Raw genomic sequence first — 56,486 nt, forward strand, 5'->3', positions numbered from 1 at the left:
GTCGAAGACGAGAACGGAACCGTGAGGGTCGTTACACTGTCCGCCATCGATCTGGCCCCTGCGCTCGCCCCCGCCTGGTTCGAGTTCGTTCCCCCGCCCGGCACGACGGTCATAACGCGATGAGCGTCGCCGACCGGACTCTCACCGCGCCCGCAAGCTCGCGCGAGCTTCCCGTCTTCCCCCTCACAGGGGCGACCGGACACTCGACCACCCCGCTCGCCGTGGCGCGGGCCGGAAGGTCCCTGGGACCGGTGGCGGGCCCGCGGGTCTCGGTGGTCACTCTGGGGTGCGACAAGAACACCGTCGACTCGGAGCGGATCGCCGGAGCCCTCGTGGCGGCCGGGGCCCGACTGCTCCCGGATCCGGACGGCGCCGAGGTGGTGGTCGTGAACACCTGCGGCTTCATCGACGCTGCGAAGGAAGAGTCGATCGAGGCCATTCTACAGGCTGCCGAGATGAAGGCCCGGGGCGATCTGAAGGCGCTGGCGGTGGTCGGTTGTCTCGTGGAACGCTACCGCGCCGAACTCGAACGCGAGCTTCCGGAGGTCGATCTCCTGCTCGGACTCAGCCAAGCGGGAAGCCTGATCCCCTCGCTCCGCGATCTGGGACTGCTGGAGGAGCCGACGGTGCCGCTCATGGAGCGACCCTTGCGCGTGGTGATGAGCGACACGCTTCACACCTCCTTTCTGAAGGTGAGCGAAGGCTGCGACCACACCTGCGCCTTCTGCGCCATTCCCCTCATGCGCGGCCTGCACCGGTCGCATCCCCTGGACGAGCTTGTTCACGAAGCGCGCCAACTGGGCGAGGCCGGCGTCCGCGAACTCAACGTCGTCTCTCAGGACACCACATGGTACGGACGGGATCTCCGGCGCAGGGACCGCGGCGCCCCGCTGCTTCCCGAACTTCTTGCGGCTCTCCTGGCCGAGACCGACGTGGAGTGGTACCGACTCTTCTACATGTATCCGTCGGGCATCACGCGCTCACTCGCCGAGCTCATGGCCGACGAGTCCCGCATCGTCGACTACCTCGACATGCCCATCCAGCACGGCAGCGACCGCATCCTCCGGCTCATGCGCCGTCCGGAGCGTCGCCGGACCATCAGGGAGCGGGTGAGCTGGCTAAGGGACGCGGTTCCGGGCATCACGCTGCGCTCGACCGTTATCGTGGGCTTCCCGGGTGAGACCGACCGCGACTTCCGCGAGCTCTGCGACCTGCTCGAGGAGCTGAAGCTCGACCGGACGGGCATCTTCCCCTACTCCCCCGAGCAGGGCACACGTGCGCGAGCGATGCCGGATCGTCCGGGAACCGGGATCGTACGGCGGCGCATGGAGGAGCTGAACGAACTCGTGAGCGGGATCGAGGCCGAAGCTGCGGAAGAGCGGGTGGGCACCGTCGCTCTCGCCCTGGTCGACGGTGTTGAAAGCGATTCGATCACGGCGCGTACCGAATCGCAAGCGGTGGATGTGGACGGGGTGACGCACGTGCGCCCTGAAGGAAGTCGGCCCCCGGTCGGCCCCGTGAAGGGCGATTCGTCGAAGGGAGCCGCGGTCGGCGTCCGCCCGGGCGATTTCGTGGAGGTTCTGATCGAAGATGCGTTCGACGGCGACATGACTGCGCAGCTCGTGGCCGCACCGGTGTCGGGACGCCGCGTCTCGGGCCGAAGAGCGCCGGGCGAGGAGCTGCGATGACCCCGAAAATGCGGACTGCAGAAGGGGCGACTGCGGACTCGTCCCGCGTGCGTGTCGGCGTGATCGGCACCGGTGCGATCACCCAGGTCGCCCACCTGCCCATTCTCGCCGAGCGCCCCGACGTGGAGCTCATGGCCCTCGCGGACGTGGACCAGCGCAAGGCGGAGATGCTTTCGCGACGTTTCGAGGTCCCGCTCGTCATGGATTCAGACGAGATCGTCGACTTCGATCTCGACGCCGTCGTCGTGGCGACCCCGAACGCGACGCACGAACCCATCGCGATGGCGGCCCTGGAGCGAGGCAAGCACGTCTTCGTCGAGCGTCCCATCGCCATCAGCTCGGAAGGAGCCATGCGCATGCTGCGGACGGCGGAGAAGGCCGGTCGCTCGCTTACCGTGGGAATGCCCCACCGCTACCGGGCGGAGGCGGTCGCGATCCGGGAACTCGTCGCGGCGGGAGAACTGGGCGAGCTACGCTCCGTGCGAGGTTCGCGCCTCATGCGGAGCAGCCCGCAGGCGCCCACCTGGCGGCAGAGCCGTGATCTGGCGGGCGGCGGCGCGCTGGTCGACCTGGGGGTGACCGTGATCGACCTGATCCTATGGCTCTCAGGCTACCCCGAGGTGGCTCGCGTGTCGTGCGTGCTGTCTCGGGAGGGGGGCGACGTGGAGGAAACCGCTTCGCTGATGTTTGTCGCGAGGGACGGTCCCGCCTTCACCGTGGAGGTCGGGAACAACTTCCGAGGCACGTACGACAGTTGGTTCACCGGTGCCATCGGCACCAAGGGTTCGGTGAACTATCCGCCACTCACCGTCTCCAAGGAGGTGGGCGGCCGACCGACCGACGTCACGCCCCGGCTTCCCCGACCCAGCGGCGGCGAGGACGCTTATACCAACGCCTACCGCCGCCAGATCGACGAGTTCGTCTGGACGGTGAAGAGCTGGGGCGGCGAGGACGCGCCCGAGTACCGCCTCCCGATGTGCCAGGTGGAGCTCATGAAGCTGGTCGAGGCCGCCTATCGTTCGGCGGCGGAGGGAAGGGAAGTGGTTCTGGCAGGGTCGTAGGTCGCGGCCCCGATCCGTGAAGGCGCTGCTCTGGCCCCGGCGAGGGGAGAGAATGCTTCCCGCCCTCTCGGCGGTCGTCCTGGCGCTCTCCTATCCACCGCTGCATATGTACGTCCCGCCCTTCGTGGGTCTCATACCCCTGGCGGTGTGGATCTGCTCGCTTCCGGGAGACGCCGACGGCAGACGAAGAGCGGTGCGCGGATCCATCCTTTTCGGGGCCATCTACTTCGGACTCGTCTTCTACTGGATCATGGTCGCCCTGATCTGGTTCACCTGGCTGGCGGTGCCGGCCTTTCTAGGCAGCCTGGCGATGCTGACCGGGCTCGCCGCGCTCGTGGGATGGGGGTTCCACCGAGCGGTTCACCGGGTCGGTGCGCCGATCTGGATCGCCCTGCCCGTGCTCTGGACCGGAGGCGAGTGGTTCAGAGCCCACTGGCCCGACACGCTCGCCTTTCCCTGGCTCGGACTCGGCACTTCGCTTACCGGAACGCCCGAGCTGGTGGGGATCGCCGAATTGGTGGGCGCGCGCGGCGTGACCCTCTGGCTCGCCGCCGTGAACGGACTGGGAGCGGCGGCGATCCTGGCTCACCGAAAAGGAGATCGCTGGGTCGGTCAGGCCGGGGCCGCTCTCGCACTCTGCGTCCTCCCGATGGCCTGGGGCGTGTGGCGGGCCGATAGCCTGGAGACGAGGCCCGCCGCCCGGGTGGCCGTGATCCAGCCCAACATACCCGAGGACATCAAGCTCGACGCCTCGGTCGCCCTCGATTCGACCTTCGCCTCGCTCGACCGACTCATGGCGCAGCTCGCGAGCGAGGTGGGCGGGGGCGATGCACCTGGAGACGGGGCTCCGGGCAGTACGAGCCCAGGCGGCCTCGATCTGGTGGTTCTCCCCGAGGTCGTTCTGCCCGGGGTATTTCCCGCGCACGAGACCGCCGAGCTGGCCGTGGAGAGACTTCGCGGTTACGCCGCGGCCGCAGGAGCGCCGATAGTCTTCGGCGGGCTGGGTTTCGAGTACGACGAGGACGGAGGTTTCACCCCTTTCAATTCGGCCTTTCTGGTGGCGCAGGACGGACTCCGGGACTACCGCTACGACAAGCGCCACCTCGTTCCCGTGGTCGAGAGGGTACCGTTCCTCCCCGCCGACGCTCTCGGCTCGCTTGAGTACTTCGGCGCCTACGGCGTCGGGAGAGGATGGCCCATGGTGGAGGTCGGGGACGCGGCCTACGCTCCCCTCATTTGCTACGAATCCTCTTATCCGGAGGCGGCGCGCGCGTTCAGACAGCGGGGCGCCGACATCCTCCTGAACCTCACCAACGACGCCTGGTACGGCAGGGAGGAGCTCTGGGCCCGGACCACGGCTCTCTGGCAGCACCCCGCCCACATGGTGATGCGCGCCATCGAGAACCGGATGGGCGTGGCGAGGGCGGCGAACACCGGCATATCGCTCTTCGTCGATCCGGTGGGACGGGTGAGCGACCCGATCGAGCTCTTCACCGACGGATACAGGGTGCATGCGGTCGAGACCACCGACGTGCTCACCGTCTATGCCCGTTTCGGGGATGTGGCCGGGGGCGCGGCGGCAGCCGTCTCGCTCCTGCTTATGGTGGCTTCCTTCGCCGGGGACCGGTATAGGTACGACACGTCCGACACGACGGCCCTTGCCGCCCCGAAGGAAACATCGAATGTTTGAACCAAGAGGTTGTCGACCTCACGAGCAGCAACCGTTCGCATGGAGAGCGTTCACATGGGTTACCTGAAGCGGAAGTTCAGCGGTGTACCGCCTTACCGTATGGCGAGGTGGGTGGCCGTGTTTCTCGCGATAACTCTCCTTTACAGGGGTGCGTCCGTCGCAGTGTCCCCGCACGGCGACAGCCGTTCGCTTGAGCTTCTGGAGTGGCTGACTCAGGACGCGGCCAGAATTCTCGTGGCAATAGCGCTGCTGGTTCTGTGGCGCTGGCCGAGGCAGTGGCCGAGTCATGCATCCAACGCCAGGGTATCGGATCTTTCAGGGTCCGAGCCGGAGGGCTGAACAGATGACTGGTCCGATCAACCCAAGCGTCGAATGTTGGAACCAAGAGGTTGTAGCCTATCGTTTCCGACCTCACGAGCAGCAACCGTTCGCATGGAGAGCGTTCACATGGGTTACCGTGCACTGGCGAAGTGGATGATCGCGTTGACTGCGATAGCTGTCGTCATTGGGGGTGCGGGTATCGTGGTTTACCCGAACGGGGAGAGCCGTGCGCTCCAGCTCTTGGAGTGGTTGGCCAAGGACGTGACCAAGGGTGTCGTGGTGATAATGTTGCTGGTTTTGATGCCCCGGGTGCGGCTGGCGTCAAAAGCCGAGGTATCGGATCTTTCAGGGTCCGAGCCGGGAGAGCCGAACAGATGATTAGTGGGAGCACCCCAGACGTGGTCCGCTGGCAGGTATTCGTGGTCTAGACGGACGGCAGTCTCGTGGCCGACTTCGGAGGATCGGGAAGAGGTCCCGGCGAATTCGGGTCAGCTCGAGAGGGCCGTCCAGGCCTCATGGGGAGAGACGGGCGAAACCGGTGTGACCGTCGAACATCGGCGGTTCGCCCAGAGCGGTGCCGGCTCTCTTCTTTCCGTGGTCGGACGGGTCGCGTGTACGACGTAATCACGTCCGACGGCAGGTACGTGGGCACCTTTCCGGCCGGCGCTACCGCGATGCCGGCGGCGTTCGGCCCCGACGGTCTAGCGGCCTTCGTGGAGATCGACGACCTCGACACGCCTACCGTGATCGTGAAGCGCGTGGCGCCGGAGGTCAGGTGAAGCGGTTCGGTCCGATGCTGGCGCCTACGGTCTCCGCACGTCCAACTCGTCGGACGGATCCGGCCGCCGGCCACCGGCTGCTGGAGGTGGGCTCGGTGAAGAACTCGGCGGTTCGCATCACCGGACTAACCCACCTCCGCCGACGGACACTCGTCGGCGAGCGTGCACTCGGAGCAGCGCGGACGTCTCGCCACACAGACCCGCCGGCCGTGCCAGATGAGGAGATGCGCCAGCATGGTCCAGGCCCCCCGGGGGAAGAGGGCCATGAGATCGCGCTCGATCTTGACCGGATCGGTCTCCTCGGTGAACCCCAGCAGCCGGGAGAGCCGTTTGACGTGCGTGTCCACAACCACGCCTTCATCGATCCCGAAGGCGTTCCCGAGGACCACGTTGGCGGTCTTGCGTCCCACCCCGGGCAACCGGACCAGTTCGGCCATGGCCCGGGGCACCGAGCCGGAGTGCTTCTCGACGAGACCGCGAGCGAAACCGACGATGTGCTTCGCCTTGTTCCGATAAAATCCGGTAGTGCGCACCAGGTCCTCCACCTCGGCGGGATCGGCCTCGGCTAGAGCCTCCGCAGTCGGGAAACGGCTGAAGAGCGCGGGGGTGGCCTCGTTGACGCGCACGTCCGTGGTCCGAGCGGATAGGATAGTCGCCACCGCCAACTGAAAGGGGTTCTCGAAGTCGAGCTCGCAATGAGCGTCGGGGTACTCGCGTTCCAGAAGCGAGTAGACGCGCTCGGCGCGCTCCGCGCTCACTCGGACCCGCCCTCCTGCTGCGCCACCCGATTGGCCATCCACCGGTTCGCAAGCAACAGAACCGCGGCCACGACGGCGAATTGGATGAGCACCGTTCCGATGTTGAAGCTCGAGAAGAGCGTCAAGGTATTGCTCCAGACGATCTCACCGGTCTCGGGATCGCGGGAAAGGGCGCTCCACAGCCACCAGCAGGTCAGCACCACGGCTTCGACCGCCACCAGACGCATCGCCCAGTCCCACCAGCGTCCGATGCGCAGATCGGAATGCTCGTGGTTGATGAAGCGCTCGCGCCACTTGGTCACCCCGTAGCGGAGGACGACGAAGGCGAAGAAGAACCCGCTGATCATCAAGGCCACGCCCCAGACCCAGTCCTGGTTCTGGAAGAAGGGCAGCCCGGTGGTGATGTCGAGCCCCAGCGGGCGGAAGACCGGGCCGAGATCGACCGCGCTCGGTACGCCGAAGAGAATGCCCGCCCCCGCCACCAGGGTCAGTGCCCGCTTTCGGGACAGGCCGAGGTCCTGGAGGATGCGGACCGAGAGCTCCACCATCGCCACCAGGCTCGTCCACGCGGCGAAAAGGAGCGCGAGGAAGAAGAGCGCCTGGAAGAAGCGACCCGCCGGCATCTGCGCGAAGAGCTGCGGAACCCAGATGAAGGTGAGCCCTTCGTTGCCCGCGCCGGTGATCTCCGCCGCCGCGCCGGGCATGATCGAAAAGATCGTGCATAGCACCATGATCCCGGCGAGGAGGGACATCGAGTTGTTGCCGAAACCGATGACGAACGCGTTGAGCGAGGTGTCCTCGCGCGAGCGCATGTAAATGGCGTAGGTGAGCACAAGCCCCCAGCCGGCCCCGGTATCCCAGGCGTTCTGCGTTAGCGCCTCGAGCCAGATGCGGTAGTCGCCGAGCTCCGACCAGTCGGGAGTGAACAGGAACGCCAATCCCTCGCTGGCGCCGGGAAGAGTGACCGCGCGTATCGCAAGCACGACGACGAGAAGGACGAGCGACGGGATCAGGAACTTGGCAGCCGTCTCGATCCCCTTCACCCCCTTCGCCACGACGAAGACGGCCATCGATATGGCGGCCAGATGGGTGAGCAGCGCTTCCGGTGTCGAGTGGAAGCCCTCCCAGAACGCCTCGGGCGTCTCGCCCGGGACCTGACCCGCGACCGTGCCGATGAAGAAGCGCAGCGTCCATCCCATCACCACCGAATAGTAGAAGAGAATGGCGGTGGCGACGAAGGCCACCCAGGCTCCCATCCACGCGAACTTGGGGCCGATGGTGGCCACGATCGCGCCGATCGCGCCCTTGCGGGTGCTCTTGCCCATCCCGAATTCGAGGATCAGCAGCGGAATCGACCACGCGAGCAGGAAGACCACCCAGGCCACCAGGAAGCTGCCTCCGCCGTTGCTCGCGGCGATTCGTGGGAAGCGCCATATGTTGCCGGTACCCACGGCCATGCCCAGCATGGCGAGCAGCATGCCCCAGCGGGAGGTGAAGACTGCCGATCGAGTTGCGCTCATTGGTTTTCCTGTCGTTTCGGTCAAACGGTCGCCGGATCGCCGGCGAGTCGGTCTCGTATCCGCTCGACGAGCCGGTCGGCGCCGATCCGCACCTGCTCGAGCGAATCGCGGTCGCGAACCGTCACCGTACCGTCCTCCATGCTCCGACCGTCTACGGTGACGCACCATGGCGTGCCGATCTCGTCCTGACGACGGTAGCGCCTTCCTATGGCCCCGGCCTGATCGTAGAACGCCGGAATCGCCGCGTCGCGAAGCGAGTCGGTGATGGCGTGCGCCATCTCGGGCATGCCCTGTTTCTTGACGAGCGGGAAGACCGCGACCTTCACCGGGGCCAGCTTGGGATCGAAGCCGAGCACGACCCGTCTGTCTCCGTCGATCTCCTCATCGCGATAGGCGTCGGCGAGGACGACGAGCGCGGTCCGGTCGACGCCCATGGAGGTCTCGATCACGTAGGGGATGAAACGCTGGTTGGTACCCGGCTCGATATAGGTGAGTCTCTTGCCGGAGTACTCCTCGTGGCGGGCGAGGTCGAAGTCGGTCCGGTTGTGGATGCCTTCGAACTCCTTCCAGCCGAACGGGAATTCGTACTCGATGTCGAAGGCCTTCTTGGCGTAGTGCGCGAGCTCCTCCGGGCCGTGCTCGTGAAATCGCAACCGCTCGGGAGAGACGCCGAGCGACCGGTGCCACGCCATGCGCTCGTGCATCCAGCGCTCGAAAAACTCCTCGTCGTCCCCCGGCTTCACGAAAAACTGCATCTCGGCCTGCTCGAACTCGCGGGTACGGAAGATGAAGTTGCCGGGTGTGATCTCGTTGCGGAAGGCCTTGCCGATCTGCGCCACGCCGAAGGGGACGCGCTGGCGAGCGGTGCCCTGCACGTTGATGAAGTTGACGAAGATGCCCTGCGCGGTCTCGGGACGCAGGAAGGCCCGTGTGCTCGAATCCTCCGCAGGCCCCATGAAGGTCTTGAACATGAGATTGAACATCCGCGGCTCGGTGAAGGCGTCGCGGGTGCCGCACACCGGGCACCGACCCGACTCGATATCCGGCAGGTCGGCCCGAAAGCGCCTGTGGCAGGAGCCGCACTCCGTGAGCGGGTCGGTGAAGCCCTCCACATGCCCCGACGCCTCCCAGACCCGGGGATTCATTATGATGGCGGAGTCGAGCCCCTCCACGTCGCTCCGGGTGTGGACCATCTCCCTCCACCACAGGTCCTTGATGTTCTTCTTCAGCTCGACTCCCAGGGGACCGTAGTCCCACACCGAACCGGCGCCGCCGTAGATCTCGGACGACTGGAAGACGAACCCCTTCCTCTTGGCGAGAGAGACCAGGCGGTCCATAAGGTCGGCGGGGGAGGGCATTGGCTAGGGAGCGGTCGAAGGGGGGAGGCGGGATTCGGCCGACGGAGTCGACGGTGGGCAGGTCGGCCGGCCGCGGTCCGGCGACGCGGCGCGAGGCCCCGGTCCTGCGGGACCGGCCCCGCAGGAGGGCGGTCTGTCGGGCGCAAAGTTACTTGCGGGCGGGCTTGGAATCAACGTGACCGCTCGTTGCCCGTGCGCGGTTCGACCTGGCCGGTCGCGCGATCGCACAGATCCTCCCCTGCAGACGATCCCCTCCGAGCTCAAGACGATCAGCATGTTCCGACCTGCGACGCCCCGTCCGTCCGGTCACCCCGACAGCCCTCCCGCACGCGCCTTCTAACCCTTATAATTCCACCTGTGCGCCTCGCTCTGCCCGTCCGTTCCGCTCACATGTCCAACAGGCTTCCCCCGCGCCCATGATTGAATTCACGCCCCGAGCCCGCGACGCCGTGCTCTCCTACCTCGGAGACGATGGAGCGGAAACCGACGCGCTCCGCGTCCGCGTCCGTCAAGGCGCCGTCGGAACTCCCCTCGGCTTCGAACTGGCCCTGGTGCCTCTCGCGGAGAGAGGCGCGGACGAGCGCGAATTCGGGGCGGACGGCTTCTCGGTCCTGGTCAGGGAGGACGACATGGCGCATGTGGAAGGGGCCCAGGTGGATTTCGTCGAACGGGTGAACGAGAGCGCCTTCGAAGTCATCCCGGCTTCGCGACGCGGCGTCCGTCCCGGCCAGAACGGCGACGCCGCCCGGGAGCGCAACGGCCCGCCCACCGGCAGGATCGCCGACCGGGTGCGGGAGGTGCTCGACAGCAACGTCAACCCCGCTATCGCGGCGCACGGCGGCATGATCTCGCTGGTGGACGTCGACGGAGCCGAGATTTACGTGGAGATGAGCGGAGGCTGCCAAGGCTGCGCCCTGTCGCGCATGACCCTGCGGCAGGGGGTAGAACGCATGCTCCGCGAGGCCGTCCCCGAACTCGACGCGGTCCACGACATCACCGATCACGCGTCGGGGGAGAACCCCTATCTCTAGCCAGGGCTCGCTCGATCGGGCCCAGGCACTCGCTCTGCTCGAGGAGTGGGTAAGCAACGAAGGCCTGCGCAAGCACATGTACGCGGTCGAGGCCGCGATGCGCCGCTACGCGAAACTCAAGGGGGAGGACGAGGAGCTCTGGGGAATCGCTGGTCTGCTTCACGACCTGGACTGGGAGAGGCATCCCGACGAGCACCCGCACCGGGGAGTCGAGCACATGCGGGCTGTCGGCTATCCTGAAGAGCTGCTCCGAGCCGTCCTCGCCCACACCTGGCCGGACCGAACCGACGTCGAACCGACATCCGCGCTCGACCGCCACCTGGTCGCCTGCGACGAACTAAGCGGCCTGATCTTCGCCTGCTGCCTCGTCCGCCCCAACGGGATCGACGACCTCAAGCCCAAGTCGGTCGTAAAGAAGCTGAAGGACAAGGCTTTCGCCGCAGGAGTCGACCGCCGAGAAGTGGCGCGCGGCATCTCGCTGATCGGACTGGAGCGGAAGGAGCACATCCAGAACGTCATCGACGGAATGCGCGAGGCCGGGGAACTTCTGGGCGTCCGGGGCGTTGACCGCCGCAGTTAGCTGGCCTACCGGAAAAGACGGAGATTGCCCGTGAGCATTGTCACCTGGATCATGATGGCGCTGATAACGGCGTTCGTGTGGGGCGGCTTCGCCCTGATTCTCTCACGAGCCGTCCGCGCGGAGTCGAACAAGCGGGTCGGATGAGACCTCGCAGCCCGTGGCGGCCCGAGGACGAGCTCATCCCGGGTCGAGCGGCCCGCCCGGCCTCGTACGGGGAACGCTAGGTGCCGAGACGCGACGACCTGGAATCGATTCTGCTGATCGGCTCGGGTCCCATAATCATCGGTCAGGCGTGCGAGTTCGACTACTCCGGTACGCAGGCGGTCAGGGCCCTCAAGGAGGAGGGCTACCGGGTCGTGCTGGTCAACTCGAATCCGGCCACGATCATGACCGACCCGGATCTGGCCGACCGCACCTATATCGAGCCCATCACCGCGGAGTGGGTCGAGCGCGTGATCGAGCGCGAGCGTCCCGACGCCATCCTCCCCACCATGGGCGGCCAGACCGCCCTCAACGTCGCCATGGAGCTCGACCGCGCGGGCACGCTCGACGACCATGGCGTCGAGCTCATCGGCGCCGACGCCCGTTCGATCGAGATGGCCGAGGACCGCGAACACTTCTCGGCGGCCATGCGTCGCATAGGGCTCGAGCTCCCTCACGGCGGCTTCGCCCGGCACCTCGACGAAGCCCTCGCCATCGTCGAGGACGCCGGCTATCCCGCCATCATCCGGCCCTCCTTCACCCTCGGCGGCACCGGTGGCGGCATCGCCTACAATCTGGAGGAGTTCCGGCAACTGGCGCAGCGCGGCCTCGACGCCTCGCCCATCACCGAGATCCTCGTGGACCGCTCGGTGATCGGCTGGAAGGAGTACGAGTTCGAGGTGGTCCGCGACGGAGCCGACAACGTCGTGATCGTCTGCTCTATCGAGAACTTCGATCCCATGGGAGTCCACACCGGTGATTCCATAACGGTGGCCCCGGCGCAGACTCTGAGCGATCGCGAGTTCCAGCGCATGCGGGACGCCTCGATCGCCTGCATCCGCGAAATCGGCGTGGCCGCGGGCGGCTGCAACATCCAATTCGCCGTGAACCCTGAAGACGGCGAGATGCTGGTGGTCGAAATGAACCCGAGGGTCTCGCGCTCCTCCGCGCTGGCTTCGAAGGCCACGGGGTTCCCGATCGCGCGCGTGGGAGCCAAGCTCGCCGTCGGCTACCATCTCCACGAGCTCCCCAACGACATCACCCGTACCACTCCGGCCTCGTTCGAGCCGGTCCTCGACTACTGCGTGGTGAAGATCCCGCGCTTCGCCTTCGAGAAGTTCCCCGAGGTGAACGACACCCTGGGCGTGCAAATGCAGTCTGTGGGCGAGACCATGGCGATCGGCAGGAACTTCCGCGCGGCCTGGCAGAAGGGTTTTCGCGGACTCGAAACCGGACGCGCAGGATGGACGACGGGCGCAAGCGCGGACGACGACGGCCTGATCGCCACCGACTCGGAGAGCCTCCTCCGCGAGATGGCCAGGCCTTCGCCCGAACGCCCCTTCATCATCCGCCGGGCCCTGGAGGCGGGCATATCGCTCGAGCGGATCCGCAGGGCGACGCGCATCGATCCGTGGTTCCTCGATCAGCTCTCCATCATCCTGGAGCTCGAGCGCGAGTATCGGGACACCGAGGAAGCGGACGACAATCTCCTCCGCCGGATGAAGCGAGAGGGCTTTTCGGACAGCCAGCTCGCCCGTTTGCGGGGCGAAACCGAGGCCGACGTGCGCGAACGGCGGTGGTCGGCGGGGATCACCGCCCGCTTCAACGTGGTCGACACCTGCGCGGGCGAGTTTCCCGCCGCTACTCCCTACTACTACTCGTCCTACGAGACTGAGAACGAGAGCGTCAGGAGCGGAAAGGAGAGCGTCGTCATTCTTGGAAGCGGTCCGAACCGCATCGGCCAGGGGATCGAGTTCGACTACTGCTGCGTGCAGGCGGTGCTAGCCCTGCGCGAAGCCGGTTACGAGACCATCATGATCAACTCGAACCCGGAGACGGTCTCCACCGACTTCGACGTCAGCGACAAGCTCTACTTCGAGCCGCTGACCCTGGAGGACGTGCTCGAGGTGGTGAGGCTGGAGCGCCCCAAGGGCGTGATCGTGCAGCTCGGCGGTCAGACGCCCCTCAAGCTGGCGCGCGCTCTCGATGAACTCGGGGCTCCCGTGCTGGGCACCTCGGTCGACGCGATCGACAGGGCCGAGGATCGCGATCGCTTCGCCGACGCCTGCCGGAAGATCGGCGCGCGCATGCCTCCGAACGGCATTGCCAGGAGCGAGGAGGAGGCGCTGGCCGCGGCCCGCGAGATCGGCTTTCCCGTACTGGTCAGACCCAGCTACGTGCTGGGGGGCAGGGCCATGCGCATCGTCTACGACGAGGAGGCCCTTGCCCGCTATTTCGCGGAGGCGGCTCGGGCTTCGGAATCCCATCCCGTGCTCGTGGACTCGTTCCTGGAGGACGCCTTCGAGGCCGACGTGGACGCGCTCTGCGACGGCGAGGAAGCGTTGATCGGCGGGATCATGCAGCATATCGAGGACGCCGGCGTGCACTCCGGAGACTCTGCCTGCGTGCTTCCCCCGTACCTGCTGCCCCGCTCGATTCTCGACGAGATTTCGGAGCTCACGAAACGTTTCGCCCTCGAGCTCGGCGTGGTCGGGCTCATCAACGTCCAGTACGCGATCAAGGACGGGCTCATCTACGTTCTCGAGGTCAACCCGAGGGCGTCTCGCACGGTTCCGTTCGTCGGCAAGGCCACGGGAGCTCCACTGGCCAGGATCGCGGCTCGGCTCATGGCGGGCGAACGGCTCGCCGACATGGAACTCGATCCCGACCCCCCGCTGACCGGAATCGCGGTCAAGGAGGCCGTCATGCCCTTCGACCGCTTCGACGTGGACATAGTGCTCGGTCCCGAGATGCGTTCGACGGGGGAGGTGATGGGTTTCGACGACACCTTCGGCATGGCCTTCGCCAAGGCCCAGCTCGCTGCGGGCAACGTCCTTCCTGAGAGCGGCAGGGTCATCTTCACCGTGAACGACGGCGACAAGGAGACCATCACGCCCATCGTCAGACGGTTGCAGGACCTGGGCTTCGAGATCGCGGCCACCAAGGGAACCCGCGATCACCTGCGCAGGCTGGGTATCCCGGCTGCGAGGGCGAACAAGGTGGGCGAGGCGCGGCCCGATATTGTGGACGAGATCGTCTCGGGCGAGGTCGCGCTGCTCGTCAACACGCCGCTGGGCGAGAAATCCCAATTCGACGACTACAAGATGAGACGGTCGGCCATAATGCACCGCGTACCCTACCTCACCACGATGTCCGCACTGTCTGCGGCCTGCGACGCGCTCATCGCCCTCAGAGGCCGCCGCCGCAAGGTCAGGACCGTGCAGGAACGGCTGGCGCGAGTCCCGGCGGGGGTGTGAAGACCGGCCTGCGCGAGGGCCGACGCGTGAGGACCGGCCGGGGATGACGCCGGACAGCGAAACGGCGCCGACCGGATTCTTCCTCCACCCCGAATCGTCCCGCCACGACACGGGCTGGGGGCACCCGGAGCACCAGGGCCGGCTGCCCGCGATCGCGAGCGCTCTCGGTGCGGACCTCCTCCTCCTCCACGACAAGGTGGAACAGCTCGAAGCGGAGGCCGCCGGTCGCGAGGAGCTGGAGCGCGCGCACTCCGCCGAGCACCTTGCGGTGGTCGAAGGCGCCTGCGCTCGGGCCGCAAGGGACGGAAAGCTGGTAGCGCTCGATCCCAGCACCGTGGTGTCGGGAGGGAGCTGGCCGGCGGCGACAGGCTCCGCAGGCGCCGCGCTCGCAGCGGCCCGCGAGGTGGCCGCCGGCAAGCTGGCCAACGCTTTCGTGGCTGCCAGACCGCCCGGTCACCACGCCACCCGCGACCACTCCATGGGATTCTGTCTGGTGAACAACGTGGCCGTGGCCGCGCACGGACTCCAGGCCGAGGGGCTTGCGGAGCGGGTCCTGATAGTCGACTGGGACGTACACCACGGCAACGGAACCCAGGAGATCTTCGAGGCGGACCCCTCGGTTTTCTTTCTCTCGCTCCACCAGTCGCCGCACTACCCGTACACGGGAGACACCGGCCAGACCGGAGTCGGTGCAGGGAAGGGGTTCACGATGAACGTCCCCCTCCCGGCCGGAACGCCCGCGCCGACCTACCGTTCCCGTTTCGAGGAGGCTCTCGACCGTTCTCTCTCTCGTTTCACTCCCGATTTCGTCCTCGTCTCGGCGGGTTTCGACGTCATGGCCGGAGATCCGCTGGGATCGATGACGCTCGAGCCCGCGGACCTCGCCTGGATGACCCGCAAGGTCATGGAAGCTGCGGACCGGGCCTGCGCCGGGCGCGCGGTGGTGACGCTCGAAGGAGGATACGCTCCCAAGCGCACCGCCGAAGGCGTGGTGGCGGTGGTGAGGGCTCTGGCCGGGGCTTAGGCGGCGTCGGACGGTGCGCGGTCGTAATTCGGGCCGGGGCCGTGTAGATTTGCAGACGTTCCAGACCCGCACTCCTGAACCGGACCGACGCCCATGAACAACGATGTCGCAACCCCCCTTCTGTGCACCGAAGCGGGTGTCCGCCGAGTCCAGAAGGAGCTCCGTGGCTCAGGCGTCGACGGCTGGCTCCTGTACGAGTTTCACGGGGTCAACCCGATCGCGGTGACCATGCTGGGGCTGGGGAAGACGACGCGACGGGCGTTCGTGCTCATCCCGGCGGAAGGCGATCCGGTTGCTCTCATCCACGCCATCGAAGCCTCTTCGTGGCGGCACTGGCCCTTCCCCACCGTGAGCTATTCCGGCTGGCGCGAGCTCGACGAGCGACTCGCCGATCTGCTCGAAGGTAGGAAGCGCCTCGCCGCGGAGGTTTCGCCGGGGGGCGCGGTGCCCACGCTCGACTACCTTCCCGCCGGCATCGGGGGGGTGATTCTCTCACACGGCGTCGAGCTGGTCTCGTCGGGCGACCTGGTGTCCCGCTTCCACTCCGTCCTCAGCGAGAGCCAGGTGGCCCAGCACCGCGAGGCCGCCAAGATCGTCGCCTCGGTCGCCGAACACGCCTTTGCGCGCGCCGCCTCCGCCATCCGAGCGGGATCGCCCACCTGCGAAGGGGCGCTCACCGAGTGGATCGTTTCCGAACTGACCCGGACGGGGCTCGTGGTCGGACCGTCGTGCATCGTCGCCATCGGACCCCGCGCGGCGGATCCCCACTACGCGCCCATCGGTGACGGCGAGACGATCTCCGCCGGCGACCTTCTCCTCATAGATCTCTGGGGATCGCATGAAGGCGGCGCCTACGCCGACCAGACCTGGATGGGATTCATGGGCAGAGAACCCGACGGGCGCACCGTGGCGATCTGGGAGGCCGTGCGCGAAGCCCGCGACGGCGCGGTACGCTTCCTCCGCGAACGCTGGGCCGAGGGCGCCGAGACGAGAGGCAGCGAGGTGGACGACGTGGCCAGGGCAGTGATCGACGAGGCAGGCTACGGAGAGTTCTTCGTTCACCGGCTCGGCCACTCGATGGACATCGATCTCCACGGCAGCGGTCCCAATCTCGACAACCTCGAGACCCGCGACGACCGGGTTCTCCTTCCCGGGGTCGCTTTCTCGGTCGAACCAGGCATCTACGTGCCCGACGACATCGGCGTCCGCAGCGAGATCAACGTCCATATGGGTCCGGACGGCCCCGAGGTGACCCCCCCCGACCCGCAGGAGTCGATCTTCCTCTTCTCGGTCGCGGATTGAGCGTGCCGATTTGAGCCGAACTCTCGTCGAGGTGGCGCTGCCACTCCCCATACACAAATCTTTCACATACAGGGTCGCGGGTCCGCTTCCCCAGCTCGGCACCCGGGTCATGGTGCCCTTTCGCCGGGAAACGCTCATCGGCTGGGTCACGGGGGGCGCATCTCCCGATGCGAACGAGCTCAAGCCCGGCTCCATCCGACCGGTTCTGGCGGTTCTCGACGACGGCCTGCCCGCCGTCTCCCCCGAAATATTCGATATCTGCCGGTGGATGGCCGAGTACTATGCCGCCTCCGAGGGCTTCTGCTTCCGCGCGGCCCTGCCGACGGTTCTATCCGATTCCTCCCGTGAACTCCTGGTCGTTACCGGCGAAAGGGCCGTCGACGCCAAACCGCGAGAGGCCCGCGTTCTGGCAGCGGTCTTCGCGCGATCCCGCCCCGTATCGGCGAAGGTGATCGCCCGCGAACTCGGGATGGGCTCCATCTGGCCCGAAATCCGCTCCCTGACCGAACGAGGCGCGCTCAGGATGGAGACCTTCCCGCCGCGAGATCCGCTCCCGCGAACCGTCCGCGCGGTCGCTCTCGTCCGCACCATCTCGACCCTCGAGGAACGCGACGCCACTTTCGGCAGGGCACTTCGTCAGCGCGAGTTCTACGAGAGACTCGAATCCGGGGGCGGAGAGGCGAGACTCGCAGCAGTTACCGGAGCCTGGGGGTTTTCAAGAGGAGTCGTGACCGGTCTCGAGAAGAAAGGGCTCGTCCAGGTCCGGGATCTCGAGGAGGTGCGCGATCCGTTCGCGGACTTACCCAAGCCCCCTCCGAAGCTGACTCCGACCCGCGACCAGGCCGCAGCCACGGAGGCGCTGGTCGGCGCACTCCGGAGGAGCCGGCCCCGACCCTTCCTCCTCCACGGCGTGACCGGCTCGGGCAAGACCCTCGTCTACATCGACCTTCTGCGCGAGACCCTGGCGCGCGGCGAAGGCGCCCTCGTCCTGGTACCGCAGATCGCCCTCACGCCGCAGACGGTTCGGCGCTTCCGAGCGCACTTCCCGGACGACGTGGCCGTTCTCCACTCCGGCCTCTCCGACGGCGAACGCTTCGACGCCTGGCGACAGCTCAGACGGGGGAAACGCCGCATCGCGATCGGAGCCCGTTCCGCCATCTTCGCCCCGGTCCGAAACCTGGGGGCGATCATCGTCGACGAGGAGCACGACTCCAGTTACAAGCAGAACGAGACGCCCGCCTATCTGGCCCGGGATCTGGCGGTGGTGCGCGCGCACCGCTCGGGCGCGGTCTGCGTGCTCGGCAGCGCCACCCCTTCTCTCGAGAGCTGGCAGAACGCCCGAGCCGGCAAGTACGTGAAGCTCGATCTTCCCCGGCGCGTCGGCGGAGGCAGGCTTCCCAAGGTGAAGGTCGTCGATCTCCGCGAGACCCGGTCCGTGCTCTCTCCGCGACTGACGGCGGCCGTGAACAACCGTCTCGACCGCGAGGAGCAGAGCATCCTGCTGCTGAATCGGCGCGGGTACTCGTCGTTCGTGCAGTGCCGCGAGTGCGGCGAAGTGGATGTCTGTCCCAACTGTTCGATCTCTCTCACCTTTCACCGCAGGAACCGCGTCGTGACCTGCCATCACTGCGGGCACTCCGTCGCGGCCCCCGACCGGTGTGGTCTGTGCGGGGGCGACGCGCTCTCGTACAGGGGACTGGGCACGGAGCAGGTCGAGCGCATCGTCGCGGAGCAGTTTCCCGGGGCCCGGATCGCGCGCATGGACCTCGACACGACCTCCGGGAAGTGGGCTCACCGCGACATCCTCGACCGGGTGGAGGCCGGAGCGGTTGACATCCTGCTCGGCACGCAGATGATAGCCAAGGGGCTCGACTTCCCCCGGGTCACGCTCGTGGGTGTGATCAACGCCGACATCGGCATGCACCTTCCCGATTTCCGAGCCACCGAACGCACCTACCAGCTCATCAGTCAGGTCGCCGGACGGGCCGGACGAGGACCGCTGGGCGGGGCCGTCATCGTCCAGACCCGCCTTCCCGACCACTTCGCCATCACCGCTGCTGTAGACCACGACTACGCCGCCTTCGCCGAACGGGAGCTCGGTCATCGCGCGCTTCCCGCCTATCCGCCCTTCGTCCGCCTGATGAAGGCCGTGCTCTCCTCTCCCGATCGCGAACGCGCCTGCGAGTGCGCCGAATCCGCGATGGGCTGGGTCCGCGACTGGGTGTGCGAGCAGGGTCTCTCCGACACCGTCGAGGTACTGGGGCCGGCCCCCGCTCCCATCGAAAGGCTCCACGGTCGCTGGCGCTGGCACCTCCTCGCTCGTTCTTCCTCGCCGAGGGCGCTCGGGGTCCTGTGCACGGCTCTCGCCCGCGACTACTCGCTCCCTGCGGGCGACCTCAGGCTTGGAATCGACAGGGATCCGGTCGCGCTGATGTAGGCGGGGGGCCAGACCCTCCGGTTTCGCCGCTGCCGCGTTCGTGGTGACGACCTACGCCGACGACACGGACTCGCTCACCGCTTACTACGGAAGCGGCCGAATGGGGATGCTGCCGATCCCGGCCGAGCTTGCGGAGGCCGCCAAAGCGACAGTCGGCCCGAAGATCGGGACGGACGGACAGGGCGACATCGTGCTATCGGCCATCGCCGACATCAGGCTCGGTGGGCACGGAGGCTACTTGGTTGCTGGTGCGGTGATCGACCCCGCAACGGGGTGCTACGCAACGATCCGCAATCCCGAGAAGAACATGTTCGCCTACGAGTTCCGCGGCGTCTACGCCGACAGTGCGGTGGTTGCCGTCGCGGCCTACGAGGAAGGGCAGGAGCTGGGGCGCAGGGTGATTGACTACTACGATTACGCCGACAAAGTGGCGCTCTACCCGCTGCGCCGGGTCAACGGCGAGCCGTGCGCGGGGATGCTGGCTGACGACAATAAACTGACACTATCCGGTGGAGGCCGCGCTTAAGGGGTACCAGGCTACCCCAAGGTTGTCACGCGCCTGGTGATCTACCGGCTGGAACCGGGCTTCCCCGGGGATTCCGTGCACCCCAAGTCGTCCTATCCGGCAAGCTCCTCCGGCTCGGGCGGTTCACCTCCCATCCCTCGCTGTCGCGACGCTCCGAATGGCGCCGCGTCCCGCTGAGCCGCTGCCCTCGGCTTGACCCGCACACCTCCTCTGCGCAGATTGCGGCACCCTCGAAGCGCCGGGAGGGTAGCAGGCCGGGTTGGAGACGATCCATCCGCCCGAGGGCTGGCCGAACGAGCACATCGAGGAGATTCGAACCGTGGGATGCCTGGCACTGAACGCGTCGTATGAGCCGCTGACCATCGTGCCGTCCCGCCGCGCCGTGCGCCTGGTGCTCGACGGCAAGGCCGAGATCCTCGAAAGGGAGGGCGACCGGAGATTTCGGTCCGAGAGGCGCGTGGTGCCCTGGCCTGCGGTAATCAGACTCGTCTCCTTCGTGTATGTGCCCAGAAAGTTCAGGCGCCAAGTCACCAACACCTTCCTCTTCGCGCGCGACCGCTACACCTGCATGTATTGCGGCAGGCACCGCCGAGAACTTGGAGGTCGCGAGTTCCTGACGCGGGACCACGTGCTGCCCATCTCGCGCGGCGGGACCAATGCCTGGGAAAACGTGGTCACGAGCTGCTCGCGCTGCAATTGCCGCAAGGGAAATCGCCTGCCTGCCGAGACGGGGATGACGCTGCTCGCTCAGCCGCGCGAGCCCGACTACGTGAGTCTGGTCTGGGTCGTGCGTCGAGTGACCGAGACGCAGGCGCGCTACGTGAAGATGTTCTACGGGGAGGAAGCTCTCGCGGCGTTGACCGGGAGCGGACTGGGCCTGGGGAAATGACGCGGACCGCCGGACGGTCGGACCGTGCCCCGCGCGCTCCACCGCCCGGAGCCGCCACCATCCGGGACCCGAGCAGGACGTCCGAGGCGCGGCTCATCAGGCGCTGGCGTTTTCGCGCCAGCCACGCTTACCGTCGCTTGGACTGGTCCGAAGAGCGCAATCTCCGGCGGTTCGGATCTCTCGCCCGCCCGCATGCGCACACCTGGACCGTGGAGGCTCGCGTAGTCGGTCGCGTGGATGCCGAGACGGGTTTCCTGGTCGACCTGGCTCTGCTCGACTCGGCCTGGGAAGGGTTGACCGCCGACTGGGACGGGGCCGACCTCGACTCCCTTCTCCCCGAAGGAACCGTGCCCTCCGCGGAAGAGATCGCGCGCTGGGCGTATCTCGCGCTCGTCCCGGCGGTGCCTGCCCCGGCCCGTCTGGAAATGATCGCCGTCTGGGAGGACGAGGATCTGGGCGCCGAATATCCCGCGGCGTCCTTTCAACATCCCCCGAACACGGGGTGTCAATGAAAACGGACCCTCGGGGAGACGGCGAGCTGGTTCGTCTGGCGCGCGACGGAGTCACGGAAGCATTTTCCGCTCTCGTCGAGCGATACCAGCGGACGGCCTACGTCGTAGCCCTTTCGGTGACCGGCACGCACGAGGAGGCGGAGGACGCGGCCCAGGAGTCATTCATGGTCGCCCTCCAGAAGCTCGACGAATGCCGGAAGCCGGATCGGTTCGCAGGCTGGTTTCTGACGATCGTCCGCAACCGATCCCGGAATCTGGTCAGAAGAGAGGCGCTCCGGGCCACGGACGAATTGCCGCCCGGAGCCCGCTCGCGCGACCCGACGCCGGATCGTTTCGCTGAGACGGTCGAGCTGCGGGACGGCCTCCGGGCCGCGTTGGACATATTGACGGAGGTGCAGAAAGAGGTGGTCGTTCTCCACGACATCGAGGGGTGGAAGCACCGCGAGATCGCCGTGAAGCTCGGGCTTCCCGCAGGAACGGTCAGATCGCACCTGCACTTCGCGAGAAAACATATGAGAGTGGAACTTACCAAGCGGGGCCTCGCCCCGGGATCATGAGGACAGAGACATGAGATACGGTGGCCCCGAAAGGGAGGCGAACCGGCTCGGCGAGGCGTTCGAGCGTCTCGACCCCGCCCGTACCGACCCGGCTTACTGGGTGCGTTTCCGAGAGACGGTTCTCTCGCGATCCCTCCCCGAACTGGCGCGCCGTCGGCGCACAGCGCCGCTCTCGCTCGGCGAGGTGATGTCGGCCTGGGCGCGGGCCCTCCTGCCTGCGGCCGCGGTCACTGCCGCCGTCGGCGCCTTGCTCATCAGCCGCCCGCCGACCGGGGACGCCGGAATGCAGGCCGGTAACGGACCCGGCGGCGCGATGGTGGGCGTGGAAGAGCTCCTCGTTTCCGGGATAGAGGGCGCGACGATTCCCGCCACCCTTGACGCGGCCGGCCGTAGCGGTGCCGGCGTGGTCATGTTCGCCTCGGACGGTTTCTGAAAATGACCCGAACCGGAGTGCGCCTGGTTACAGGCACGGTGATCGCCATGGTGCTGGTGGCGGGTCTCCTCGTCGGATTCGCTTTGGGGCGCGGGTCCGGAGCGGGAGTCGCCGCCGACGTCGAGCCTCGGCCCACCGAGGACCGGACCGAAGACGAGGACGAGCGCGGTCGCAGAGGCCGGACGCCGATGTACGAGCAGGTGAATCCCACCGAAAACCAGCTCGCCCGCATCGACTCCATCCTGGCTCACCAGCGCAGTCGCATGAGGGAGCTGCACGACGAATTCGAGCGGGAGTACGACCCTCGTTATCGGGAGCTGATCATCGAGACCCGAGAAGAGATCAAGGCGGTTTTCACCGAGGAACAGGCCGACCGTTACCAGACGCTGCTGGACGAATACGACCGCAGGCGGGCGGAGCGGGAGGAGGCCCGGCGTCGGAATACCGGAGGCGAGGACGGCGATGGTCGCCCGAACGGCTAACGAATCAACCGCGGCCCGGGTCCGTAGATTGGCTGTCGAACTTCAGGAGACTTAACTTGTCGCAATCGAATCACCGGACGACGGATCGAAGGACGAAAGGCGTGCGGGCTGCGTTCGGTACCGCCTGCTCGATCGGCGTTATCGCCTTCCAGGGTGCCGTCGCTCCCGTGTTAGGTCAACCCGTCCAGCCCGGCGAGAGCGTCACCCTGGACCGGGCGGTTTCCATCGCTCTTGACCGCTCTCCCCAGATGCTGCAGCAGGAGCAGGCCGTCGAGAACGCTTCGCTGGCCAAGCGCTCGGCGTGGGCTTCCTTCCTGCCCAGCGTCAACGCCAACAGCAGCGGGTCGCTGCGCTCTTCGCGCGTTCTCGATCCCAACACCGGGCAGATCGTAGCGGGAAGCTCGGACTCCTACAGCGCCGGCCTCTCGGCCAGCGTTCCCATTTTCCAAGGCGGGAGCCGCTTCATCCAGCTCGGCTCCGCGGACGCCGATCAGCGGGCGGCTCTGGCGCGCAGGGAGAACCAGCGTCACAACGTCATCCTCCAGACCAAGAACCTCTTCTTCGGCGCTCTTCGGCAGGAGGAGCTCGTCGAGGTCCGTCGCACGCAGCTCGAGCGCACCAGGCAGAACCTCGAGCTCGTGGTCACCCGTCTCCGGGTGGGACGGGCCACGATTTCCGATTCTCTGCGGGCGCGACTCGACGTGGTGAACGCGCGTCAGGCGCTTCTCGAGACCGAGACGGCGTTGCGGGCGGCGCGCATCTCCCTCGGTCGTCAGGTCGGGATCTCCGCCCCAGTGGTGCCCGAGCTCCCGTCCGATCTGGCACCGACACCGCTGCCGCTTACGGACGACGAGATCATGGCGCTCGCCGAGGAATCGTCGCCTACGGTGGTCGCGGCGGTCGAGGCGGCGGATGCATCGGCGGCGGCCGTGTCCGTCAACCGGACCGCCTACCTGCCCAACATCAACCTCAACAGCGGGTATAGCTGGAACAACCAGGAGAGGTCCTTCACCGGCGGTTCCACGAGCTGGAACATGGGGCTTTCGGTTTCATACCCGATCTTCAACCGCTTCCAGCGCGAGTCCAACCTCGATAGGGCGCAGATGACTCTGAGGGTCGCGAGGCTCCAGAAGGAAGATGCGCGGCTGGCGGCCCGCCAGGAGGCCGATGCCGCCCTCAACACTTTGCGCACGGCGGAGCTCGGCATCGAGATCGCCGAGGAGGCGGTCGTCGTCGCCGAAGAGGATTTCAGGGTCGTGAGACAGCGCTACGAGGCCGGCGTAGCGACGATCCTCGACATCCTCGTTTCACAAGCCGCGGCGGATCAGGCAGGGGCCGATCTCGTCGGGGCGCGTTACGACTACACGCTGGCCCGGGCTTCGCTCGAGGCCGTTCTCGGGAGGGAGTTGCGATGAACGACGTGATTATCAAGACCCAAAAGCTGACCAAGCACTACTTTCTCGGCGCGGAAACCGTGAAGGCGGTGCGCGATGTCGATCTGGAGATCAGGCGGGGTGAGTTCGTCGCCATCATGGGTCCCTCGGGTAGCGGGAAGTCCACCTTCATGAACATGATCGGATGCCTGGACACGCCGACCTCCGGCGACTACTGGCTCAACGGCGAACAGGTCAGCAAGCTCTCCGACAATCGCCTCGCCAACGTCCGCAACCGCCAGATCGGCTTCGTCTTCCAGACCTTCAACCTGCTGCCTCGGGCGACCGCGCTGCACAACGTCGAACTTCCGCTCATCTACGCGGGAGTGGGATCGCGCGAACGAACCCGCCGAGCGAAGGAGAAGCTCGAACTGGTGGGGCTCGGGGATCGCATGGCTCACCGCCCGCCCGAGATGTCGGGCGGACAGCGCCAGCGGGTCGCCATCGCGAGGGCCCTGGTCAACGACCCGGCGATCCTGCTGGCGGACGAGCCCACCGGCAATCTCGACTCGCAGACGAGCGCCGGCATCCTCAAGCAGTTGCAAGCCCTCAACGACAACGGTCAGACGATTGTCGTCGTAACGCACGAACACGACGTAGCCGCCCTCGCCAAGCGGCAGGTCCATCTCCTCGACGGGAAGATCTGGAGCGACTTCCTCAACGAGTTGCAAGGAGCGCCGGCATGAAGACCCACGCCCGTTTCCCTCTCCTCCCGACTCTCTCGAGCGGCCTCCTTCTGGCGGCGGCTCTCGGGGCCTGTACTTCGTCCGAACCGATCGAGGAAGGTCCCGCCTACGAAACCGCGTCGGTCGAAAGGGGCACCCTGACCATCACGACCGAGGCGACCGGAGAGGTCGAGCCCATCCGCAGGGTCGAGGTCAAGTCCAAGGCTGCTGGCGAAGTGCTGCGCCTGTTCGTGGACGTAGGCGACGACGTCGAGCCGGGCGCTTTGCTCGCCGAGATCGATCCGCGCGACGTCCAGAACGGGTTCAACCAGGCCGAGGCGGACCTGGGTGTGGCGAAGGCGCGCATGGGTAACTCCGAAGCGGAGCGCAATCGCTCGAACGAGCTGCTCGCGGCGGGAGTCATAACGCCGTCGGAGAACGAAGCCGCCCAGCTCGACTACGCCAACGCTCAGGCGAATCTGGTGAAGGCGACCACCAACCTGGAACTCGCACAGCTTCGGCTGAACGACGTCCGCATCCGGGCACCAATGGCGGGCACCATTCTGCAGAAGAACGTCGAAGAGGGCTCGGTCATCCAGTCCGCCTCCGGCAACGTCTCCGGCGGCACGACCCTCTTCGTCATGGCCAATCTCAACGAGATGCAGGTGCGCACCCGGGTGGACGAGACCGACATGGGTCAACTGACCGCCGGCATGACCACTTCAGTGCAGGTCGAGGCCTACCGGGACACCAACTTCCCAGGACGGCTCGACAAGGTCGAACCACAGGCCGAGGTGATCCAGAACGTGACCATGTTTCCCGTCATCATCTCCCTGCCCAACAGCACGGGCCTGCTCAGGCCCGGGATGAACGCCGAGGTGGAGATCTTCATCGACGAGGCGCGAGATGTGCTTCTGGTGCCGAACACCGCGATCGTTCAGACGGCGGACGTGGGCCCGGCGGCGATGGCGCTCGGACTGGATCCCGACGCCCTCGATCTCGGCAGCATCATGCGGGCGGGCTTCGCCGGCCGCGAAGGGGGCGCGATGGCTGGCGGCTTCGGAGGCGGCGCGGCCGACGGCGTAGGTGCCGGAGCGCTCCGGACCGGCAACGCTCCGTCATCTGCGGGTGCGAGCGCGGCTGCTTCGACCGGCGAGTCCGGCGGATCGACGCCTGAAACCGGAAACCGCAACGGGGGCGGCCGCCCGATGACGGCCGAGGCCTTGGCGGCCGGAGGGGTGAACGGGTCCGGTGGCAACGGCGCCAACGAGAGCGGTGGTGAGTCGGGGGCTCAGGATGCCGGCTCCGACCAGGCTCTGCCGACGGGCACGGCGGCGGTCCAGCGGCTCAGGGCCCAGGCGGCCGCCGGCGAGATCACCCAGGACTCGATGCGCGCCCTGCTGGGCGCGATGCGCTCGATGGGCGGCGGTATGGGCGGAGCGATGCCGGGTGGCGGAGTGTTGGGAACGGGCATGCCGAATCAGGCGCGCGAATCACGCCCGGCCGTGGTCTTCGTCCTAGGCGACGACGGCCTGCCCGTGCCTCGTCTCGTCCAGATCGGTCTCAACGACTGGGACCGAACGGAGGTGGTCGACGGGATCGAGATGGGCGAGACCCTGGTGGTGGTGGGGGCCGCGCAGCTTCGCGCCCAACAGGAGGCGTGGTTGAACCAGATGCGCGCACGCTTCGGGGGCGGCTCGTCGCCCCTGCCGGGCGGCAGAGGCGGACGTCGCTGATCGTCCGGCAAAGAACTCGGGAGACATCGGATGCTGATCATTGAGATCGTTCTCGTAGCCATGGCCGCGATCAAGGCCAATGTCCTGCGTTCCGTGCTGACCACCTTGGGCATCGTGATCGGAGTCGGAGCGGTGATCGCCATGGTCGCCCTCGGCGAAGGCGCCCGCCGCCAAGTGGAGGATGACATCAACAGGATCGGCACCACCGTCCTGACCATTCGTCCGGGGCAGCAGTTCTGGGGTGGAGTGGGGCGCGGCGACGCCGACCTCTCGGTGGAGGACGCCGAGGCTCTCAGAGCCGAGACTCAGGGTCTGCTCAAGATCTCGCCCGAGATCTCCTCCCGCCACACCACGGCCTATCTGCGTTGGAACACCTACCGGCAGGTCACCGGAGTCTGGCCGGAGTACTTCGATATCTACAACCACGGCATAGAGCACGGCCGCCTCTTTCACCAGGGCGAGGTGAACGGCAGGCAGAGGGTCGCGGTGCTCGGTTCGAACATCCCGAACGAACTCGGAGAGACCCCACCGGAAGATCTGATAGGCGAGCGCATCCAGATCAGGGGGATCGGCTTCGAGGTGGTCGGCGTACTGGAAGAGAAGGGAGACGTAGGCTGGTACCGACCCGACGACCAGATCTTCATTCCGCAGTCCACGGCCCAGTACAGGGTCATGGGCGGCCGCGACCGACTGAGCTCGATCTACGCCTCGACCGAGACGGTGGCCGAGCTCGATTTCGCCTACACCGAGATCGATCGGGTCATGCGCCGCGAACACCGCATCCGCCCGGGCGACGATCCGGACTTCAACGTACGCAACTCGGCCGAACTCATCGAGACCTTCAACGAGGCGAACGAGACCTTCGGCTATCTGCTCGCCGGCATCGCCGGGGTGAGCCTTCTCGTCGGCGGAATCGGCATCATGAACATCATGCTGGTCTCGGTTACCGAACGCACCCGGGAGATCGGCATCCGCAAGGCGCTCGGCGCCACCCGGCAGGCGATACTCTCCCAGTTCCTGGTGGAGGCCTTCACCCTATGCCTGCTGGGCGGCCTGCTCGGCGTCGCCTTGGGCTACGGCGCTTCCGAGTTCGCCAAAGACCGGTTCGGATGGGAGCTCGTCGTCTCCCCCGAGACAGTGGCCCTCGCTCTCGGCGTGAGCGCCGGGATCGGCATCTTCTTCGGCATCTGGCCGGCCCGACGGGCATCGATACTCGATCCCATCGACGCGCTTCGCTACGAGTAGGAGCTGTTAACGGATGGTCAGCTCCATCCTTTCGCCTGCGCGCATGATCGTCAGCACGGTGCCCTCGCGTCCGGGCGAGTTGAAGGTGCGCCGCAGCTCGAGGAGCAATCCTCCTAACGCCTCTCCCCTGGCCTCGACGATCACGTCGCCCGGAACGAACCCGACCTGATCGGCCGGCGAACCTTCCTCGACATCCACCACCAGCAGGCCTCCCTCCACGCCGAAGTAGCTGCCCAGTTCGGGTGACACCTCGGTCAGCATCGCGCCTGCGACGCGGTTCCGTCCCAACAGGAAGGGGTAGAGCGGGCTGAAGTCGGGGCGCAGACGCACCGAACGAATCGAGTCTGCCAAAGTCGCCTGGGTCGCCCGTACCGCCGGGTCCAACTCCGGACGCATGAAACTGAGTCTAGTGAAGAGGGGATACCGGACCGCCGTCAGGCCAAGCGAATCCAACGCCACCGTGAGTCTCATCGGTCCGGGCCGCAGCTGAAGCACCATCGAGTCCAGCATGGTGGCGGCGTCCTGCGCGAAAGAGTAGGAGGTGACCATGGAATCCATAGCCAACGAATAGTCAGCGATCATCTCTTCCGTCATCATCCGCGGCCATACCATCTCCAGAGAATGCATCGTCCGCGGCGATACCATCTCCAGGGAATCCATCATCCGCGGCCATACCATCTCCAGGGAATCCATCGTCAGCGGCCATACCATCTCCAGGGAATCCATCGTCCGCGGCCATACCACGCGAAACGAGTCCAGCATGTCGCCGGCGTCCCCGACCGACACGCTCAGCGGCGCCGCCACCGGCACCACGGTGAGCTCGCGGGTCTCACCCTCGTTCTCGAGGAGCAACCGAACCGATTCGCCGACCTGGAAACGGGGACGCAGACTTCGATTTCCGCTCAGCAAATCGGAACCGGGCCGGTCGTTGACTTCGAGTATTCGGTCACCGACCCGGACTCCGGCGAGCGCGGCCGGTCCGTCCGGGACCACCCAGGAGACATATACCTCCCTCACGTTGCCGCCCGGTCGGACGAAGCTCGTGAGCGATATCGCCAGCCAGCCCCTCTCGACCTCGGCGACCGGTGCGCGCTCCTGCACCGGAAGGGCGTGGGAGTCGCTCGGTCCGAGTGCGCTCAGGGCGCAGGCGACAGCAGCGGTGGAGAAAAAGGTGGAAGCGGCGCGTCTGCGAGTCAGGTTCATCAGTATGCTCCTGTGGTTGACGATATCGAACGGATGGTGGCTTCCCGCTCGCCCATTACCGAAACAAGCAGTCCGTTCAGGTAGGGGTCCCCCGGCAACTGCCTAAGAGCGGCCTGGCTCACGGCGGCGACGTGTTCGAGCGCGACGAAACGTCTGTGAGGGTCGAAGACGGGAGCTCCTCCGGCACCACCGACGGTGAGATCTTCAAGGTGGGCCCGAAGGGAGATGTAGCGGGCCTCGGTCAAGAGCAGGGCCTCGACCGTCTCCTCCGGCGTGGTCAGTGAGTTGACGGAAGCCAAGGCGTCTACCGCCCCGCCTGCGGAGGCGGTCTCTTCCGAGCTCGAGCCGAACTGCGCCCCGGTGAAGGCTCCGCCGAAAAAGACGATGAGCGCTGCGGCTGCGGTCATCCAGCTTCCGCGCAACCGGGTCGCCCAGGTTCCAGGCCATCCGCCGGGACGGCTCGCGCCGCCGTGAATCCCCGCGATGCCGTCCGTGCGACCGTCACTTATGAGGCCTTCCGCCCGGAGGCGCGCCTCGAGGACTGGCCAATCGCCGGGAGGAGGCGCCAGGTCGGGCAGGTTTCCCAGGGCTTCGGTCTGATCCCTGAGTCCTGCGAGTTCGGACCTGCATACGGTGCAGTCTCCGATGTGATTGGTCTCTTCCGGGCTGCCGTCTTCACCGACCAGCCGGGCCAAGGTTTCTCGATTTAGGTGCCCCATGCTCCAACTCCGTATTCCGGTTCGCTCACCGTTTGGGTGAGCATGTTTCTCATCTTTGCGCGTGCCTTGAAGAGCTGTGACTTCGACGTGCCCGACGTGACCCCGAGCTTACGACCGATCTCCTCGTGCGTGAATCCCTCCACGTCGTGAAGGATGATCACCCGTCGCATCCCGAGGGGCAAACGGTCGAGGGCCCGCTCCAGCCGGTGCCTGAGGAGCGGGTCGCCGGTCCGTGCCTCGATCCTCCGGTCCAAGGCGACGAACTCCTCTCGTTTCCTGCGAGCGTCGGCGGAGCGGACCTCCTGCAGGGCCGCGTTCACGGCGATCCGATGCACCCAAGTCGAGAAACGAGCCTCTCCTCTGAAGCGATCCAGCGCCCCGAACACCCTCATCCACACCTCCTGCGTACAGTCCTCGGCCGAATTGTCATCGCCCACTATTCGACGCACGACGGCATACACCCGAGGCGAGTAGCGATCATACAGAACCTTCACCGCCTCGGGGTCTCCCCTGGCGGCGCGTCTGATCACCTGGCTTTCGCTCGGCCCGCGAGCTGGTTTTCGGCCCATGTGCAAATATGACTTCGACGTGCGTTAAACGGTTGCCCCGGGCGCCGGACCGCAGTTTACCGGCATCGGCGGGGTGAGCATGTCGCCGATCCCGCACCCGCTGGACGGTCAGGAGCCGCGACCGTAATTTGACGCACCCTCGCCGACGCCCGCTCCGACCGACAAGCCGACGGTACCGGACGTCCTTTCCTCGGCAAGCCACACTCACATGACCTCCTCCTCGACCAGGGCCGAGGCTCTTCCCGCTACCGACCTCGGATTCGAGGGAACCGTCGATCCGCAGGCGACCCCGACCTTTCCAGGAGCGAGCCATCTCGAGTGCAGCGCGACCGGCGAGCGCTTCGAGAGCGAGCAGCTCATCCGCCTCTCTCCTGCGGGCAAGCCGCTTCTCGTCCGCTACCACCTCGCCCCTCTCCGAGGCGTCTTCACCCCCGAGAGTCTCCGAGGGCGAAGGTCCGATCTTTGGCGCTACGCGGAGGTTCTGCCGGTGCGTCGGCCCGAGTGCAGGGTCGCCCTGGGCGAGGGCTGGACTCCGCTCATCGAGTCCGAAAGGCTGGCCGCGGCCATGGGTGTAGGCAGGCTGTGGCTGAAGGACGAAGGTCAGAATCCCACTGGCAGCTTCAAGGCGAGAGGGCTGGGGATGGCCGTATCGCGTGCGCTGGAGCTGGGCGCGAAGGCCGTAGCCCTGCCTTCCGCCGGAAATGCAGGGAGTGCGGCGGCGGCCTACGGCGCGGCGGCGGGCCTTCCCGTACACGTGGTGGTGCCCGACGACACCCCGCCGCCCATCCTGGAGGAGATGCGGGCCTTGGGCGCCGAGGTCAGGCTTATCGACGGCCTCATCAGCGACTGCGGCCGGATCGTAGCCGAGGGCGCTGCCCGCCATGGCTGGTTCGACCTCTCCACCCTCAAGGAGCCCTATCGGATAGAAGGCAAGAAGACGATGGGCTACGAACTCTTCGAGCAGCTCGGCGGGCGGCTCCCCGACGCGATCGTCTATCCCACGGGAGGCGGCACCGGGCTCGTGGGCATGTGGAAGGCGTTCGACGAGATGGAGAGCCTGGGCTGGATCGGGTCCGAACGCCCGAAGATGTTCAGCGTGCAGGCCAGAGGCTGCGCCCCGATCGTCCGCGCCTGGGAGCGAGGCGTGGAGGAAGCCGGCATGTGGGAGGACGCGCGCACTTACGCTTCCGGGCTCCGGGTCCCGGGTGCGGTCGGCGATTTCCTCATCCTCAGGGCGTTGAGGGACTCCGGGGGAGCGGCCGTCGCGGTCTCCGACTCCGATATGGCGGCATGGGTCGGGCGCATCGGACGCCACACCGGCATCTTCGCCGCGCCCGAGGGCGGTGCCACCGCCGCAGCGACCGTCGCTCTTCGCGCTACCGGGGCCGTGGTTCCGGACGACGAGGTGGCCCTCTTCATAACCGGGAGCGGACTCAAGTACGTAGGAACGGAGCCGGATGACTAGCGGTCCGGGGCCCGATCACCTGGGTCGGTTCTCGGGCCTGGTCCGCGGACTCCGCCCGGCGACCCTCGCGCTGCTGCCTGCACTGGGGTTCGTTTCGTACCCCGAGTCGCTCTCCGCTCAGGAGGTGAACGGCGTGGTAACGACCAACGAGAACGGGGAGCGAGTGGAAGGCAGCATGATCGTGCTCATCGACGCGGGGGGCGAGGTGGTCGACCGTTCCCTGACCGACGCTCGCGGAGCCTTCTCCCTGGAGGCCGACGCTCCGGGCTCGCACACGCTGCGGGTGGAACGGATCGGTTTCGCTCGCTTTGTCGACGGACCGTTCCAAGTGCCTAGGGCAGGGGTTCTCAGGCATGTCCGAGTCACTGTCCAGGCGATTCGACTGAGCGGCATCGACGTGTACGGCGCCAAGCGCTGCGACGTCCGCCCCGACGAAGGTCGAAACATGGCGCAGGTCTGGGAGGAGATACGCAAGGCGCTCGAAGCCGCGGAGTGGACAAGCGAGAACGCGGTCTACCGCTACACCCTGCTCAACTACCGCCACGTGACCGACCGTCGCAGACGGGAGGTGCTCGACGAACAGCGGAGCTTCCAGCCGTCCCGCGATGTGGCGCCCTTCTACTCCATACCGGTGGACGATCTGGTGGACGGGGGTTTCGTACAGTCTGACCACGAAGGCGGCACCATGTACTATGCGCCCGACGCCGCAGCCTTCCTCTCCCACGAATTCCTGAACTCGCACTGCTTCGGGCTGCGCTCCCGAGACGGCGAGCTCGGCCTGACCTTCGGGCCGCTCCCGGACCGGTTTCTGCCGGATATCGAGGGAACGATGTGGCTGGACATCGAGAGCGCGACCCTGGAAAAACTGGAATTCACCTACGTCAACGTCCCGAATCCGCGAGATCTGGAACCCGCCAAGGGCTTCGTGGGCTTCACGGCGATGCCGAACGGAACCTGGATAGTGAAAGACTGGGAGATCGACATGCCCATGTGGGCGCAACCTCCCGGTGAGATCTTCGGACGGGCGTTCCGACGCATCCGCGGGGGCGCCACATGGCGCGTCAGCGACCGGACCGGGACGATCGTGCTCGAAGCCGCCACCGCCACGGTCGGCGGGAGGGTCGCATACGTAACGGGTCCGGCGGCCGGTGTTCCGCCTCCGCCGCCGCCGACCTCCGTCCCGGAGCCGCCGACGTCGCCGCCCTCGCCGGCGACACCACGCTCGCTTCGCATTACGTGAGAATCGCCGGAACGGGGGAGAACGCCGAGGTGAACGCCGACGGATCCTTCGTCCTGCCCGGCCTGGCCGAGGGTCGGCAGAGCATCGAGGTGCGCCATCCGCTCCTTGACACCATGGGCTTCCGTTCCCGACTGACCGCCTTCGAGGCGACGCTCGGGTCGGTGGTCGCGCTCGATCTCGACGCTCCCCGAACGCCGGAGTCGCTCGCCTACGCCTGCTTCCCGGAGGGCGGCGACCCAGTTCGTCCGCCGCTTCTGGCCCGATTCATGGGGCGAAATGCTCCCCTTGCCGGCGCCGAGGTCGCGGTCGGATGGAGCGGAGACGTGGAGTGGCCGCGCGGTGAGAAGGGCGATCCGCCGCTCGCCATGCCGCCCCCGAACCTGCCCGAGATCGAAGGCGAAGAGCTCCGCTGGAGCCCGCAGGAAGGCCCGGAGGGGGTCGAGCTGCGCACGCTGACCGACGCCCGGGGTATGCTGGTGCTCTGTGAGCCGCCTTACGACGGGGAGGCGTCGATCACCGTGCGGCACGGCGGTGAGAGCTGGGTGCGGGACCTGCCCGAAGCCGCGAACGTGCCGGCAGTCATCCTCGTCTACAACCTCCACTGATCCTCCTGCTTCCTACGGCGATGCCCCGCTTTTTCCCGTTCTCGGCCCTCCTGGTTCTTACTGCGGTCGGCGCTCCTTCGGTCTCCCTTGCCTCGCAGGAGCCGGACACAGTCGTGGCGGAGGAGCCCGTCATCGAGCTCGACCCCATACTCGTGCAAGTGCTCGGCTCCCCCATAGGCCTGGGGTCGCCCTTTGCGGTGGCAGTCGCGGCGGGCGACGAGCTCACCGGGGCCAACGCGGGCGCACATCTGGAAGAGGCGATCCGCGCGGTGCCCGGCGTTCAGATCCAAAACCGCTTCAACATGGCCGTGGGCGAGCGGTTGTCGGTCAGGGGCCACGGTCCGCGGGCGCAGTTCGGCGTCAGGGGTGTGCGCGTGCTCGTGGACGGCATACCGGCGACGCTCCCGGACGGCCAATCGACGCTCGACCATCTCGATCTCGGCGGACTGGTGCGGGTGGAGGCGCTGCGGGGCCCGGCCGCCTCGGTGTACGGCAACGCCGCCGGCGGAGTGCTTCATCTGAGCACCCTGGACGACGGGAGCGACACGGGTCCGCTTACCCGCGTGCGAGCGGCGGCAGGATCGCACGGTCTCCTCTCGCTGCGGGGCGAGGCGGGCGACGCCTCGGGCGGCACTATCTACCGGATGGCGTACTCGCATCTGGAATACGACGGTTACCGTACCAATCCGGTGGCGAACGACGGCGGCGTCTACGGCGGCGGCAGGCGTTCCGTCGTGAACGCCGTCTGGAGCGCTCCCTTCCGAGGAGGTGTGGTCAAGGCGACCGCGAACGGTGTCGATCTGTCCGCGCTCAATCCCGGCTCACTCTCTCAGACGCTTCTCGACGAAGGAGACCGGCAGGCGTACCGCTTCAACGTGGTGAGCAAGACCGGCAAGGATGTGCGCCAGGGTCAGGGTGGAGTCTCGTGGAACGGCCCTCTGGCATCCACCGACGCCGAATTCGCCGCCTGGGGGATCTGGCGGGACGTCGACAATCCCATTCCCGGACGGGTTATCGACCTGACCCGAGCCGCCGGAGGCTTGAGGGGTCTCACAACTTCGCGTCACGAGACCGGGGGCGGGACCGTTACCCTGGGTGGAGGCGTCGAGTACCACCTCATGGCCGACGACCGCAAGAACTACGGTAACGATGGCGGGACACGCACCGAACTGAGACTCGATCAGGCCGAGAACGTGCAGGCGGCCTCGGTTTTCGGACAGCTTCGCTTCGACGGCCCCGGAGGAGTCTTCTCGGCGCTGGCGGGATTGCGCTACGACCGCATCAGCTTCAGCGCCGAGGATCGCTTCACAGCCGACGGCTTCGACGACTCAGGCTCCCGGGCCATGGACGCGCTCTCGCCGTCGGTCGGCCTGGTCGCCCGGGCCGGCGGCCTCGAGCTCTTCGCGTCGGCGGCACGCTCCTTCGAGACGCCCACGACCTCGGAGCTCGCCAACCGGGTGGACGGCGCCGGGGGCATCAATCCCGATCTGGGACCTCAGCGCGGATTTACCGTCGAAGGCGGATTTCGCGGCGACGCCAGGGGCGGAGCGATCTTCGAGGCGGTCGTCTTCCGCTCGAATCTGACCGACGAACTCGTGCCCTTCGAGGTGCCGAGCGCACCGGGACGTACCTTCTACCGCAATGCGGGAAGCTCGTCGCACTCCGGGGTCGAGCTCTCGCTCAGGGCCCTGCTCGGCGATGTCGGCAGCGTCCGGGTGGCCTACACCATGGTCAGCGCCCGTTTCGACGAGTACGCGCCCGAGGGAAACGACTACTCGGGCAACCACGTGCCGGGGCTCGCGCCGGATCGGCTCGATGCGGTGGTGTCGACGGGATCGGGCCCGGTGTTCGGGGAGCTGCGGGCGCTCTACCAGGGCAAGGTGCCCGTGGACGACGCCGGTGAACACAGCTCTCCCGCCTTTCTGACAGCCGATCTCCGTCTGGGCCTGGACGATTTCGAGACAGGCAGGATCGGCTTTTCTCCCTTCCTCGCCGTCACCAACATCCTCGACCGATCCTACAACAGCTCCGTGGTCGTGAACGCCTTCGGCAGCCGCTACTTCGAACCCGGCCCGGGGCGGACGTTTTCGGTAGGTCTCGAGATGGATCTCGGGAGGTAAGGGGAGCCCCGGCTGACGGACGGCCCGAGCCGCGCGGACGGTCCCTGACGATGGACGACGCCTACGGTCGCAGAAGGCGCGCGGCGTTCGGCGCCCTTGGGGATGGGGTCATGGTGCTGCCGGCGGCGCCCCCGCTGATTCGCTCGCGAGACGTGGAGCTGCGCTACCGCCCTGACAGCGAGCTCCACTATCTGACCGGCTTCGCCGAACCGGGAGCGGTCGCCGTTCTCGTCGGGGGCGAACGACCGCGTTTCGTTCTATTCGTCACTCCACCGAACGACCGCTCGGAGCTTTGGGAGGGCCACAGGCTTACGCCGGAGGAGGCCGGGGCTCTCCACGGGGCCGACGAGTGCCATCCCGTCGCCGAGGTCGGAGAGCGCTTGCCGGCCCTCCTGGACGAAGCCGATCCCATCTTCTTCAGAGTCGGACCGTCCGCCGAGGGCGTAACGTCTCCCGCGAGTCGTCCCACCGTCTGGATGCAGGTGGCCGCGGCCCTGGGGCGAGCGCGAACCGCCGGACAGAGGAGCGGTACCGGCCCGCGCTCGGTCGTCGATCCGGGCGAGATCCTCGACGGGCTCCGTCTGCTCAAGGATGCGAGCGAGGTCGCCCTGATCCGACGGGCGGTACGTGCGAGCGCGACCGGGCATAGGGCGGCGGCACGGGCGATCGGTCCCGGCGTCTCGGAGCGAGTGATCGAAGGCGTGCTCGAAGGAGCGTTCCGCAAGGAAGGCGCGGAGGGTTCGGCCTTCGCTCCCATCGTCGCTTCGGGCGCCAACGCCCTCGTCCTCCACTACTCCGCCAACCATCGCGCGATGAGGGACGGCGAGCTCGTGCTCGTCGACGCGGGCGCGGAGGTCGGGCGCTATGCAGGCGATCTCACTCGCACCTGGCCGGTGAACGGACGTTTCACGACGCCGCAACGCGAGGCCTACGAGGTCGTGCTCGAGGCGAGAGAGGCCGCACTCGCGGCGGTCTCGCCCGGCCGGCCCGTGTCGGATGTGCACGACGCCGCAGTCTTCGCGATCACATCCGGGCTCGTCGGACTGGGTGTTCTTTCCGGAGAGCTCGACGAACTGATCGGCGCCGAAGCCTGCAAGCCCTTCTTCCCGCACAACACCACGCACTGGCTGGGGCTGGACGTTCACGATCCGGGCGACTATGCCAGGGGCGGAGAGTCGCGAAGGCTGGAGGCGGGGATGGTCCTGACGGTCGAGCCCGGCCTCTACTTTCCGCGCGGCGCCTCCCCGGAGCGATACGCCGGCATCGGGATCCGGGTGGAAGACGACGTCTTGGTGACCGTGAAGGGGCCCGAGGTGCTATCGGCGGGGCTGCCGGTAGCTGCCGACGAGGTGGAAGCGATGGTCGGAGAGGTATGAACGAGCCCCTGGACACCGCGACCGGCAGGATCGCGCCCGGCGGCGCCCTACTCCTGGAGCGACTGCGTTCGTCGGAGCCTTTCACGGCGGTCGAGCTCCGTCCCCCTTCCTCCGGGCTCGGGCGCGAGGAGGCGATCGAATCCTGGATAGACTTCCACCACGCGCTCGGCGCACTCTCGCGGCGCGGCATCTTCACCTTCCTGACCGACAACGCCGTCGGCGTCGCCGAGGAGGAGAGCCTGACCCATGTGGCGGCCAACCTCGACTCCGCTGTCGACGTCCGCCATATCGTCCCCATTCTGACCGCGAAGCACACCCTCGACTACTGTATCACCTTCTTTGCGAGGGCGGCGGCGAGCGGTATCGACGCGGTAACGGTGACCGGAGGCGACCGCAACGTCGGCCCGCCCCGGTGCGTGGCCCACGGAAGCGACCTGCGCGCCTTGGCGAGGGAGATGTTTCCCGGCCTCGCCCTCGGCGGCTGGCTCAATCCGCACAAGCCCGCCGACCATCAGATCCCGCCTTTGGTCGACGAGTCCTCGCGGGCCGACTTCGCACTCGCCCAGATCGTCTCTCACCACTCGCTTCGGGAGGCGGAAAGCTTGCTGGAGGCGCTGGAACGAGCCGGTCTGGACATTCCCGTAGTCTTCGGCGTCTTCCATTACCGAAGCGGCAATCCTCGCACCTTGGAGACTCTCGGCCGCTACTTTCCGGTGCCCGCGCAGGCGATCACGCGTGAGTTCGAAGCGGGCGCGACTCCGGACGACCTCTGTGCGCGAACACTTCGAGCGCTCGGTTCGATCGGGGCGGACAAGGCGTATGTGAGCAACCTCTCCGCCAGACAAGCCGCCGGCAGGCTGAGACGTATCCTCGAGATGGTGTGAACGTGAAGCTCACCTGACACCGTGCGGCCATCTCCTCCAGCCGGGAATCCGGTCCGCCTATGGCGCAAACACCCCTCAGCCCCTATCTTGCGAGCGAGACGTCGACGACCGGCCCAACCAAAACGACGAGGCCCTCCATGACCGAGACCGCAGCAGCCGAAGCGCAACGATCACGCCTCTCGCGACGCACCTTCATCAAGGGAGTGATCGCCGTAGGGGCGACGAGCTCCACCACCGCGAGCTACCTGGGCAGACCCGGGCTCGCCGCCGGCCAGAGCCTTCCGGGATCGGTGGAACGGCTGATCACGCTGCGGGTGAACGGCCAGGACCGGCGGGTCGACGTGCTGCCCAACGAGACGCTGGCGATGACGCTCCGCTACCGCCTCAACCTCACCGGCACCAAGCTGGGCTGCGACCGGGCGGAGTGCGGCGCCTGCACCGTGATGATCGACGACCTGAACCATTACTCGTGCTCCATGCTCGCGCACCAGGTCCGAGGCAGGGAGGTCACCACCGTCGAGGGGCTGGAGGATCGGGCCACCGGAGCCTTGAATCCGGTACAGCAGGCGGTCTTGGAGGGCGGCGGCTTCCAGTGCGCCTTCTGCGCCCCGGGTTTCATCATGAGCATGACCGCGATGCTGGAGGAGAACCCGAGCCCGAGCCGGGCCGAGGCCGCCGAAGCTCTCTCCGGCAACCTCTGCCGCTGCGGTGACTATTCGAAGATACTCGACTGCGCGATGCGGGCGGCCGAACTCGCTCGCGGAGCCTAGCAGCCCGTGGACGAAGCCTCCCCACGGCAGCACGCCGCCGCATCCGCGCCGGACGCTGCGCTCGGTGTTGCTCTTCGGGCGAAGAGCGGCGCTATTCGTCCCTCATCGCGCCTCGACGGCGCGGCGTTTCGTCGCTCCCGCGAGCTTCACCACGGACTGCTAGGAGGTTCGACATGGCCGAGAAGCTGATAGGAAAGGACATTTCACCCCCCGACCTCGTCGCCAAGATCACCGGACGCGCCAGGTACGCCGAGGACTTCCGTCCGCCCAACCTCGCCTTCCTCAAACTCCTGCTCAGCCCGATGCCGCACGGGCGCGTGCGCTCAGTGGACACCAGCCGAGCCGAGCGTCTGCCGGGTTTCCTGGGCGTGCTCCGGGCCGACGAGGTTCCGCAGCGGGAGGGCCCCAGAGAGGCCGCGCTCACCGACGAACCCCGCTACGAAGGCGAGCCAGTGCTGGGCGTCGCCGCAGAGACCGAGGAGATAGCGGCCGAGGCGATCGAGCTCATCGAGGTGGAATTCGAATCGCTGCCCTGGGTCGTCGACCCGCTCGATTCGCTGCGTCCCGGCGGGCCCAACGCCTACCTGGACGGCAACCGCTTCACCGAGGACGGCTGGACCGATTTCAAGTGGAGCGCCGAGGACTTCGACCGGATCGACTCCGGCGAGTTTCCGGAGTCCGCGGAAGGGCTCAGCGAGTGGTCGAAGGGCGACACCGAGGCCGCCTTCGCCGAGTCCGACCTGATCCTGACCGAGACCGTCGTCCACCAGTCGGTCACCCACCACCCCATGGAGCCCCGCTCCAACATGGCGTACTGGGAGAACGGAAGGCTCCACGCCCACGTCTCCACCCAGAGCGCCCAGAGGACGAAGTTCTCGCTCGCCGGGCAGCTCGACATGGAACCCGAAGACGTCGTTCTCGTGGCCGAGTACTGCGGCGGCGGATTCGGTTCCAAGATCGCGGGCACGAACGTGATGATTCTCCCGGCGCTCATGTCCCGGAAGATCGGCAGGCCGGTCATGCACCGGGTGACCCGGTACGAGGAGACCTCCTACGGGCGCGCCCGCCCCGGCTTCCAGGGCTGGGTCAGGATGGGCTTCCTGGCAAGCGGCAAGTGCAACGCTCTCGATCTCCTCCTGGTGGAGGAGGGAGGCGCGTACGGCTCGGGCGACAACGGTACCGCCGGCATGGTCGCGGATCTCGTCTACACGCCCCGGAACATGCGTTTCAGGGCCGTGTCGCCTTACACCAACACCTCACCAAAGACCGCGCAGCGAGGCCCCGGCGGCGCTCAGATCGTGGCCATGCTCGAGCCCATCCTCGAAAAGGCGGCTCGCGAGCTCGACGTGGACCGGCTGGCCATCAGGCGGATCAACGCCCCGGGTCCCGATGTCCGCTTCGGTCCCCGCGATACCGCCCTTACCAGCGTCTTCGCCAAGGAGGCGCTCGACCGCGGAGCCGAGCTCTTCGACTGGGAGGCCAAGGCCGCACTTTCGGGAACCCGGGACGGCAGCAGGGTGACCGGCGTCGGCATCGGCCTCTCTCCCTACACGGCGGGCTCCAGGGGCTTCGACGGCCTCCTCCTCATTCGGCCGGACGGCAGGCTTTACGTCCACCAGGGGATAGGTAATCTCGGCACCCACTCCATCGCGGACACCGCCCGCCCGGCCGCCGAGGTCCTTGGCCTCGACTGGGATCAGGTCGAGATAGTCTGGGGCGACACGAGCAGGGGCGTGCCCAGATCATCCGTGCAGGCGGGCTCGCAGACCACGCACGCCCACACCCGGGCCAATCACGCGGCGGCGATCGACGCCCGAGACAAGATCCGCCGGATCGCGGCGGGCGCGCTCGGCGGCTCCCCCGGCCAATACGTCCTCGACGGCGGCCGAGTATCGGGGCCCGGCGGCTCCATGTCGTTCGCCGAGGTCGCGACCCGGGCGGTTCGGCTCGGCGGAGCATTCGACGGTTCCGAGCTTCCCGAGAATATCCATGCGACAACCGTCCCCGCCGCCGCCTCCCTAGCCGGCGAAGGACTCATGGGCGTCGCCCGGGACGAATACGGCGGGGAAGGCTCGATCTACTCCTGGGTCGCGGGCTTCGCCCAGGTCGAGGTCGACCACGAGACCGGAGCGATCCACCTCAAGGAGTATGTCGGCGTAGCCGACTGCGGTACCGTGCTCCATCCGCGCTCGCTCGGAGCCCAGGTCCTCGGAGGAAGCATCCAGGGCATGGGCATGGCCACGCTCCAGCGCTGGGTCTTCGATCCGCGTTACGGGATGCCGTTTGCCAAGCGACTCTACACCGCCCGTCCACCGGGCATGCTCGACGTGCCGCTCGACCTCAAGTGGGACGCGGTCGACGAACCCGATCCGCAGACCCCGGTAGGGGCCAAGGGCATAGGCGAACCTCCGGTCGGAGCCGGGGCGGCCGCCCTCGCCTGCGCGGTCGCCGACGCCATTGGAGGACGCTGTCTCTGTCGCACTCCGCTCACCCCGGACCTGATTCTCGCCGAGCTCGAGGGGCGCGCGTCGCCCTTCGGTCCGCTCGACCAGCACGTAGGCTGAGGAGGAAGTAACCATGGCCATCATCAGGGACATGATCCCGTCGTTCGATCTCTTCCAACCCACCGAACTGGACGCGACTCTCGCCCTCCTTGCCGAGCACGGTGACGACGCCTGGATCATCGCGGGCGGCCTCGACAGTTACGACTGGCTGAAGGACCGCATCAAGCGACCGACCGCCGTGGTGGACATCGGCGGCGTCGCCGAGCTGAACGGCGTGAACGACGCCGAGGGAGGCGGGCTCGACATTGGGGCGATGACGACCCTGACCGATCTCGTCCGAGACAGACGGGTCGGCGCCTCCTACGCCCTTCTCGCAGAGGCGGCCGGTCACGTGGCGACACCGCAAATCCGCCACCAGGGCACCATCGGCGGCAACCTCGCCCAGGACACCCGCTGCTGGTACTATCGCAGCGGCTGGCCCTGCTACCGCGCCGAGGGCAACACCTGCTACGCCTCCTCCAGCCAGAGCATGAACCGCGAACACTGCATCATGGGGCGCAGTCGGTGCGTCGCGGTGAATCCGTCGGACACGGCCCCCGCGCTGATCGCGCTCGACGCGAAGCTGACCGTGCTGCGCGAAGGCAGGGGAGAGCCGAAGGCGGAGATCTACGACGCCGAGGACTTCTTCATCGGCCCGGCCACCGACATCACGCGAATGACGGTCATGCGGCCGGGAGACCTCCTCTCCGCCATTCACCTTCCCGACTACTGGGCTGGGGCGACCCACTACTACGAGAAGGTGCGCGATCGCAACTCCTGGGATTTCTCGCTCGTGACCGTGGCGGCCGCCTTCAAGGTCAGCGACGGAGTCATCCGCGACGCTCGGATATCCGTCAACGGAGTCGCGCCCTTCCCAGTGCGAGCCACCGCCGCCGAACGCATAGCCACCGACACCGGCGGCGGCGAGGCCGTCGCGACCGAGGCCGGAGAAGCGGCGGTCGCCGGTGCGCGCGCTCTCAGACACAACGACTTCAAAATTCCTCTCATGCGCAACCTGGTGCGGCGAGCCGTGAGGAGCGCCGTCTAGCAGCCCATGGACAACGTCTCCCACGGCAGCACGCCGCTGCATCCGCGCCGGACGACGCTTCGCTCGTTGTCGCTCTTCGGGCGAATAGCGGCGCTATTCATTCCGCATCGCGTGTTGCCGGCGCGGCGCTTCGCCACGGGCTTCTAAGATGGAGCTCTGGCGTCGAGCGCAGGGCCCCTGGGGCCAGGACATGGTGGTGGGCGTGTCGTGGGATCTCATGTGGCTGGCCATATTCGTGGCGGCCCTCTTCCTGGTGGCGCATGCCGCCTGGGTCTGGTGGCGGGGTCGCGCAAGCGGAGTGACCGAGGGTGACCCGGAACCCGACCCATCCGCGGAAGGCCTTCCCGAACGAGTGACCCGCCACTCGGCGGCATCGAGAATATTCCACTGGACCATGTCCGCGTCCATGCTCGTCCTCCTGGTCACCGCGTTCGGACCGGTGCTCGGGTGGCGGTTTCCCTGGTTGACCATCCATTGGGTGTCCGGCGTCGTGCTCCTGGGGACCGTGCTCTTCCACATCGTGCACGCGCTCGGTCGCGGGCGCTTCCTGGAGATGATGAGGATCGGGCTTTCGGAAGGCATGGCGATGATGCGCCACGCGGCATCGAGCAAGGCGCCTCCACCCCCGAAGCCGGGTAAATATCCCTTCGATCACCGCCTTTTCCACCACGCTATCGTGGTCGTGGGGATGGGAGTGATCGTCACGGGCGTCTTGATGACCTTCAGGATCGACACCTGGTTCTGGGACGCGAACCCGTACTTCCTGCTCTCGGACGGGCTCTGGTCGGTGGTTTATGTCGTGCACGGACTCTGCGGGGTGGCCCTGATCTTTCTGACCGCGGCTCACATCTACTTCGCGCTCCGCCCGGACAAGTTATGGCTTACCTGGGCCATGGTCAGAGGCTGGATCGATCGAGACCGCTTCGTGGAGCACTACGACCCGGACAAGTGGGTCGTCCCCGGGGCCGGGTCGCAGGAGAGGTCGCCGGCCGACGGATCCGGTTAGCCGTCGGTGGTCGAACTCCCGGTCGCTTCGCCCGCCGCCGGCGGTGTGCGCGAGCGCATAGACGCCATCGAGTCCGGATACGAGTTTCTCATGGCGTACGCGGCTCAGGGATTGAAGACTGACGCGGGATCGAAGTCGGGAGGCGAGCTGCGCGCACAGCTCGCCATGCTGGAGGAGGCCGTGAGCGGTATCGCGAAGTCTTTGCGGGAAGGGGTGGCGGAAAGAGACGACGCCAAGGCTGCCCTCGCCCTCGTCCGGGTCGTCGAACGAGATGCTCGAGCAAGTCTCGCGGCCCTGCGCCTGGTGAGCTCGCAGGGCGCCGTCAGCTCGCAGCTCGTCGACAATCTGAACGCGAACGTGCACTTCCGGGCCCTCCTCACCGGCCTCTTCCTGCTGGACGAAGTGCTCGATCCGCTGGTATGACGGGTCGGTCGAGGCACGTTGAATAGGGTTGGCGTTAGCTTTACCCGGTTGAGGCGGCCGAATCCGGTCACTGGCCGCCGCGAATTCGATTCAAGGGCCGATCTCCGTTCTTCACGAAGGACCATGCTAGACGATCTGGGCAATCTGGGAGAGTTTCTCGGTGCGACCGGGGTCATAGTCTCCCTCTTTTTCGTCGTGCGGCAGATGAAGCAGAACGCGTTGCAGATGCGCCATAACACGCGGACGGTGCGGGCTGCGGCTTTCAACTCCATGGTCGAGAACTCCATGCGGCTGCTGGAGCACGTTTTCCGCAACCGGGAGCTCGCCGAGTTTCTCGCCAAGGTGGCGGAGGACCCGGACGGGTTGAGCGAGGCCGACAGGCTGCGCTGGGACTCCTACATGACGACCGTCTACCGCCACTTCGGCAACCTGCTCTACCAGTGGGAAGTGGGCGCGATAGAGACGAAGCTCTGGGAATCCTACCTGCGTTCTCTCAAGGACCACCTCCGCGACCCGTCTTGGGCGAATTGGTACATGGAGAACTCCCACCTGTTCGACGAGAGACTCGCCGACGTGGTCCGGAGCTTGCTTGGAGAGCTGGCCGACGAAGGCATCCCCCACGCGGTCGCATGGCGGGAGCAGGGAAGCACTCTCGGATTTCGGGCCGCGGTCGAGAAATTGGGGTGATGGAGAGGCCCTCTTTCGGAATCGAGACGCTGAGCGGCTGGTGGGACGCGGCCGTCTCGTATGCGGTGCCGAGGCTGCCCGAGACGCTCGCACTGCTCCTCGGAGGCGTTCTCGCGGTCTGGGTCGCCCGCAAGACGCTTAAACGAGTCCAGCGGCAAGTCGTCAACCGCACCGAGACCAGGCTCGACGACCACATTCTGTATTTCCTGCACTCGGCGATCTCTTTTTCGATTTTCGGCGTGTCCGCTTGGCTCCTCATCCATATCCTGGCGCCGGACGGTCCTGCCGGGGAGGCCCCACGCGCGGCCACCTGGGTGGTGGCGCTCTGGGTCGGCGGACTCTTCTTCCCGCTCAGCAGGTTCGTGGGAGACGTCCTGACCGAGCTGCAGGGAAAGCTGATCGAGCGCACCGACAACACCTTCGACGAGACCGCGATGCCGCTCGTCATCCGCACCGTCAAGGTCCTTGTCCTCGGCGTCGGGGTCGTTATCGCGCTCGACCTGATGGGGCTCAACATCGGCCCGTTGCTCGCCGGCGCCGGCGTCATGGGGCTCGCTCTCTCCCTGGCGGCCAAGGACACCCTCTCCAACCTGATCGCCGGGGTGCTGCTCATCATGGACCGTCCATTCCACGTGGGCGACCGCATCGAGCTCTGGACCGCTCCCAACGAGACCGGAACGTGGGGCGACGTGATCGAGGTCGGACTGCGCGCCACCAAGATCCGCAACCCGGACAACCTCGTGGTCGTGGTTCCGAACAATCTCATCATGCAGCGCGACATCGTGAACTATACGATGACCGGGGATCACATACGTCTGCGCATCCCCTTTTCGGTGGCTTACGAGTCCGATATCGAAAAGGCCAAGCGGCTTCTGATCGAGGCGGCGCTCGAGGTGGACGGCGTCCTGGCCGATCCACTGCCTCTGGTCATCGTGCGCGGATTCGGCAACTCCGATGTCCAGATCCAACTGAGGGTCTGGGTCAAGGAAGCGCGGTCGAGGCGCAAGATCGCCGACGAGATAACAGGCAAGGCGCTGACCTCGTTCGCCACCGCAGGTGTGGAGATCCCGTATCCCAAGCGGGAGCTCTGGATCCGCAGCGTTACCGACTCGGATCCGCACCCGTTGCCGGGCAAGCCGGGCGGCGGCCTGCCTGCGCCCTCGCCCACCGGCCCTCACGCACGCCCCTCCCCCTCGGACGCGGTCACGCCAGCCGGTCCGGCATCCCGGGAGGGGTAGGCTACGGCAATGGAGACGGCCCGAACCGAGCGCTGGGCCAAGGTCGTCGACCAGACCAAATGCATCGGCTGTCACGCCTGCACAACGGCTTGCAAGTCGGAAAACGAGGTGCCGCTCTCCGTAACCCGCACCTTCGTCAAGTCGGTGGACGCGGGCCGTTTCCCCAACGCTCGCCGAAGCTTCCAGGTCACCCGCTGCAACCAGTGCGACGCGGCCCCCTGCGTGACGGCATGTCCGACCTCGGCCATGTTTCGCCGTCCCGACGGCATCGTGGACTTCGACAAGTCGGCGTGCATCGGCTGCAAGGCGTGCATAGCGGCTTGTCCTTACGACGCCATTTTCATCAACCCCGACGACCACGCGGCCGAAAAGTGCAACTTCTGCGCTCACCGCCTCGACATCGGGCTCGAACCCGCCTGTGTCGTCGTCTGCCCGACCGGCGCCCTGACAGTAGGAGACATGGACGACCCTGAGTCCGAGGTCGGCCGAATCGTCGCCAGGGAACCCGTCCAGGTGCGCAGGGCCGAGAAAGAGACCCTGCCCAAGCTTTTCTATCTGGGAGCCGGAGAGGTCACCCTCAATCCCCTTGCCGCTGAAAATCCCGGAGGCGACATCTTCATGTGGTCGGACCAGGGAGCGGGTGTCGGCCACCACGTGCCCTCGGGATCGCCGCCTTCGGTGCGACCCGCATCGTCCTCGGGCCCCCGGCTGGAAAATGGACGACGAGGGAACGGACGGGCGCCGGACCGGACCCCCTCCGGCAACGCGAGCTCGGCAGCCGCCGTGATCTCCTACGACGTTCCCCACCGGGCGCCATGGGATTTCCGGGTGAGCGCCTACACTTTCACCAAGTCGCTCGCAGCCGGTGCGTACCTGCTTCCACTCCTTCTCGGCGTCTTCGGGATGATGGGTGCGGACGGCCCCGAAACCGGCTGGAGCAATCCGTTGTGGCTCACCTGGGCGCCGGTGACGGCTCTGGCCTTCCTCCTCGTCACCGCCGGTTTCCTCATCTGGGACCTCGACCGTCCCGCGCGTTTCTGGCTCCTGCTGGTCAGACCGCAGTGGCGGAGCTGGCTGGTCAGGGGCGGGTTCGTCATCACCGGTTTCGGCATCTTGCTCACCCTGCATCTTGCACTGGGTCTGGCCGGACGCCGGGAGCCGACCGTCTGGATCGCCTGGCTGGGGGCTCCGCTCGCGGTCGCGACCGCCGTCTACACCGCATACCTTTTCGCGCAGGCCAAGGCCCGCGACCTCTGGCAGAGCCCACTCCTCGCGCCGCACCTTCTGGTTCAGGCCGCCCTCGCCGGGTCGGCCCTGGCTCTCGTTCTCCTATCGTTGGCGGATTTCCCCGCCGAAGGAGCTATGCTCGTCGGTTCCAAATGGGCGTTCCAGGCTGCCGTCGTCTTCCACGTCGCGCTCGCGTTCGGCGAAGCCACCACGCCCCACCCGACCGCTCACGCCCGGCTCGCCGCCCGCAACATGCTCCGGGCCAGGTACGCCGGCCCGTACTGGACCGGAATGATCGCGACCGTCGCGGGACTCGTGGCGGTTACCGTCACCGCCGGTTCGGGCACGGCCTCGATCATGGGTGCGTGCGCGGCGCTCGTGGGACTCCTGCTCTACGAGCACGCCTATGTCCAGGCGGGGCAGTCGGTACCCTTGGCGTGAAGAGGAAGGCGGAGAGCCCCCAGGAACTGAACGCCCGCGTCTCGGCGGCACGCGCTGAGGTCGAGGCTCGCGGAGAGAGCTTCTATCCGGGCGCTTCCCGCATCCACCTCGCCGCCTATCCTCCCAAGGAGCGCTGGAGCGACTGGGTGGAACTCGATTCCAAGGCCTGGCCCGAACGAAAGGAGAAGCGCTACTCCCTCGTCCCCACGCTCTGCTTCAACTGCGAGGCCGCCTGCGGACTGCTCGCGTACGTGGACAGGGACACTTTCGAGGTGCGCAAGTTCGAGGGCAACCCCGAGCATCCCGGGTCGCGGGGGAGGAACTGCGCCAAGGGTCCCGCCACCATCAACCAGATAACCGACCCGGACCGCATCCTCTACCCGCTCAAGCGCAGCGGTCCGCGCGGCGCCGGCGCCTGGGAGCGCGTCTCCTGGGACGAGGCTCTGGAAGAAATCGCCGCCCGCATACGACGAGCGCTTCTGGAGGAGCGGCACGAAGAGGTGGTCTACCACGTCGGTCGTCCCGGAGAAGACGGCTTCACCGAGCGCATGCTCGCGGCCTGGGGAGTCGACGGGCACAACTCGCACACCAACGTCTGTTCGAGCGGGGCCCGGGCGGGATACCACTGGTGGATGGGCTCGGATCGACCCAGCCCGGACTTCGCCAACGCCGACGTGATCGTGCTCGTGAGCAGTCACCTCGAGACCGGCCACTACTTCAATCCTCACGCTCAGCGCATCATGGAGGGCCGGAAGAAGGGCGCGAAGCTCATCGTCCTCGACACCCGCCTCTCCAATACCTCCACACACGCCGACCACTGGCTCTCTCCCTACCCGGGATCCGAGCCCGCAATTTTCCTCGCCGTCGCCAACTGGATGATCCGCGAGGGTAGATTCGACCGAGAGTTCGTGCGCCGCTGGTGGAATTGGCAGGAGTATATGGCCGAGGTCCGGGGCGAGCCCGATGCGGAATTCGAGGATTTCCTGGCCCAACTGCGCGAACTCTACGGCGAGTTCACCTTCGAATATGCCGCGGCGGAGTCCGGGATCGACGCCCGCGAGCTACGCCGGGTCGCGGAGGTGATCGCGAACGCCGGTACCAGGATGAGCGCCCACAACTGGAGGAGCGCGGGCTCGGGGAACCTGGGCGGCTGGCAGGTGGCGCGCACGCTCACCCTGATCAGCGCGCTGCTCGGAGCCCTGGGGACCGAGGGAGGCACCTTCCCGAACTCCTGGAACAAGTTCGTGCCCATGCCGCCCAAGCTGCCCAAGAGTCCGCCGGGGCACTGGAACGAGCGCATGTGGCCCCGCGAGTACCCGCTCGCGCTCATGGAGATGAGCTTTCTGCTCCCGCACCTCCTTCGCCGCCAGGGAACGCGCATCGACACCTACTTCACCCGGGTCTACAACCCCGTGTGGACCAACCCCGACGGCTTCAGTTGGATGGAGATGCTCTCGGACCCGGCACGCATCGGACTCCACGTCGCCCTCACTCCGACCTGGAACGAGACCGCCTATTTCGCGGACTTCGTCCTGCCCATGGGGCACGCCTCCGAACGTCACGACCTCGTCTCCTACGAGCAGTACGACGGCCAGTGGCTCGGCTTCCGGCAACCGGTGCTGCGCGCGGCTCTGGAACGCGGGGGCGACGGACTCGCCGACACCCGGGCGGCCAATCCCGGTGAGGTCTGGGAGGAGAACGAGTTCTGGATCGATCTGACCTGGCGGATCGACCCTGACGGCTCCCTCGGCGCCCGCGAGTTCTTCGAAGCTCCCGGCAGACCGGGCGAACGGATGACGGTGGACGACTACTACGGCTGGATATTCGAGAACTCCGTGCCCGGACTGCCGGAGGCGGCACGACGCGAGGGGCTGACGCCGCTGGAGTTCATGCGTCGCTACGGCGCCTTCGAGGTTGCAAGCAAGGTGGGGCGGCTTCACGAAAGGGCCGTGGATCCGGCCGAGCTCTTGGACATGCGGGTCGACGACGCCCGGCGCGTCTTCACCGCTGCGCCGGAACCCCCTGGCGCACAGGCGCCGGGGGGAACCAGGCTCGACCCCGACGACGACGGCCGCAGGCGGATCGGGGTCATGGTCGACGGCGAGGTCCTCCAGGGTTGGCCGACGCCCTCGGGCAAGCTGGAATTCTGGTCGCACACCCTCGCCGAATGGGGCTGGCCCGAGCTCGCGCTGCCCACATACGTGAAGAGCCATATCCACCCCGACAGACTCGAAACCGGCCAGGTCCCGCTCATCTCCACCTTCCGGGTCCCGGTTCAGATCCACACCCGCAGCGCCAACTCGAAGTGGCTCGACGAGATCGCCCATTCCAATCCGGTCTGGATACACCCGCAGGACGCGGCGAAGTGGGGTGTGACAGGTACCGGTTCACTGGTGCGGGTCACCACGGAGACCGGCTACTTCGTCGGCAAGGCCTGGGTCACCGAGGGCATTCGGCCCGGGGTCGTGGCGTGCTCCCATCACATGGGCAGGTGGCGTCCCGAGGGACAGCCCGGGCAGCGGCTTGCGACCCGCACGGTGGAGCTCGACCGGAAAGGCGAAGACTGGAGCATCTCGCCGCGCGGAGGTGGCGGTCCTTTCGCTTCCTCCGATCCGGACACCTCGAGGGTGTGGTGGACCGATCTGGGCGCTCACCAGAACCTTACCCACGCCGTGCATCCCGATCCCATTTCCGGCATGCATTGCTGGCACCAGGCGGTGAGGGTCACGCCCGCCCGTCCCGGCGACCGGCAGGGCGACGTGTCGGCGAGCGTCGAGCGAGCGCGCCGGGCCTTCGACGAGTGGCTTAAACTTACCCGCCCGGCGGATCGCCATTCGCCCGACGGCACCCGCAGACCGTGGTGGATGCTGCGCCCGCTGCGCCCGACCCGTTCAGCGTACGACCTGCCGACAGGCGTCGACCAGGTCAAGGTCCTGCCTTGATCGCCGGGGCGGAAGCGACTCCCTCGGCCGGGGTCGCCGCTCGAGCGACGACGGACGCCCGGACCGATACGCCGGTCGAACTGATAAGGGCGCTCGCGGCTCTGACCGACACCCCCGAGAACGCACCCGCCGGCCTCTCCGTTCTGCTCGGCTTCGGTGTCGCTTCGTCGCGGACGGAGCACACTCAGCTCTTCGTATTCGAGCTGCCGCCCTACGCTTCCATCTACCTTGGAGAGGACGGCTGGATAGGGGGGCAGGCTCGTGAGATCATCGCCGGATTCTGGAGGGCGGTAGGGCGCAAGCCGCCTCGGGAACCCGACCACCTTGCCGTTCTCCTAGGACTATACGCGGAACTCGTCCAGGAAGAAGCTGGCGGCGAAGCCCACGCGCGCATGGCGCGTCAGGCGCGCCGGGCCTTGATCGCCGAGCATCTCTCGCCCTGGCTGTTCCCCTACCTCGACGCCGTGGCAGCCGCGAGCGACTCGCCGGTCCATAGGGCCTGGGCCGCGACTCTCGGAGATGTGATCGCCGCCGAGATGCGCGAGCTCAGCGTCGAAGGCGGTGGATCCGAGCTCGACGGGACCGGAGCGTCCATTCACCTGAGACTTACCCGTCCGGTGGAAGCCGCGAATCAGGAGTTTCTGCGCTCCGTCCTTGCACCGATTCGTTCCGGGGCTATTCTTACCAGGCGGGATTTCAGGCTTTTCGCTCGTGAGAGCGGATTGGGGCTGCGGGCGGGTGAGAGGTGCTACATGCTCCGCAATCTGCTGGCCCAGGAACGGACGGCCGTTCTGAACTGGCTTCGAGATCACCACATGCGAGCGGCGGAGGGCCACGAAGTGCGCGGAAAGACAGGAAGCGCTGCAGGAGCGGCGGCCGAACTCGCTCGCAGGGCGCGGCACACGGCCAGGACCCTCCGTGACCTCGCTCGGCAGCGGGACGGCTCCGCATGATCAGCACCACTCGGATCCTCAAGGGGTCGGGCCTAGGCAGCATTCGCAGTCACAATCTGCTAGCGGGCGCGAGCGTGGCGTGTCTGCTCATCCCGCAGTCCATGGCCTATGCCGAACTCGCCGGCCTACCCGTTCAGCTCGGGCTCTACGCGGCGGCCCTCGCTCCCATCGCCGCGTCCGCGCTCGGTTCCTCACCGTACCTTCAGACCGGACCGGTCGCCCTCACGGCCTTGCTGACTCTGGGGGCGGTGGTCCCTTTGGCGGCGTCCGGCTCGGACGAGTACATCGGTCTGGTGGCGCTTCTCGCCCTTGTGGTGGCGTTGGTGCAAGCCGCGATAGGGTTCTTGAGACTGGGCTGGATTTCCTACCTGATGTCGCGGCCGGTCGTCCTGGGCTTCACTTCGGCCGCCGCTATCGTTATCATCGCCACCCAGATACCGTACGCGCTGGGTTCCGCCCCTGAGGAAGAGAGCAACGTCATCGCGGACGCGGTCTGGGTGCTCACCGAGACCTCCAGTTGGGATCCCTACACGGTCCTGATCACCGGCGCGACCATCGCGTTGGTACTGGGTGGGCGAAGGTTGCACCCGCTCCTGCCCGGCGTCCTGGTCGCGGCTGGGTTCGGAATCGCCTCGAAGATGTTCGCGGGATACGACGGCGCCGTGGTGGGCGAGGTACCCGCCGGACTGCCCAGTATCACCTTCGCCCTTCCCTGGGCGAGACTTCCCGACCTGATCGTGCCCGGGGTGGTGATCGCGATCGTGGGATTCGCCGAAGCTTCGTCGATCTCGCGTATCTTCGCCACCGCCACGCGCGAGCGTTGGGACTCCAACCGCGAGTTCATCGGCCAAGGTGTCGCCAACCTGGCCAGCGCGGCGTGCGGCGGCTTTCCCGTTAGCGGGTCGTTCTCCCGCTCCGCTATCAACCGACTTGCGGGGGCAACCTCTCGTTGGAGCGGAGTGGTGACCGGAGCGGCGGTTCTCATCTTTCTCGAGGCGCTCTCGTGGACCATAAGAGGAGAACCGATATTCGCCGACCTGCTCTCCAACCTGCCGCGTGCGGTCCTGGCCGGGGTCGTGATCGCGGCCGTGCTCAACCTTGTCAAACTCGGGGCTCTCGCGAAGGTCGCCACGGCTTCGAGGCAGCAGGCGATCGTGGGTTGGTCCACCTTCGTCGCCACTCTGGTGCTCGCGCCTCGTGTGGATCAGGCGATGATGCTCGGGATAGCCGCGTCGGTCGTCGTCCACTTCTGGGTCGAGCTCTCGCCTGGGCTCGGCGCCGACAGTCGCAAGGACGGTCTGCACCTCGCGCCGACCGGCGTTCTCTGGTTCGGTTCGGCCCAGGCGCTGGTCGACAGGCTCCAGGCCCGTCTCGCCGAGGAAGGATCGGTCAGCAGGGTGGTGATTCACATGGGCGGCCTCGGCTACATCGACCTCACCGGCGCTCTCGCGCTCAAGGAGCTCGCCGCTCAACTCCTGATGACCGGCGTCAAGGTCGAGCTGCACGGTACGCCCGCGCATGCCCGCAAGCTCTTCGCGGGGGCGGGGCTGGAAGAGTACGAGGTACCGGAATCGGTGGCGGAAACGCTGCCGCAGGTGCCCAGCTCGCTCCCCGATTGGGATGCGGAACGATGAGGCCGTCTCCCGCTCAGCCGTCCCGGCAACCCGAGTCTGCGCAACATTGGTCGGCTAATTTCGTAAGACCACTCAGAGCCGCGCCGGAGATCGGTGCGGCGGAGAACGGCCCAAAGGAGGGCGAATGGTAGAACTGATCCTGGCCGGAGCCGTCGCGGTCATCTCTCATGTGTACATCCGTCGCTTCGTGGCGCGCCGGCTGCGTTTCACGCCGGTCGTGCAGAAGCGGAAGGTCGGCTTGGCAGCCAGCATCGTCGTCGGTGGGGCTCTCTTCCTGGTCGGCCAGCCGCTCTTCGCCATTCCATTGGTGACACCATGGCTCGGAACCGGTACCGCATTCGCTCTCGGGGCGGGCGGGGCCACAGGGGTCTGGTACGGGCGCAGGCAGGCCAAGAACCAGAAACTGCTGGAGGACTGAGAGTGACCGATTCCATCCAGGCGGCGCTGCGCCGCTCCGGTTCATCTCTGGAGGTTGTCCGCGGACTGCTGGTCCTCGCTTCCGTTCTCGTCGCTTCTACGGAGGCGCTCGCCGGGCAGACGCAGGATCCGGCGGCCGTCACCGGCGTGGCGGTGCTCAACACCTGCGGCGAGATCACGCCGTCCGACGGCGTGATAGCAGGAGTGGTTCAGGACATGGAGAGCGACATCGTTCTCGGCGGAGCCACCGTCACCGCCGCCTGGCAGATGGAGGGCGAACCTTACCCGTCGTCCGACGCGGTCAGGACCGACAAGGCCGGATTCTTCGTCTTCTGCGGCATCCCCGGCGGGGTCGACGCCGAGCTGAACGTAGAGCTGCTCGAGGTTCACGCCGGCCCCAGAACCATCTTGGTCGAAGCCGGCACCCTCGCCATCGAACGCTTTGAGCTTCCGCTCTCCGACTCCAGGTCTCCCGGCTACGTTACCGGCCAGGTCGTCTCCCGAGTGACCGGCCGAGGCATTCCCAGCGCCCTCGTCACCATTCCCGAGCTCGAAATGAGAACGACCACCAACGAGCAGGGGCTCTTCTACCTCCAGGAGATGCCGTTCGGCGTCTACGAAATGACCGTCCGGCACATCGCCCATGAGAATCGCGAGTTCCCGGTGCGGGTGGCGGGCGGCGTGACCCACAACCTCCACATCGAGCTCGACGAGGATGTAATCGAGCTGGGCGGGATCGAGGTCAGCGTCGAATCGAGACGCTTCTTCATGGATCGCGAGGGGCTCATCTCCCGGATGAACCTCGGCTTCGGCGACTTCTACACCCGCGCCGACATCGAGCGGTTCTCGACCTCAAGCATCGCCGAGCTCCTGGGCAGAACCGCCGGGGTAAGGGTATACGACGGCGGAACGAGTCTCTACATCCGCGGTCGCGTCTGCGTCCCGCTCGTCTTCGTGGACGGGATGCCGTGGCAGCTCGACGACCGCCTCGGACTGAAGGAGCTCTCGACCTACGATGCCGACGCAATCGAGTTCTACAAGGGCACCGCGTCGATCCCTGCCGAGTTCAACTACAGCACCAACGCCACCGGAGAGGTCGGCTGCGGAGCCATCGTGATTTGGACGAAGCGGGGGCGGTCCGGGTAGCGACCGGAGCTGAAGTGGGACCTCACCTGGTCGTCCGCGTCGGCGCATGGGCGCTGCTCCTCGCGTTGGCGCCGCCGATTTCCCACCTCTCGGCGCAGGCGACCCGTGAGCCGAGCGGCTCGGATCCGCAGGCGACCCCGCTCTTTCACGACGTCCACTTCCATCTCACCAACTACGTCCAGAGGGGTATCGACGTCCGCCGATACCTGGAACTGGTCGGAGATCGGGTCGGGCGCACAGCGATGTTCGGCATCCCTCTCCAGCAGAAGTGGGACTGGTTCGTCTCTCGGGAACGGGCTCCGGACTACTATCTGCGGTCGAACGCCTCCCTCTACTACTACTCGTTCGTCGACGCCGTGATCGCGTCCGAGTACCTGAGCCTGTCGGAGGAGGAAAAGAAACGCATCGATCCGATGATCACTGGATTCAACCCGACCGACATGTACGCCTCCGACCATATAGAGCGGGTGCTGCGCACATATCCGGGGGTCTTCGCGGGCATAGGCGAATTCAGCGTGCACAAGGAGTTCGTCTCGCCCAAGGTCACGGGCCACGTCGCCAGTCTGGGGAATCCCGCGCTCGACGAGATTCTCGCCACGGCGGCCGATATCGGACTGGTCGTCATCCTACATTGCGACGTCGACAACGTACGCCCCGGCCCCGACGGCCCCGACCATTTCCACCAACTGCTCGATCTCTTCGAGCGCCACCCCGACGCCAGCCTGATCTGGGCGCACATCGGTCTGGGACGTTTCGTCGGTCCACCCGACGCCTATGTCGAGCTCATCGGCTCCATGCTCGCAGACCCGCGCTACGATCACGTCACTCTGGACATATCGTGGGACGAGGTCGCAAAATACCTGGTGACCCCAGACCGCATCGACGACTGGGCGGATCTCTTCAACCGCCACCCCTCGCGCTTCATTTTCGGGACCGATGCGGTGGCGCCTGCCGATTGGGAGGCCTACTTGACCACCTACGCCATCTACGAGCCTCTCTTCGAGAAGCTGGACCCGGATGTGCGAGTCCGGATCGAGCGAACGAACTACGAGCGCATCTTCGACGCGGCCATTCCAAAGGTGAGGGCATGGGAGAGCCGGCTGCCGGCCCGGCCCGGCGGAGGTTCGCCCCGATGATGAAGGAGTCGCCCCGGGAAATCAGCCGCAGGAGCGCCCTCAGGCTCGGAGTGGCCGGCATGGGCGCGGCCGGGATCGGGAACGCCCTTCTCGCCACCGAGGGCCGCTCGGCGGTCTCGAAGGCCTTGCGCCAGGACCAGGAGCTGGGCCCTGCGCCCGCCCGCCCGTTTGCCGCCGACCCGATGGAAGTCGTGCGCGTCGGGTTCGTCGGCGTGGGAGGCATGGGGGGAGCCCACGTGCGCAACTTCATCCGTCTGGACGGGGTCGAAATCCGTTCGATCTGCGATATCGACGCAGATCGGGCCGGAGAAGTGGCCTCGTGGGTCACGGACGCTCACGAAAATCGGCCCGAGCTCTACACCCGCGGCGAGCGGGACTTCGAGCGCATGTGCGCCGAAGAGGAGCTGGATCTCGTCTTCACCGCGACTCCCTGGGAGTGGCACGTGCCGATCTGTCTGGCCGCGATGGAGAACGGCAAGCACGCGGCCACCGAGGTGCCCGCCGCCTACACGGTGGACGACTGCTGGGCCCTCGTCGAGCATGCCGAGCGCTACGGGCGTCACTGCGTCATGATGGAGAACTGCAACTACGACCGGCCCGAGATGATGGTCTTCCACATGGCGCGCCTCGGAGTCCTGGGCGAGGTTCTCCACGCCGAATGCGGCTATCTCCACGACCTGCGGGCGATCAAGTTTTCGGAATCGGGAGAGGGACTCTGGCGGCGCGCCCACTCGATGACCAGGAACGGCAATCTCTATCCCACCCACGGACTCGGTCCCGTGGCGAACGTCATGGACGTCAACCGCGGCGACCGTCTCGACTACCTCGTTTCCATGAGCTCGCCTTCGCGGGGGCTCCAGGAATGGGCGCGTGAGCACTACCCCGAGGGTCACGCCAAGCGGCGCGAGCGTTACGTCCTCGGAGATGTCAACGTCACCCTGATCCGCACCGTGCGCGGACGCACCATCTACTTGAGCCACGACACCAACCTTCCCCGACCGTATTCGCGCATCCACCTCGTGCAGGGAACCCGCGGGCTCTTCCAAGGCTACCCGAACCGGGTCCACCTCGAGGGGTCCAGCCCCGACCATCGCTGGCAGGACTGGGAAGACCTGCGCGAGGAGTACGACCACCCTCTCTGGAAGGACCTGGAAGAGCGTTCGGCAGGCGCAGGCCACGGCGGGATGGACTACATCGAGGACTACCGCC

Annotated in this window: 50 protein-coding genes (1 of these 50 cut by a window edge); 44 read left to right on the forward strand and 6 right to left on the reverse strand. The window is 66.8% G+C overall.

Annotated features, from left to right (window positions below; all coding sequences use genetic code 11):
* From J4G12_07010 to J4G12_07040, 7 genes are all read left to right on the forward strand, one after another.
* On the forward strand, positions 1-123 hold the final stretch of the coding sequence (locus J4G12_07010; GenBank protein MCE2455558.1) for an outer membrane lipoprotein carrier protein LolA. It extends 603 nt beyond the left edge of the window; only the last 123 of its 726 coding nucleotides appear in the window; its start codon lies off the left edge, out of view; the stop codon is at positions 121-123.
* Positions 120-1,688 (forward strand): 30S ribosomal protein S12 methylthiotransferase RimO, encoded by a 1,569-nt coding sequence (rimO, locus tag J4G12_07015; protein ID MCE2455559.1) that lies wholly within the window; start codon positions 120-122, stop codon positions 1,686-1,688. Before J4G12_07010 ends, rimO begins: the two co-directional genes overlap by 4 nt.
* A complete protein-coding gene (locus J4G12_07020; GenBank protein ID MCE2455560.1) occupies positions 1,685-2,749 on the forward strand; it encodes a Gfo/Idh/MocA family oxidoreductase in 1,065 nt (354 codons plus the stop codon). Before rimO ends, J4G12_07020 begins: the two co-directional genes overlap by 4 nt.
* A gap of 52 nt (positions 2,750-2,801) precedes the next feature.
* A complete protein-coding gene (gene lnt, locus J4G12_07025; GenBank protein MCE2455561.1) occupies positions 2,802-4,439 on the forward strand; it encodes an apolipoprotein N-acyltransferase in 1,638 nt (545 codons plus the stop codon).
* Between the two features lie 39 nt (positions 4,440-4,478).
* Positions 4,479-4,778 (forward strand): hypothetical protein, encoded by a 300-nt coding sequence (locus J4G12_07030; GenBank protein MCE2455562.1) that lies wholly within the window; start codon positions 4,479-4,481, stop codon positions 4,776-4,778.
* A gap of 93 nt (positions 4,779-4,871) precedes the next feature.
* Positions 4,872-5,138, forward strand: a complete 267-nt coding sequence (locus J4G12_07035) for a hypothetical protein (protein ID MCE2455563.1) — start codon at positions 4,872-4,874, stop codon at positions 5,136-5,138.
* Positions 5,139-5,371: 233 nt separating this feature from the next.
* Positions 5,372-5,539, forward strand: a complete 168-nt coding sequence (locus J4G12_07040; protein MCE2455564.1) for a hypothetical protein — start codon at positions 5,372-5,374, stop codon at positions 5,537-5,539.
* A gap of 125 nt (positions 5,540-5,664) precedes the next feature.
* Here J4G12_07040 and nth read toward each other — a convergent pair whose 3' ends face one another.
* Genes nth through J4G12_07055 form a run of 3 tightly spaced genes read right to left on the reverse strand, consistent with a single transcriptional unit; the run spans position 5,665 to position 9,175 of the window.
* A complete protein-coding gene (gene nth / locus J4G12_07045) occupies positions 5,665-6,339 on the reverse strand; it encodes an endonuclease III (protein ID MCE2455565.1) in 675 nt (224 codons plus the stop codon).
* On the reverse strand, positions 6,294-7,817 hold the full coding sequence (locus tag J4G12_07050; GenBank protein MCE2455566.1) for a sodium-dependent transporter: 1,524 nt from the start codon (positions 7,815-7,817) through the stop codon (positions 6,294-6,296). Before J4G12_07050 ends, nth begins: the two co-directional genes overlap by 46 nt.
* 20 nt (positions 7,818-7,837) lie before the next feature.
* Entirely contained in the window at positions 7,838-9,175 is a 1,338-nt protein-coding gene (locus J4G12_07055) for a glycine--tRNA ligase (GenBank protein ID MCE2455567.1), read from the reverse strand.
* 416 nt (positions 9,176-9,591) lie between these two features.
* Here J4G12_07055 and J4G12_07060 point away from each other — a divergent pair, with 416 nt between their 5' ends.
* From J4G12_07060 to J4G12_07135, 16 genes are all read left to right on the forward strand, one after another.
* Positions 9,592-10,206, forward strand: coding sequence for a NifU family protein (locus J4G12_07060; GenBank protein MCE2455568.1), 615 nt, complete (start codon positions 9,592-9,594; stop codon positions 10,204-10,206).
* A gap of 76 nt (positions 10,207-10,282) precedes the next feature.
* On the forward strand, positions 10,283-10,786 hold the full coding sequence (locus J4G12_07065) for an HD domain-containing protein (GenBank protein ID MCE2455569.1): 504 nt from the start codon (positions 10,283-10,285) through the stop codon (positions 10,784-10,786).
* Positions 10,787-11,010: 224 nt separating this feature from the next.
* Positions 11,011-14,244, forward strand: a complete 3,234-nt coding sequence (carB, locus tag J4G12_07070) for a carbamoyl-phosphate synthase large subunit (GenBank protein MCE2455570.1) — start codon at positions 11,011-11,013, stop codon at positions 14,242-14,244.
* A gap of 43 nt (positions 14,245-14,287) precedes the next feature.
* The gene (locus J4G12_07075; GenBank protein ID MCE2455571.1) at positions 14,288-15,268 is read left to right on the forward strand and encodes a histone deacetylase; all 981 of its coding nucleotides are present in this window, start codon (positions 14,288-14,290) and stop codon (positions 15,266-15,268) included.
* Between the two features lie 93 nt (positions 15,269-15,361).
* Complete coding sequence (locus tag J4G12_07080; GenBank protein MCE2455572.1) at positions 15,362-16,570, forward strand: aminopeptidase P family protein; 1,209 nt, start codon at positions 15,362-15,364, stop codon at positions 16,568-16,570.
* A 10-nt stretch (positions 16,571-16,580) separates the two neighbouring features.
* A complete protein-coding gene (gene priA / locus J4G12_07085) occupies positions 16,581-19,007 on the forward strand; it encodes a primosomal protein N' (GenBank protein MCE2455573.1) in 2,427 nt (808 codons plus the stop codon).
* Between the two features lie 43 nt (positions 19,008-19,050).
* Entirely contained in the window at positions 19,051-19,533 is a 483-nt protein-coding gene (locus tag J4G12_07090; GenBank protein ID MCE2455574.1) for a hypothetical protein, read from the forward strand.
* Positions 19,534-19,861: 328 nt separating this feature from the next.
* On the forward strand, positions 19,862-20,422 hold the full coding sequence (locus J4G12_07095; GenBank protein MCE2455575.1) for an HNH endonuclease: 561 nt from the start codon (positions 19,862-19,864) through the stop codon (positions 20,420-20,422).
* A 137-nt stretch (positions 20,423-20,559) separates the two neighbouring features.
* Positions 20,560-20,934 (forward strand): 6-carboxytetrahydropterin synthase, encoded by a 375-nt coding sequence (locus J4G12_07100; protein MCE2455576.1) that lies wholly within the window; start codon positions 20,560-20,562, stop codon positions 20,932-20,934.
* Complete coding sequence (locus tag J4G12_07105; GenBank protein MCE2455577.1) at positions 20,931-21,491, forward strand: sigma-70 family RNA polymerase sigma factor; 561 nt, start codon at positions 20,931-20,933, stop codon at positions 21,489-21,491. The genes J4G12_07100 and J4G12_07105 overlap by 4 nt, the downstream gene beginning before the upstream one ends.
* Positions 21,492-21,501: 10 nt before the next feature.
* Positions 21,502-21,924, forward strand: a complete 423-nt coding sequence (locus tag J4G12_07110) for a hypothetical protein (GenBank protein MCE2455578.1) — start codon at positions 21,502-21,504, stop codon at positions 21,922-21,924.
* 2 nt (positions 21,925-21,926) lie between these two features.
* On the forward strand, positions 21,927-22,406 hold the full coding sequence (locus J4G12_07115; protein MCE2455579.1) for a hypothetical protein: 480 nt from the start codon (positions 21,927-21,929) through the stop codon (positions 22,404-22,406).
* A gap of 101 nt (positions 22,407-22,507) precedes the next feature.
* Positions 22,508-23,821, forward strand: a complete 1,314-nt coding sequence (locus J4G12_07120; protein MCE2455580.1) for a TolC family protein — start codon at positions 22,508-22,510, stop codon at positions 23,819-23,821.
* An 8-nt stretch (positions 23,822-23,829) separates the two neighbouring features.
* Positions 23,830-24,525 (forward strand): ABC transporter ATP-binding protein, encoded by a 696-nt coding sequence (locus J4G12_07125; protein ID MCE2455581.1) that lies wholly within the window; start codon positions 23,830-23,832, stop codon positions 24,523-24,525.
* The gene (locus J4G12_07130) at positions 24,522-26,240 is read left to right on the forward strand and encodes an efflux RND transporter periplasmic adaptor subunit (protein ID MCE2455582.1); all 1,719 of its coding nucleotides are present in this window, start codon (positions 24,522-24,524) and stop codon (positions 26,238-26,240) included. Before J4G12_07125 ends, J4G12_07130 begins: the two co-directional genes overlap by 4 nt.
* Before the next feature lie 36 nt (positions 26,241-26,276).
* Entirely contained in the window at positions 26,277-27,485 is a 1,209-nt protein-coding gene (locus J4G12_07135; GenBank protein MCE2455583.1) for an ABC transporter permease, read from the forward strand.
* Between the two features lie 6 nt (positions 27,486-27,491).
* Here the strand turns inward: J4G12_07135 and J4G12_07140 are convergent, their stop codons facing one another.
* Genes J4G12_07140 through J4G12_07150 form a run of 3 tightly spaced genes read right to left on the reverse strand, consistent with a single transcriptional unit; the run spans position 27,492 to position 29,937 of the window.
* Positions 27,492-28,688, reverse strand: coding sequence for a PDZ domain-containing protein (locus J4G12_07140; protein MCE2455584.1), 1,197 nt, complete (start codon positions 28,686-28,688; stop codon positions 27,492-27,494).
* Positions 28,688-29,407 carry a hypothetical protein gene (locus J4G12_07145; protein MCE2455585.1) on the reverse strand — a complete coding sequence of 240 codons (720 nt, stop codon included), beginning with the start codon at positions 29,405-29,407 and terminating at the stop codon, positions 28,688-28,690. Before J4G12_07145 ends, J4G12_07140 begins: the two co-directional genes overlap by 1 nt.
* Complete coding sequence (locus tag J4G12_07150) at positions 29,395-29,937, reverse strand: sigma-70 family RNA polymerase sigma factor (protein ID MCE2455586.1); 543 nt, start codon at positions 29,935-29,937, stop codon at positions 29,395-29,397. Before J4G12_07150 ends, J4G12_07145 begins: the two co-directional genes overlap by 13 nt.
* A 247-nt stretch (positions 29,938-30,184) precedes the next feature.
* Between J4G12_07150 and J4G12_07155 the strand changes: the two genes are divergently transcribed.
* The 21 genes from J4G12_07155 to J4G12_07255 all read left to right on the forward strand — a co-directional run.
* Positions 30,185-31,441 (forward strand): threonine synthase, encoded by a 1,257-nt coding sequence (locus J4G12_07155; protein ID MCE2455587.1) that lies wholly within the window; start codon positions 30,185-30,187, stop codon positions 31,439-31,441.
* The gene (locus tag J4G12_07160) at positions 31,434-32,681 is read left to right on the forward strand and encodes a carboxypeptidase regulatory-like domain-containing protein (GenBank protein ID MCE2455588.1); all 1,248 of its coding nucleotides are present in this window, start codon (positions 31,434-31,436) and stop codon (positions 32,679-32,681) included. Before J4G12_07155 ends, J4G12_07160 begins: the two co-directional genes overlap by 8 nt.
* Entirely contained in the window at positions 32,678-33,286 is a 609-nt protein-coding gene (locus tag J4G12_07165) for a carboxypeptidase regulatory-like domain-containing protein (protein MCE2455589.1), read from the forward strand. Before J4G12_07160 ends, J4G12_07165 begins: the two co-directional genes overlap by 4 nt.
* Positions 33,287-33,306: 20 nt before the next feature.
* Positions 33,307-35,406, forward strand: coding sequence for a TonB-dependent receptor plug domain-containing protein (locus J4G12_07170; protein ID MCE2455590.1), 2,100 nt, complete (start codon positions 33,307-33,309; stop codon positions 35,404-35,406).
* Between the two features lie 50 nt (positions 35,407-35,456).
* Positions 35,457-36,782 (forward strand): aminopeptidase P N-terminal domain-containing protein, encoded by a 1,326-nt coding sequence (locus J4G12_07175; GenBank protein MCE2455591.1) that lies wholly within the window; start codon positions 35,457-35,459, stop codon positions 36,780-36,782.
* Positions 36,779-37,666, forward strand: a complete 888-nt coding sequence (locus tag J4G12_07180) for a hypothetical protein (protein ID MCE2455592.1) — start codon at positions 36,779-36,781, stop codon at positions 37,664-37,666. The genes J4G12_07175 and J4G12_07180 overlap by 4 nt, the downstream gene beginning before the upstream one ends.
* A gap of 137 nt (positions 37,667-37,803) precedes the next feature.
* Complete coding sequence (locus J4G12_07185; protein MCE2455593.1) at positions 37,804-38,436, forward strand: (2Fe-2S)-binding protein; 633 nt, start codon at positions 37,804-37,806, stop codon at positions 38,434-38,436.
* A 173-nt stretch (positions 38,437-38,609) separates the two neighbouring features.
* Positions 38,610-41,000: a xanthine dehydrogenase family protein gene (locus tag J4G12_07190; protein MCE2455594.1), complete on the forward strand. Its 2,391-nt coding sequence runs from the start codon at positions 38,610-38,612 to the stop codon at positions 40,998-41,000.
* 13 nt (positions 41,001-41,013) lie between these two features.
* Positions 41,014-42,027, forward strand: coding sequence for an FAD binding domain-containing protein (locus tag J4G12_07195; protein MCE2455595.1), 1,014 nt, complete (start codon positions 41,014-41,016; stop codon positions 42,025-42,027).
* Between the two features lie 148 nt (positions 42,028-42,175).
* Entirely contained in the window at positions 42,176-43,033 is an 858-nt protein-coding gene (locus J4G12_07200) for a cytochrome b/b6 domain-containing protein (GenBank protein ID MCE2455596.1), read from the forward strand.
* A gap of 6 nt (positions 43,034-43,039) precedes the next feature.
* Positions 43,040-43,456 carry a hypothetical protein gene (locus tag J4G12_07205; GenBank protein MCE2455597.1) on the forward strand — a complete coding sequence of 139 codons (417 nt, stop codon included), beginning with the start codon at positions 43,040-43,042 and terminating at the stop codon, positions 43,454-43,456.
* Between the two features lie 123 nt (positions 43,457-43,579).
* The gene (locus tag J4G12_07210) at positions 43,580-44,143 is read left to right on the forward strand and encodes a hypothetical protein (protein MCE2455598.1); all 564 of its coding nucleotides are present in this window, start codon (positions 43,580-43,582) and stop codon (positions 44,141-44,143) included.
* On the forward strand, positions 44,143-45,381 hold the full coding sequence (locus J4G12_07215; GenBank protein ID MCE2455599.1) for a mechanosensitive ion channel family protein: 1,239 nt from the start codon (positions 44,143-44,145) through the stop codon (positions 45,379-45,381). The genes J4G12_07210 and J4G12_07215 overlap by 1 nt, the downstream gene beginning before the upstream one ends.
* 9 nt (positions 45,382-45,390) lie before the next feature.
* Positions 45,391-47,049, forward strand: a complete 1,659-nt coding sequence (gene nrfD / locus J4G12_07220; protein MCE2455600.1) for a polysulfide reductase NrfD — start codon at positions 45,391-45,393, stop codon at positions 47,047-47,049.
* Complete coding sequence (locus J4G12_07225) at positions 47,046-49,991, forward strand: molybdopterin-dependent oxidoreductase (protein MCE2455601.1); 2,946 nt, start codon at positions 47,046-47,048, stop codon at positions 49,989-49,991. Before nrfD ends, J4G12_07225 begins: the two co-directional genes overlap by 4 nt.
* Positions 49,988-50,944 carry a molecular chaperone TorD family protein gene (locus tag J4G12_07230; protein ID MCE2455602.1) on the forward strand — a complete coding sequence of 319 codons (957 nt, stop codon included), beginning with the start codon at positions 49,988-49,990 and terminating at the stop codon, positions 50,942-50,944. Before J4G12_07225 ends, J4G12_07230 begins: the two co-directional genes overlap by 4 nt.
* On the forward strand, positions 50,941-52,578 hold the full coding sequence (locus tag J4G12_07235) for a SulP family inorganic anion transporter (protein ID MCE2455603.1): 1,638 nt from the start codon (positions 50,941-50,943) through the stop codon (positions 52,576-52,578). The genes J4G12_07230 and J4G12_07235 overlap by 4 nt, the downstream gene beginning before the upstream one ends.
* Positions 52,579-52,702: 124 nt before the next feature.
* Positions 52,703-52,996, forward strand: coding sequence for a hypothetical protein (locus J4G12_07240; protein MCE2455604.1), 294 nt, complete (start codon positions 52,703-52,705; stop codon positions 52,994-52,996).
* A gap of 2 nt (positions 52,997-52,998) precedes the next feature.
* On the forward strand, positions 52,999-54,141 hold the full coding sequence (locus J4G12_07245; protein MCE2455605.1) for a TonB-dependent receptor: 1,143 nt from the start codon (positions 52,999-53,001) through the stop codon (positions 54,139-54,141).
* A 14-nt stretch (positions 54,142-54,155) separates the two neighbouring features.
* Entirely contained in the window at positions 54,156-55,277 is a 1,122-nt protein-coding gene (locus J4G12_07250) for an amidohydrolase family protein (protein ID MCE2455606.1), read from the forward strand.
* A partial coding sequence (locus J4G12_07255) for a Gfo/Idh/MocA family oxidoreductase (protein ID MCE2455607.1) occupies positions 55,274-56,486 on the forward strand: 1,213 nt, incomplete at its 3' end. The genes J4G12_07250 and J4G12_07255, both read left to right, overlap by 4 nt.

This window comes from Gemmatimonadota bacterium, from assembly GCA_021295815.1.
GTDB lineage: Bacteria > Gemmatimonadota > Gemmatimonadetes > Longimicrobiales > Gaopeijiaceae > JAGWBQ01.

Excerpts from the sequence above, each read along its gene's own strand:
- J4G12_07035 (MCE2455563.1), top strand. The coding sequence starts at position 4,872 with ATGGAGAGCGTTCACATGGGTTACCGTGCACTGGCGAAGTGGATGATC.
- J4G12_07185 (MCE2455593.1), top strand. The coding sequence starts at position 37,804 with ATGACCGAGACCGCAGCAGCCGAAGCGCAACGATCACGCCTCTCGCGA.
- J4G12_07175 (MCE2455591.1), top strand. The coding sequence starts at position 35,457 with ATGGACGACGCCTACGGTCGCAGAAGGCGCGCGGCGTTCGGCGCCCTT.
- J4G12_07195 (MCE2455595.1), top strand. The coding sequence starts at position 41,014 with ATGGCCATCATCAGGGACATGATCCCGTCGTTCGATCTCTTCCAACCC.
- J4G12_07210 (MCE2455598.1), top strand. The coding sequence starts at position 43,580 with ATGCTAGACGATCTGGGCAATCTGGGAGAGTTTCTCGGTGCGACCGGG.
- rimO (MCE2455559.1), top strand. The coding sequence starts at position 120 with ATGAGCGTCGCCGACCGGACTCTCACCGCGCCCGCAAGCTCGCGCGAG.
- J4G12_07170 (MCE2455590.1), top strand. The coding sequence starts at position 33,307 with ATGCCCCGCTTTTTCCCGTTCTCGGCCCTCCTGGTTCTTACTGCGGTC.
- nrfD (MCE2455600.1), top strand. The coding sequence starts at position 45,391 with ATGGAGACGGCCCGAACCGAGCGCTGGGCCAAGGTCGTCGACCAGACC.
- J4G12_07110 (MCE2455578.1), top strand. The coding sequence starts at position 21,502 with ATGAGATACGGTGGCCCCGAAAGGGAGGCGAACCGGCTCGGCGAGGCG.
- J4G12_07020 (MCE2455560.1), top strand. The coding sequence starts at position 1,685 with ATGACCCCGAAAATGCGGACTGCAGAAGGGGCGACTGCGGACTCGTCC.
- J4G12_07160 (MCE2455588.1), top strand. The coding sequence starts at position 31,434 with ATGACTAGCGGTCCGGGGCCCGATCACCTGGGTCGGTTCTCGGGCCTG.
- J4G12_07130 (MCE2455582.1), top strand. The coding sequence starts at position 24,522 with ATGAAGACCCACGCCCGTTTCCCTCTCCTCCCGACTCTCTCGAGCGGC.
- J4G12_07215 (MCE2455599.1), top strand. The coding sequence starts at position 44,143 with ATGGAGAGGCCCTCTTTCGGAATCGAGACGCTGAGCGGCTGGTGGGAC.
- J4G12_07105 (MCE2455577.1), top strand. The coding sequence starts at position 20,931 with ATGAAAACGGACCCTCGGGGAGACGGCGAGCTGGTTCGTCTGGCGCGC.
- J4G12_07060 (MCE2455568.1), top strand. The coding sequence starts at position 9,592 with ATGATTGAATTCACGCCCCGAGCCCGCGACGCCGTGCTCTCCTACCTC.
- J4G12_07080 (MCE2455572.1), top strand. The coding sequence starts at position 15,362 with ATGAACAACGATGTCGCAACCCCCCTTCTGTGCACCGAAGCGGGTGTC.
- J4G12_07115 (MCE2455579.1), top strand. The coding sequence starts at position 21,927 with ATGACCCGAACCGGAGTGCGCCTGGTTACAGGCACGGTGATCGCCATG.
- J4G12_07235 (MCE2455603.1), top strand. The coding sequence starts at position 50,941 with ATGATCAGCACCACTCGGATCCTCAAGGGGTCGGGCCTAGGCAGCATT.
- J4G12_07240 (MCE2455604.1), top strand. The coding sequence starts at position 52,703 with ATGGTAGAACTGATCCTGGCCGGAGCCGTCGCGGTCATCTCTCATGTG.
- J4G12_07200 (MCE2455596.1), top strand. The coding sequence starts at position 42,176 with ATGGAGCTCTGGCGTCGAGCGCAGGGCCCCTGGGGCCAGGACATGGTG.
- J4G12_07055 (MCE2455567.1), bottom strand. The coding sequence starts at position 9,175 with ATGCCCTCCCCCGCCGACCTTATGGACCGCCTGGTCTCTCTCGCCAAG.
- J4G12_07030 (MCE2455562.1), top strand. The coding sequence starts at position 4,479 with ATGGAGAGCGTTCACATGGGTTACCTGAAGCGGAAGTTCAGCGGTGTA.
- J4G12_07145 (MCE2455585.1), bottom strand. The coding sequence starts at position 29,407 with ATGGGGCACCTAAATCGAGAAACCTTGGCCCGGCTGGTCGGTGAAGAC.
- J4G12_07050 (MCE2455566.1), bottom strand. The coding sequence starts at position 7,817 with ATGAGCGCAACTCGATCGGCAGTCTTCACCTCCCGCTGGGGCATGCTG.
- J4G12_07155 (MCE2455587.1), top strand. The coding sequence starts at position 30,185 with ATGACCTCCTCCTCGACCAGGGCCGAGGCTCTTCCCGCTACCGACCTC.
- J4G12_07065 (MCE2455569.1), top strand. The coding sequence starts at position 10,283 with ATGTACGCGGTCGAGGCCGCGATGCGCCGCTACGCGAAACTCAAGGGG.
- J4G12_07190 (MCE2455594.1), top strand. The coding sequence starts at position 38,610 with ATGGCCGAGAAGCTGATAGGAAAGGACATTTCACCCCCCGACCTCGTC.
- lnt (MCE2455561.1), top strand. The coding sequence starts at position 2,802 with ATGCTTCCCGCCCTCTCGGCGGTCGTCCTGGCGCTCTCCTATCCACCG.
- J4G12_07075 (MCE2455571.1), top strand. The coding sequence starts at position 14,288 with ATGACGCCGGACAGCGAAACGGCGCCGACCGGATTCTTCCTCCACCCC.
- J4G12_07180 (MCE2455592.1), top strand. The coding sequence starts at position 36,779 with ATGAACGAGCCCCTGGACACCGCGACCGGCAGGATCGCGCCCGGCGGC.
- J4G12_07140 (MCE2455584.1), bottom strand. The coding sequence starts at position 28,688 with ATGAACCTGACTCGCAGACGCGCCGCTTCCACCTTTTTCTCCACCGCT.